Raw genomic sequence first — 55,535 nt, 5'->3', positions numbered from 1 at the left:
GGCACGCTCCGCCGGCCGAGCTCACCGTGGACGGGCGGTCCGTCGACTGGTACGACGTCGACGCGCTCGACGGCCTCACCGGCATCGACCTGCTCGTGGTGGAGGGCGCGGACGCGGTGGCGCCGGCCCTGCACGTGCTGGGGCGACGGCTTGCCGACGGCGGCGCTGTGGTGGTGGAGGCGCCGACCCACGTCGCGCCGCGGCAGGGCGGTTTCGGGCTGACCGAGCAGCGCCGGGTCAGCGGCCGCTGGACGGTCCTGGCCCATCCGCAGTCACCCGCGGCGGCCGCCGGCAAACCCGCCGAGGCCGTCAAATAACAGCGAACCCGCCCCATCCGCGGTCGCCGGCCAGGGCCACCACATAAAAGCGACCCCGCCGCGGGGGACGGCGGGGTCGCGAGGCCGCGGGAGGCAGGGGTTTCTCCCGCGACCAGCCGGCGGGGACCGGCCGTTCTGCTGTCTGACGTCCGCAAAGATCGGTCGCCGGGGCGGCGGGTTTACGCCCGCGCCGGGTGCGCCTGGGTTGCCAGCCGGGCGGCGCGCTCGGCGTACAGCTCGTGGCCGTGGTGGCGGCGGACGAACTCGGGGCCGCGCGCCGCCTGGGCCCGCAGCGACGGCTTGTCCTCGTGCAGCATCCGCACGGTCTCCGGCACCTCGGCCGCCTCGCAGTAGACGGCGGCGTCCCCGAACGTGGCCGCGTACCGGTAGGGGAGCAGCACCACGCAGCCGGCCGCGAGCGCCGCCAGCAGGTCGGGCTCCGGGTCGGCGGGCGCCTCCGGCCGGGGCAGGTGCAGGTAGAAGTCGACCTGGTTGAGGAACGAGCGCAGGCTCACCTCGGCCGGGCCGTAGACGAGCCAGTCGCGGGGCGTGCCGGCCCGGCCGAACGAGCGCCCGGCGGTGCCGTCGGCGTCGAGCAGGCGTACGTCCACCCGCCCGCCGTCCGGCAGCTGGTCGCGCAGGCGCAGCCACTCGGCCCGGCCGCCCCGGCAGCGCCGGCCCACCACCGGACGGTCGGCCCGCGGCCCGCGCCGGTCGAGCCGCCACTGCCGCGGGTCGACCGTGCCCGGCAGGTCGAGCGCGGTGAGCTGGTCGGCCGGGGCGCTGTCGGCCAGCGGGTCCTCGGCGAGCGCGACGGTGAGCAGCCGGCGGCCGTCCGGCCCGGCCGGCGCCCACAGCGGCCGCCGGCCGAAGAGGCGGCGGCCGGCCGCCGCGGCCGAGCGCGAGACGGTCGCCGACTCGATCACCACGCGCTGGGCGCGGATGCCGCTCGGCAGGTCGGGCGCGTGTTGCAGCACCCGGGCCGTGCGGGCCACCACGAGCCGGGCCCGTACGTCGTCGGTGAGCTCGATCTGAGCGATCTCCCCGGAGTTGATCAGATCCTGGACGGCCGGGTCGAGGTTCATCGGGCCGCCGCGCAGGTTGGCCAGCACGTCCAGGTGCAGCAGGGCGGCCCGCAGACCCCGGTCGCGCAGGGCCCGCAGCTGACCGATGCCGGCCGTCCCCGCGCCGCCGGTCGTCGTCCAGTCGCCGGCGAGCACGACGTCGTACGCGCGGGGTCCGGTCTCGCCGCGGATCCGGCGCGGGGCCGCGAAGGCACGCGGGCTCCGGGCATCGGCGACGCCGGCCTTGACCTGGGTGTGCCAGGCCTGGAACGCGGAGAGGTACGAGCGCCGGGCCGGGTGCATCCAGCCGGGCCGGTAGTCGGCGCTGGAGAGCGAGTCGTCGCTCAGCCGGATCAGGGCCAGCGGCGCGCCGCCGAGGTGCTTGGTGGCGGCCCGGCCGAAGACCGCGCGGGCCCGCTCGACGTACTCGGCGTCGGCGCCCTTGCGGACCGGATCGAGGTGGCCGACCCGGTTGAGCGCGGCGGCCCGGCGGATCATCAGCGAGGAGAGGTTGTACGACCGGGTCAGCTCGAAGCCGGGCCGGGTGAGCACGAGGTCCGGCGTGACCCGCATGCCGGTCGAGGTGGTCGAGAAGATCGCGTCGTCGGCCAGCAGCGGCGCCACCTGCCGCTCCAGCCGCAGCGGGTGCGACCAGTCGTCGGCGTCCTGGAACGTGACGAAGTCGCCGGTCGCGGCGTCCAGCCCGGCGTTGCGGGCCACGTAGGTGCCGCCGTTCGCGACCATCCGGATCAGCCGCACCCGCGGGTCCAGCCCGGTGGCGGCCCGCAGGATCGGGTCGGACTCGACCGGCGAGCCGTCGTCGACCAGCAGGATCTCGTGGTTGGTCCAGGTCTGCGCGACCAGCGAGCGCACCGCGGTGAGCAGTTCCTGGCCGGGACGCCAGGTGGTGACGATCGTGGTGATCCGGGTGGGGTGGCCGATGCGCTGGGCGGCGCCGGTGACCAGCCGGTCGAGCGCGGGGCCGGTGCCCTCGGCGACCCGGCAGCCGGGGTGCGGCAGCAGCGCCGAGAAGTCCCATCGGCCCTGACCGCCGGCGTGCGGGTTGGCCAGGTCGAGTGTCACGGCCGTCCGGATCGGGTCGGCGATCCCGTCGTACTCGGCCAGGAGCATGGCGGCCAGGGTGCGGTCGCCGGCCGCGTACGCGAGCTGGCAGTGCAGCCCCTGGTGCTCGGGCGCGATCGTGCCGGCCCGCCGCAGCCGGGCCAGGATCCCCAGGGCCTCCGCCTGGTCGTCCGGGCGCAGGTCCTGCAGGGCGATGACCCGGGCGAGCTCGCCGGTCGCCCACGGATCCTCGCCGATCGCCCGCGGGCCTACGCCGGTCGTCCGCGGGCTTACGCCGGTCGTCCGCGGGTCTTCGGCGGCCGCTCCCGGGACGAAGGACGCCGCCGCGCGGGCGAGCGGCGCGCGGGCGGCGACCGATCGGGCCTGCAGGGCGGCCACGGCGAGCGGGTGCGGTTCCGGCATCGGGTCCTCCTTGGTCTCGCCGTTCTCAACGAAGGAGACTCGTCTCAACGACCGAGAGACTCGGGTGAATTGTCCGTATCGCCCCCTTGGTTCCTGTCGTTTGTCCTCGCGTGTCCCCGTACGACGTCGCCATCCTGTCCGACCTGCGATACCCGGGCGGCAATTCGGCGAGCATCGTCGCCGAGGTGCGCGCCCAGGCCGCGGCCGGACTGTCCACCGTGCTCGCCCACCTGCCGTCGCCGCACCTCAAGCACGCCCGGCCGTTCCAGAGCCGGATCGTCGCCTGCCTGCGGGACGGCCTCGCCGATCTCGCCCACGACGACGACTCGGAGATCACCGCCCGGGTGCTGCTGATCCGCCAGCCGCGGATCTTCACCGAGGAGCCGGCCGCCGTGCCCCGGATCCGGGCCGGGCACACGATCGTCGTGCTCAACCAGCCGCCCGGCGACGAGCGGCACGCCCAGTGCTACTACGTCTTCGACGAGGTGCGCGACCGGGTCGGCCGGCTCTTCGGCCGCGACGCGGTCTGGGCCCCGATCAGCACCCAGGTGCGCGACAACGTCCTGCAGGTCGCGCCCTCGGTCGCGCTGCCGGACACCGACTGGCACGAGATCATCGACGTCGCCGACTGGCACGTCGAGCACCGCCGGCCGCCGGGCGCCGTCCCGGTGCTCGGCCGGCACGGGCGTCCCGACCCGGTGAAATGGCCGCGCGATCCGGGTGAGCTGCTGCAGGCCTACCCGGACTCGCCCGACTTCAAGGTGCGGATCCTCGGCGGCGGGGAGATCGGCGTGCACCGCCTCGGCCGGCTGCCCCGCTCGTGGGAGGTCGTCGAGTTCGGCGCCGAGTCGCCGCGCGACTTCCTGGCCGGGCTCGACTTCTTCGTCTACTTCCACGACCCGGACTGGAAGGAGGCGTTCGGCCGTACCATCCTCGAGGCCATGGCCAGCGGGGTGCCGGTCATCGTCGGTCCGCATTTCCGGGCGATCTTCGGCGACGCGGCGGTCTACTGCGACCCGTCCGGCGTGCGCGAGGTGGTGCGGCGGCTGCATCGGGACCGGGAGGCGTACGACGCGCAGGTCGAGCGCGCCCGCCGGTTCGTCACCGACCAGTTCGGCAGCGCCTCGCACATCGCCCGGCTCGCCTCGCTCGGGGTGATGCCGCACGGCGCCCGGATCCCCTCCGTCGATCGTCGACCTGTCCGAATTATCAGGAAAAAAGAGCGCGTATTGCTCGTGGGCGACGACGTGGCCCGCTTCAAGGCCATCGCCCGGCGGCTGCCGAGCGGCCTGGAGGCGGTCGTGGTCGGCACCGCCAGCCTCGCCGAGGCGCACGCGGCCGGCCTGCTCACCGAGTACCTGCCCGGCGCCGGCGACCTCGGAGTGCCGCCCGCCCGCTGGCCCGGCTTCGTCCGTGACCGGCTGCGCCACCTGGTCGAGCTCTACCGCCCGCGGGCCGTGCTGGTCGGCGGCCTGCCGCACGACGGGATCCTCGGCGCGATCGAGGACAGCCCGGCGACCCGCTGGCTCTGGCTGCGCCCGGCCATGTGGCGGCGCGGCACCGGCGGCGAGTGGGCGCCCCGCGCGCTGTCCTTCGCCGGCATCCTCGAACCCGGCGAGTTCGCCGCGGCCGGCGACGAGGGCTGGACCACGACCGCCCGGCACGGCGTCTCCACCGTGGACCCGATCACCGACCTGCCGGCCCGGATCGCCCGGCGGGACGGCGACCACACCCTGCTCTGCCGCGGCGTCGAGGCCACGCTGCCCGGCTTCCGCCCGGTCGAGGCGTCCGCCGAGGAGCTGGGCGAGGTCACCGTGGCCGTCTCCCGGGCCGACTACACCGCCTTCCACGAGCTGATCGGCGCCCGGGTGCCGACCGTCTTCGTGCCCGATCCGGCGGCCGGGGACGACGAGCTGGCCCGGGCCCGGTTCGCGGCCGCGGCCGGGGTGGCCCGCTACGCCACCGACGACGAGGCGGCCGCCGTCGAACTGCAGCGGCTCACCGACCCGGCCGCCCGGGAGGCGCTCACCCGGCGCTGCGCCGAGCTCTCGTTCGGCAACGGCGCCGGCGACGCGGCCGCCTGGCTCGCCGGATTCTGCCGGGAGGTGAATCGTGCCGGAAGCCGATGACCTCGCGCTCGCCCGCTGGGAGGTGGCCACGCTCACCGGCCGGCTGCGCTCCCTCGAGGCCGAGCGGGACGCCGCCGTCGAGGAGCGGGACCGCCACCTGCGGCAGGTGACGGCCCTGCGCGGGAGCCGCGCGTACCGGATCGGGCGTGCCCTGGTCGAGCTCGCGCGCGATCCGTTCGGACTTGCCGGCCGGGCCGCCCGCCGGGTGCGCCACGGCCGGGTCCGGCCGCCGCGCCGACGCCCGCCGACCGGGCCGGTGCCGGCTCGCGTCTACGTCGCGGTCGGCCTCGAGCGGGACGCCGCGCAGGCGCTCGTGCGGGCACTGCGCCAGCGGATCGTCGTCGACGGCGATCATCTGCCGGTGGTGGTCACCGACGAGCCCGCGCTGCGCGGCCTGCAGGTGCCCGGCGTGGTGCTGGAGTACCTGCCCGGCCCCGAGACCTGGCGGCGGCACGACCCCGGCAGCGACTGGGAGGCGCTGTTGGCGGGCCGCGTCGCCCAGCTCTGCCGGGACCACCGTGCGGCCGGCGCGGTCGTGATCGACCCGCGGGACCCACCCACGCTCTCGCGCCTGCTGAGTAACTGACCGCCCGGGTTCTCGTTGGCCGCGTCATGACCGCTGTCGTGCCCAGGCCCCGCATCGCGATGCGCTTCGTCGTCGAGGGGCCGCCGATCGGGGCGCTGTGGCGGCGGGCGCTGCTGCGGGCCGCGCTCGTGCCGCTGGTGGTGCTGGCCCCGATCGTGGCGCTCGCGCCGACCGCCGACCACAAGTACAACGTCTACTGGCACGGCGGCCTGTTCCGGGACGACCCGTTGCGGATCGTCCCGCACACCCTCGACGCGCTGCCGGGCTACCTGCGCAACGGCAACTTCCGGCCGCTCGGGCGGATGCTGGAGAAGCTCGTCGACCTCGCGGCGTACACGCTGGGCGACATCGGGCTGCCCGCGAACGTCGGGCTGCGGGTGGTGTCGATCGCGGCGGCGATGCTGCTCGGGGTGACCGCGCTCGTGCTGGTCGAGGGTGTGGTGGGGCGCGGGCGCCTGTTCCGCTCGCCGCCGTCCACTGTGGCCGCTTCGGTGCCGTTCGCGATGGGTGCGGTGCTGGTGGCGGCCGGTCGTTCCAGCCCGGTCGTGCTGTTCGGCGGGCTCTACTTCACGACCGCCGCGCTCGTGCTGCTGGTGGCGACGGCGGTCGCGCGGACGGCGCGGGTCCGGCTCTGGCTGCTGCCGCCGTTGCTGGTGGCGGGCGCCGCGCTGGCCGCCTTCAACGAGCTCACCTATCTCGCGTTGCCGCTGGCCACGGTCGCGGCGGTGGCGCGCGGCCGGTGGGTGCTCGCCCGGACCTGGCGCGAGGTGCTGACCGGCGCGCCCATGCGGGCGCTGGCCGCGCTGTGGATCGGCTTTCTGCCGGTCTTCGTCGTGGTGCGGGTGGTGATCCAGCGCTACTGCGGCGCGGGCCCGTGCTACCACGGGTCCGAGGTCGCCGTCGGCTCCGCGGTGGCAAAGACGTTTCCCGTACGCCTGGTGGCGTGGTTCCCGCCGCTGGAGTGGCAGTCCGCCGTACGCGGTGGGGGCGCCCTGTCCGGCCTGGTCCTGGTGCTGGCGCTGGCCGCCCTCGCGATGCTCGCCTGGACCGCGGTCCGCGATCTGCGCCGCCTCGCCGCGGTCGACCGGCCGGCCGCCGGAGCCCTGGTCGTGGTGGCGTTCGCCCTGATCGCGCTCGGCGCCGGGCTGGCCTCGCTCAGCTCCGACGTGCAGCAGCTGGTGGCCGCGCACCGCTGGGGGCAGGGCTGGCGGGACACGGCGGTCGTCGCCCCCGGCGGCGCATTGCTGCTGGTCGCCGCCGCGCACCTGACCCGCCCGCGCCGGCTGCTGCTCGGCCTGCTGATCGCCGTGCTGGTGGCCGGGTCGGCGGTCTCGGCCACGGCCAACAAGCGCTTCCGGGACACGGTGATGGAGTCGCCGATCGCGCGGCTCGACGACCGGCTCGCCCAGGAGGTCGTCGATTTCGACCCGACACCGGCCGGCGCGGTCCGCCGCTGCGCCCTGCGCGACGAGTTCTTCGCGCTCAACCCCGGCGGGAAGAGTCTGGCCCGGCGCTTCGACACGTCCCTCGACACGGCCGCCCGGCAGCGGGCCGGGCAGCCGTTCTGTCCCGTAACCCGCTGAGGGCAAAGCCGTTGACTCGGTGTGATGATGAGCCGGTTGCGGAAACTCAACCGCCGTCAGGCGGCCCTGCTGGCCGCCGCGGCTGTCCTCTGCGGCGCCGTCGCCGGCGGCGCGCTGACCGGGCACCTCGGCTTCGCGCTCACGGTGCTCGGGGTCTTCCAGGCCGGCGTGGTCGCGGGCCTGCTGCTGCTCGCCCGCCGGCTGACCACGCTGCTCGCCGTTCAGCGCGCGGCCCAGCGGGACGTGCGGCACGTGCTCGACCAGACCCAGCGACGGCTGCTCGGCGCGGTCGAGGAGATGCTGCTCGCGGCCGGTGACCGGCACCGGGAGCTCACCGACACGCTGGCCGCCCAGCAGAAGGCCGCCGCCAACGGCACCGACCGGCTGCTGCGCGCGCAGACCGGCGAGGTGGAGGCGCTGGTGCAACTGTTCCAGGGCTTCACGCCGCGGGCGCCGATGCCGCCGTCGGGTGGGTTCGCGCTCAACCCCACCGACCTGCTCGACCTGCTCCAGCTGATCCGCACCCGGAAGCCGAAGCTGGTGCTGGAGCTGGGCAGCGGCACGTCCACGGTGTGGATCGCGTACGCGCTGGAGAAGGTCGGCGGCCGGCTGGTGTCGCTCGACCACGACCCGGCGTACGCCGAGAAGACGCGGGCCGCGCTGGCCGCGCACGGGCTCGTCGAGGTGGCCGAGGTGCGCGACGCCCCGCTGCGCCCGGTGCTGCTCGACGGCCGCAGCTTCCCCTGGTACGACATGGACGCGCTGGCCGACCTGCGCGAGGTGGACCTGCTGCTGATCGACGGGCCGCCGGAGAAGACCGGGCCGGACGCGCGCTACCCGGCCATGCGGGTGCTCGAGGACCGGCTGGCCGACGCCGCCACCGTGGTCTTCGACGACGCGCACCGGCAGGACGAGCGGGTCGCGCTGCGCAAGTGGGTGGAGACGATCGAGGGCCTCACCGAGGAAGGTGAGGCCCCGGGACGGCACGCGGTGCTGTCCTACCGGCGCATGGTCCGCCAGCTGACTCCCCAAGGTCAGTAGCCGAACTCCTGGGTGTAGTAGAGGTTCCCGCTCGCCGAGTAGACCGCGCCGACGCCGACCGTCGTCGCCTTGCAGTTGAGCAGGTTGGCGCGGTGCGGCGGGCTGGCCATCCACGCCTTCACGACGTCGACGCCGGTGCGGAAGCCGTACGCGATGTTCTCGCCGGCCGGGCGGGGGTAGTGAGCGGCCTTGACCCGGGCCGTGAAGGTCGAGCCACCGCTGCCGACGTGGCTGAACGAGCCGCTGCGGGCCATGTAGGTGCTCTGCACCCGAGCGGCGGCGGTGAGCCGCGCGTCGACGTGGACCGCCTTGCAGCCGTTGAGCTGGCGCTGCTTGTTGGTCAGGTAGGCGATGTCGCCCTGCAGCTTGGCCTCGCTCACCACCGCGGCGTTCGCCGGCGCGGCGACCATGACCAATCCGAGCAGGGTGGCGGGGATCGTCGCGATCAGGGCCAGACGCTTGGAGATCTTGGTACGCATCGAGTCGGACTGCCTTTCGGTGGTCGGCGCCCGGCTGCTACCGCCGGGTTCACCGACTCAGTTCGGCCCCGCTCGAGCCCGCTTGACCCGGCCACGGTTGCCTTGCCGGGGCCTCTGGGTTGCCGGACGGTTGGCTACCGCGGGTCGGGTGCGGGGCGGTTGCCGTCACGGTGCGTGCCGGTTTCTCGTTGACGTTGCGGGACCTGGCTGCGCCGAAAAAGGGAGATCCACTAGTGCCCGCGACCACCTACGACGTGGCGATCCTTTCGGACTTCCGGTATCCCGGCGGCACCTCGGCGAGCATCGCGGCGGAGGTGCATGCGCAGGCCGAGGCGGCCCTGTCCACGGTTCTCGTGCATGTGCCGTCGCCGCATCAGCCCAAGACGCTGCCGTTCAGCCCACGGATCAGCGACCTCCTGCGGGACGGGGTCGCCACGCTCGCCCGGGACGAGGAGCCCGTGCGGTGCCGGCTTCTCCTCGTACGGCAGCCTCGGATTTTCACCGAAGATCTGGCCGTGATCCCGCGCATCCAGGCCGAGCGCACGGTCATGGTGATCAACCAACCGCCCGGAGACGCCGGGAACCCGTTCCGCTACTACGACTTCGCGGCCGTCCGCGACCGGGTCCACCGCTACTTCGGCCCGCGCGTCGAGTGGGCGCCGATCAGCTCCCAGGTGCGCGACCAGGTGCGCCAGGTCGAGCCGGAGGCCCGCCTCGCCGACGCCGACTGGCACGAGATCATCGACGTCGCGCACTGGTGGCGCGACCGGGACGGCTTCGTCGGCGACGTCCCGGTGATCGGCCGGCACGGGCGCGCGGATCCGGTGAAGTGGCCGCTCGACCCTTCGGAGATCCAACGCGCGTATCCCGTCGAGGGCGACTTCCGGGTACGGGTGCTCGGCGGCGGTGAGATCGCCGTGCGCCGGCTCGGGCATCGGCCGGACAACTGGGACGTCGTCCCGTTCGGCGCCGAGTCGCCCGAGGAGTTCCTGCGCACCATCGACTTCTTCGTCTACTTCCACGACCCCGACCTGGTCGAGGCGTTCGGCCGGACCATCCTCGAGGCGATGGCCAGCGGCGTACCGGTGATCATCGGTGAGCACTTCCGGCCCACCTTCGCCGACGCCGCGCTCTACGCCACGCCGTCCGGTGTGGCCGGGCTGGTCCGCGAGCTGTACGCCGATCCGGCCCGGTACCGCGCGGTGGCCGGGCGGGCCCGCGAGTTCGCCGAGCAGCGCTACGGCCACCAGTCGCACCTGGCCCGCCTCGCCGGCTTCGGCATCCGCCCGCGGATCTCGCCCGCCCCGGGTTCGGCGGGAGTGGGCTCCGGCGGCGCCGCGGCCACCCGCCGGGTGCTGATGGTCAGCGACAACGGCGCCGGGATGGGCCACCTCTCCCGGCTCATGGCGATCGCCCGCCGCCTGCCCGCCGACCACACCGCGGTCATCGCCACCCAGTCGTACGCGGCCTCGGTCGCCCACGGCGAGGGCTTCCTCACCGAGTACATCCCGTCCCGGAAGGTCCTGCAGGCCGCGCAGCCGCGCTGGACCGCGCTGCTGCGCGACCGCCTGGCGCATCTCATCGACCTGCACGAGCCGGCCGTCGTCGCCGTCGACTGCCTGCCGCACGCCGGGATCGTCGAGGCCGTCCGCGACCACCCCGGGCTCATCTGGGTCTGGGTGCGGCGGGCCATGTGGCAGCGCGGCGTCGGCGCCGACTGGATCACCGAGGGCAAGGTCTTCGACCACGTGCTCGAGCCCGGCGAGTTCGCGGCCGTCGTCGACGAGGGCCCGACGGTCGCCGACCGGGCGTCCGCCGTGCAGGTCGAGCCGATCACGTTCCTCGACGCGAGCGAGCTGCTCGCCCGGGACGCCGCCCGGGCCGGGCTCGGCCTCGACGACCGGCCGGCCGCGCTGATCCAGCTCGGCGCCGGGAACATCAACGACATCTCCTCGCCGGTCGCCCGGATCTGTCGGCACCTCGGCGAGCGCGGCTTCCAGCTGGTGCTGGCGGAGTCGACGATCGCCACCGCGCCGCTGCCCCGGATCGCCGGCGTCCGGGTGGTCAAGCTCTACCCGGTGAGCCGCTACCTGCGCGCCTTCGACCTCACGGTCAGCGCGGCCGGGTACAACTCGTTCCATGAGCAGCTCGGCTTCGCGATCCCCACGGTGTTCCTGCCCAACGCCGCGACCCGCCTCGACGACCAGGTCGGCCGGGCCCGGTTCGCGGCGGCCACCGGGGTGGCGCTGACCGTCGAGGACCCGTCGACCAGGGAGCTCGAGGAGGTGCTCGACCAGGCGGCGCGCCCCGAGGTGCGGGCCGGGCTCGCGCACCGCTGCCGGGAGCTGGCATTCGAGAACGGCGGCGGCGCCGCCGCCGCGTGGCTGAGCGGGCTGCGTTCCCGCCGACACGGAGGCTGACGTGAGCGACCTCAAGGTGCCCGCCCGCCGGGTGGTGCTGGACGCGCCCGAGCGGGCCCGCTGGGAGCTGGCCGCGATGGCCGGCCGGATGCGCTCGCTCGAGGCGCGGCTGGCCGAGGAGCAGGAGAACGCCGAGGCGGCGCGCAAGGAGCGCGACCGCGAGCGCAAGCGTCTGGAACGGCTTCGGGACAGCGAGTCCTACCGGCTCGGGTACGGGCTGGTGTCGCTGGTCAAGGACCCGGTGCACACGGTGCCGCGGCTGACCCGGGCCGTGCTGCGGCGGATACGCCGGCGCCGGCCGGCCGGGCGTCCCGCGGGCGTGCGCCGGGCGCCGGCCGCCGCGCAGCGTCCACCCGCCCGTCTGTACGTGGCGATCGGGCTGGACATCGTGGCGGTCCGCGATTTCGTGCTGACCCTGCGGCAGCGGCTGCTGGTCAACCCGGACCACCGCCCGGTGGTGGTGACCGACTGCCCGTCGTTCGCGCTGCTGCGCGACCTAGGGGTCCTGATCGAGTACCTGCCGGACCGCGCCACCTGGGAACGGCACCGGCCGGACCGCCCCTGGGACGACGTCCTGTCGCAGCGGCTGACCCGCCTCTACCGCGACCACGACACGGCCCGCACGATCATCGTCGACCGCGACCAGCCACCCACCCTGGCCGATCTTCTGCGCTGATTTTTGTCGTACGCATGTTCGATACTTGAGGCATGCTCGACGCGGTGCGGCACTGGGGTGAGGAAGCGGCCAAGGCCGCCGACTCTCCACTGTGGCCGCTGCCCGACGCCGAGGTGCTCGATCTCCTGCGTGCGGTTCACCGGTTGCAGCAGGCGAGCGCCGCCCTGCAGCTCTGTGTCATCCGCGAGGCCGCGGCTCGAGGCTTCCCGGCCAAGCACGGCCACCGCACCGTCCCCGGCTGGCTGCGTGACCATCTGCGGCTCGACCCGCAGCCGGCCCGCGACCTGGCCCTCGCCGCGACCGCCCTGCACTCCCGCCCGGCCGTCGAGCAGGCGCTGCGCGACGGCCTGCTCGACCTGCGCCAGGCCACCGTGATAGCCAAGGCGGTCAACGCGGTCCCCGCCATCCTCAACGACCTGCAAGCCGAGGCGCGGTCCGACTCGGCCGAGACCGCGGAGGCGGGTGCCGCGGCCTGGCTGGCGGCGCGCGGCAGCGGCGGCGATCAGGCGCACCTGGAGCCTGTTGCCCTCGCCGAGCGGGCGGAGTCCACGCTGATTGGCATGGCGGCGCAGTTCCCGGCCTACCAGTTGCGCAAGCTAGGCGACCGGATCCTGGCCCACGTAGCCCCGGAGATAGCCGACCTGGCCGACGAAGCAGCCCTGCGACGCTTCGAGGCCCGCGCCCGCCGCCACCGTTTCTTCACCCTCTCCATGCCGGTCGACGGCGTGGTCCGAGTCTCCGGCGCGCTCGGCGTCGAGGACGCCGCCATCGTGACCGCCGCTTTGCAGCCGCTGTCCGGCCCGGTCCCTGACGACAACCGTTCGTTCCCGCAGCGCCGCGCCGACGCCCTGATCGACGTGTGCCGCCTGGCGCTGCGCACCGGTGAGCTTCCCCACGACGGCGGTGAACCACCTCAGCTGGCAGTCACGGTCCGCTTCGACCCACTCGCCGCTCGGCTGGGCGCCAGCCCGGGCGTTCTGCCCGACGGCGAGCGGATCTCGGCCGCGACTGCCCGACGGCTGGCGTGTGATGCTCGCATCCTGCCGCTGGTTCTGGGCGGCGCCTCCCAAGTGCTCGACGCCGGGCGCAGCCGACGCCTCGTCCATGGCCCACTCCGGCGGGCGCTGACCGTGCGCGACGGCGGCTGTGCCTTCCCCGGCTGTGACCGGCCGGCCCGCTGGTGCGACGCCCATCATCTGCGCTCCTGGTCCGACGGCGGTCGCACCGATCTCGACAATCTGGTGCTGCTCTGCCGCCACCATCACCGGCTGCTGCACGCCCCGGCCGGCGGCTGGCGGGCCAAGCTCGGCCCCGACCGGCTCCCGACCTTCGTGCCCCCGCCTTGGATCGACGCGCAGCAGCGCCCCCGCCGCAACCTCTTCCACCCGCGGACGTAGGCCACCACTTCGCTTCCCGCGGGGCTTGGTGAACACCTTCACGCCACCTCGGCTTTGCCGCCTGCCAACGACTGGTCAGTGGTCTCCTAGTCGCGCCCCGAGCAGAGGTGCCAGCGCCAGCGCGTACGTCGTGGTCATGTGGTTGGAATCTCGGTAGACGAGGAGGTTGCCGATCACGGCGGGGCAGGCGTCGGTGCAGAACCAGGCGGTCGGGTCGATGACGCCCGCGTGTGCGAGGACGACCGCTCGTTGCTCCGGGCCACGAACCGTGGATCGGAGGCTGCGGGTGCAGTGGGCGGCGTGGCCGGCGTTCGCGGGCTCGGCGAGGCACTCGGGCACCGAGCCGCCCATGTACGGCGTGTCGGCGATCGCCGTCACGCGCGCGCCGCCGGCGCTCAGCTGGGCGAAGGTTCGGTCCCAGGCGGCCCGCCACTGTGCGCTCAGGTCGGCCTCGGGGTGCGCGGGGCGGTAGTTGAAGCTCGAGCCGACCACCACGAGGCTCGGGTGCAGGCGGCCGATCCGGGCGAGCGCCGAGCGGTGGAACGCGGTGCACTCGGTGTATTCGCGCTTGAGCGTGTCGTGCCAGAGCGGCAGGTCGGCCGCGGAGCAGGAGCTCTTGGTCAGTTCGACCAGCCGCCAGTGCCGGTCGGTGGCGAGCCGTTCCATCGCCGGGAACCACTGCGCGGCGTGCGAGTCGCCGTAGAGGACGACCGTCCGTGTGCCGGCCGGATCGCCGTAGAAGCAGCCCTCGGGCGCCGTCGTGACCGGCACGTCGGCGTGGCAGCCGCCGGTCCACACCTTCGGTCGGTCGCGGGCGGCCTTCGTGAGCGCCGGGGTCAGGTTCGCCGGCAGCGGGCCCATCCGGCGGGCGGCGTCGATCGCCCTGGTGAGGTCCTGCTCGGCGTGGCTGGACGTGGCGAGCGTCCGGCGGAGGTCGGCACGGCGGGCGCCCGCGGGCACGGCATGTGGCAGCAGCGCCAGGAGCACGGCGACGGCGGCCACGGTTGCGGAGAGAGCGGCGCCGAGGCTCAGGCCGCGCCACGCCTTGGCCCGCAGCGCGCGCCGGTGCCGCAGCGGGTTCTCCACCCAGCGGTAGGTGGCCCCGGCCAGGACGAGCGCGAGCAGCGCCTTCGCCACGCCGTTGCCGATCGGGACGATCAGCAGGACCGGCCAATGCCAGAGGTACCAGCTGTACGAGAGGCGGCCGACGGTCTGCATCGGACGAAGCTCCAGGAGGCGGTTGCCGCCCGCCGCGATCACCGCCACCGCGCCGGCGACCGGGAGGGCGGCATGCCAGCCGGGGTAGGCGGTGGCGTCGTCGTACGTGATCGCGGCAGTCAAGATCGCGGCGAGCCCGATCCAGCCGAGCCCGATCCAGCCGAGCGTTCGGGGGATTTTGGTGAGTCGTGCCGCGCCCAACGCGACCAGCGCGCCCGCGCCCAGCTCCCACGCCCGGGTGTGCGGCCCGAAATAGGCCCATGACGCCGAGCGGGCGGTCTCGGTGACGCTCAGCGCGAACGACGCGACCACCAGGACGGCCAGCACCGCCGCGAGCGGCCGGCGTCGCCGCCACAGGTGCGCGGCGGCCAGGATCAGCAGCGGCCAGACCAGGTAGAACTGCTCCTCGACGGCGAGCGACCAGAAATGCTGGAACGGCGAGGGCTGCTGGTCGGCGCTCAGGTAGTCGGTGCCGATCGCCGCGAAGCGCAGGTTCGCGACGTAACCGGTGGCCGAAAGCGCGTCCTTGCAGTACTCGCCGAGCCGCACCGTGGGCAGCAGGAAGCGGGCGGCGACCAGCGTGCTCACCAGCACTACCGCGGCCGCCGGGAGAAGGCGTACGGCCCGACGGCAGTAGAACCGGGCCACCGAGATGCGCCCGGTGCGCTCCGCCTCCCGCAGCAGGAGGGACGTGATCAGGAACCCGGAAATGACGAAGAAGACGTCCACCCCGACATAGCCGCCGGCCAGTAGGGGCACCCCGGCGTGCGCGGCCACGACCAGCAGCACGGCTACCGCGCGCAGCCCCTCGATGTCCGGCCGGAAGCCGCCCTCGCCGGGCCGGACCGCGACCGGCAGCGGATCACGCTGACTGGGCAGCAGGCGGGCGGGGGAATCCAGGGCCGCTACGTTGCGCACCCTGAACCCAACGCCCGTTTCGCAACTTTCGACTCGGTGCGGTCGTTGCTTTTTCGTGACCGCCGAGATCGTCGCCGCACCGCCGGGCCCCGGGCCGCACCAGGCTCGCCCGGCGGCCGTGCCCGCGCCGGTACGGCCGGGGCCGCGCCGGCCGTGGCGAGCGCTTCTGTGGCGCTGTCTGCTCGCGCCGGTCGTGGTGCTCGCGCCGCTGGTCACGCTCACCCTGTCGGCCGATCACCGGTTCAACATCTACAACAACGGCGGCCTGTACGCCGAACGACCGTGGCGGCTGCTCGAGGCGGCCGTCACCTCGGTCCCCGAGTACCTCGATCGCGGCAACTTCCGTCCGCTCGGCCGGGTGCTCGAGTGGTCGCTGGACGTGGGCGCGTTCGCGCTCACCGCGCTGTTCGGCTTGCCGGTCACGATCGGGCTGCGGGTCATCTCGTTCCTGGCCGCGATCCTGCTCACCGTCGCGGCCGTGGTGCTCGTCGAGGCGGTGATCGCGCGGCGGCAGCGGCTGTTCGCGGGCCCGCCCTCGGTGACCGCCGCCCTGCTGCCGTTCGCGATCGCGACCGGGCTGGTGGCGGCCGGCCGGCTCAGTACGACCGTGCTGTTCGGCGGGCTCTACCTGACCACCAGCGCGCTCGTGCTCGGCGTCGCCGCGTGGGCCTGCCGGGCCCGGCGCGCGGGTCTGCTCGCGGTGCTGGCCGGGGCGGCGCTGGCGGCGTTCAACGAGCTAGCGTACGTGGCCGTCCCGCTAGCCGCCGTGGCGGTGCTGCTGCGCGGCCGGGTCGTGCTCGGCCTCGACTGGAAGCGGGTGCTGCGCGGGACCTCGGCGCGCTTCGCCGGTCTGCTCTGGGTCGGCTTCCTGCCGGTGTTCGTGCCGGTGCGGCTGATCATCCGGCAGAGGTGCGCCGGCGGCGGGTGCTACGTGGGTTCGGACATCGCGTACGGCGGAGTGGCCGGCGCCCTGCCCGACCGGATGGTCTCCTGGCTGCCGCCGCTGATGTGGTCGCAAGCCACCGGCGGTGGGCGCCCGCATCTGGCCGCCGCGGTCCCGGCGCTCGCCCTGCTCGCGCTCGCGGCGCTGGCCTGGCGCGCGTTGCGCGGGCTGCGCGAGCTGCCCACCCTCGACCGGCGGCAGGCGGTCGCGCTGGCCGGGGTCGCGGTCGCCCTGCTCGTGCTGGCCGGCACGGTCGCCGCGCTCAACGCCGATGTGCAGGCGCTGGCCGGCCGGGGCGTCTGGGGGCAGGGCTGGCGGGACAGCGGGCTCACCACGGTCGCCGGGAGCGTCCTGGTGCTCGCCCTGTGGCGGCGGTTCGTCGTGGTCGCGCTGGTCCTGTTCGTGCTCGCCGGCACGGTCTCGACGGCGGCCAACAAGGACTTCCGGGACTCCGCCGGCGGTGGCCGGTTCCCGTACCTCTATGACCGGATCGCGCAGGAGGTGGCCGGCTTCGACCGGACACCGGCCGGCGACGCCCGCCGCTGCGTCCTGCGCGACGACTTCATCCAGACCTCGACCGCCAACCACCACGGCGTGGACCGGCGGGAAGTGGAGCGCTTCGACATGAGCCTCGACCGGGCCGGCCGGCTGCTGGCCGGCAGCCGCTTCTGCAGTCGGGCGCCGAAGTGAGTGCGCTCGTGTCGGTGGTGGCGCCGATCTACAACGAGGGGCCGGGCGTCGACCGCTTCGTGCGCCGGCTCGGCCAGGTGCTCGGCGAGGCCGGTCTGCGGTACGAGCTCGTGCTGGTCGACGACGGCTCGGGCGACGACTCGTGGGACCGCATCGTCCAGCACGCGCTCGCCGACGACCGGGTATGCGGCATCCAGCTGTCCCGCAACTTCGGCAAGGAACCGGCCGTCCTCGCCGGGCTCGAGCACGCGGCCGGCGACGCGGTCGTGGTCATCGACTCCGACCTGCAGCACCCGCCGTCGGCCATCCCGGCCATGGTGCAGCGCTGGCGGGACGGCGCGCACGTGGTCGAGGCGGTCAAGCGCAACCGCACCGGGCAGGGCGTGATCGGCCGGCTCGGCGGCAAGCTGTTCAACCGGGCGTTCACCGGGCTCACCAAGGTCGACCTGGTCAACGCCACCGACTTCCGGCTGCTCAGCCGCCCGGCGCTGGACGCGCTGCTGCGGCTGCCGGAGCACTCCTCGTTCTTCCGGGGCACGTCGAGCTGGATCGGCTTCCGGCGCGCGAGCATCGAGGTCGACATCGACCACCGCGAGGGCGGCGCGTCCCGCTGGACGTTCCGCTCGCTGTTCCGGCTCGCGGTCAATGGGCTCACCTCGTTCACCTCGGCCCCGCTGCATCTGGTGACGCTGGGCGGGCTGGCCTTCGCGGCGTTCGCGGTGGTGCTCGGCGCGCAGACGCTGATCCGCTGGCTGCGCGGCGGGTCGGTGGCCGGCTTTCCAACGGTCATCCTGCTGCTGTTGGTGATGGGCACCTTCCTGCTGCTCGGACTGGGCGTGATCGGGGAGTACCTGGCCCGCATCCACGAGGAGGTCCGGGCCCGGCCGCGCTACCTGGTGCAGGAGAAGTCGGCACGCGCGGTCGCCGAGGTGCCCGAGCAGCTGGTGCCGGAGCGGAAATGACCGAGGTCCTCGACCAGCCGGTCGCGTCGCGGGTGAGCGGCCGGGCCTGGCGGCGGGTCTTCCTGCGCTGCCTGGGCGTGCCGCTGGTGGTGACCGCGCCGCTGCTCTACCTCGTCCCCGACGCCGACCACCGGTACAACGTCTATTGGCACGGCTCGCTCGTGCAGGACCGTCCCTGGCGTCTGATCACCGAGAACCTGCGGACCGTGCCGATGTACATCGGCTTCGGCAACTTCCGTCCGCTGGGCCGGATGGCGGAATGGTCGGCCGACACTCTCGCGTACGTCATCGCCGAGGTCACCCATCTCCCGGTGCAGGTCGGCCTGCGGCTGGTGTCGGCACTCGCCGCCGCCGTGCTGGCCGCGGCCGCGGTGGTCTTCGCCGAGGCCGTCACCGGTCGCGGCCGGATGTTCGCCGGTCCGCCGGCGCGCACGATCGCCCTGCTGCCGTTCGCGTTCGGCGGCTGCCTGGTCGCCGCCGGCCGGCTGAGCAACACCGTGCTCTTCGGCGGGCTCTACTTCCTCTCCGCGGCGCTCGTGCTCCTCGTCGCCGCCTGGGTCTGCCGAGGCCCGCGCCTCGGCGTGCTCGTGGTGGCGGCGGGCGCCGTGCTTGCCGTCTTCAACGAGGTGGCCGCGATCGGGCCGCCGCTGGCCACGGCGGCGGTGCTGGCCCGGGGTGGCCCGAGCCGGCTGCGGCCCGCACTGCTGGTCTGGCTCGGCTTTCTGCCGGTCTTCGTGCCGGTCCGCGTCCTGCTGTTCCTGGCCTGCCGGGAGGGCGGCTGTTACGGCAACTCCGACGTCGTGTTCGGCTCGGGCGTCGGCGGCGCGCTGGCCAACCGGCTCACCGCGTGGCTGCCCCCGCTGCAGTGGGGCGAGGCGCTGCGGGAGGCCGGGCCGGTCGGCGGGGTCGGGGTCGGCGCCGCGGCGGTGGCGCTGGCGGTTCTGGCGGCCCGGCTCTTCGCCGAGCTGCCGCGGCTGCCCGGGATCGACCGGTCGCAGGCCGTCCGGCTGGCCGTCGCCGGCGGCTCGGCACTGCTGTTCGGGGCGCTGCTCGGCTCGATCAACGCGCAGACCCAGGCGCTCGCGGCCCACGGCCGGTGGGGGCTGGGCTGGCGGGACAGCGGAATCACCGCGGCCGGCGGCTGCCTGCTGCTGGCCGGCCTGCTCGCCCTCGCCGCGACGGCGCGCACGTCAGGGGACGCGGCCAGGGTTCGGCGGATGCCGTTGGCGGCGGGGCTGTCGGCAGTGGGGCTGTCGGCGCCAGGCCTGCCGGATGCGGGGCTGTCGGCGGCGGGCCTGCCGGAGGTGTCGCGCGCCGCCGTGGCGCGGGCTGCGCTCGTCGCGTTCGTGCTGGCCGGGGCCGGGACGGCGACGGTCAACCAGGCGTACGCGGTCGGCAGCAATCGGCTGCCGTACGCCGTCCTCACCGGCGCGATCGCCGCCGAGGTGGCCCAGTTCGACGCGACGCCGGCCGGGAACAGCCGCCGGTGCGAGCTGCTCCGGCAGTTCGGCGACAGTCTGCGGGCGATGCCGTACTCACGTTTCGCCGAGGGCGAGCTGCCCGGCACGCACAGCCCGGCCGAGCGGATGTCGGTCACGGCGTCGATGGCGACCGAGCAGATGTACGGGCGGCCGTTCTGCTCATGATCGCCCGGCTTCTGCGTTACGCCGTCAGCGGCGGTGCCAGCGCGCTGACCCACTTCGGCATCGGCCTGGCGTTGGCCGAGGGCATGCACGTACGCCCGGTCGCGGCGTCGGCGACCGGGTTCGCGGCGAGCGTCGTCGTCTCGTACGTGATGCAACATGCCTGGGTCTTTCGTTCGACCACCGGTCACGCGGTGGCCGGGAGCAAGTTCCTGACCGTGACCGCCGCCGCGTTCGCGCTGAACACCTTGGTGCTTTGGCTCGGCACGGAGGTGCTGACCGCGCCCTATCCGCTGGTGCAGGCGGTGGCGCTGGTCGCGATCCCGGTGCTGAACTACACGCTGAACTCCCGCTGGACCTTCCGCGACCGCTTGACCTGAGGGCCGTCGCGGCGTTATGACGTGGCGATGGCGGAGCTGACGGTGCGGGACACCAACGGGATCCTCCGCCAGCCGTGGGTCGCTCCCGAGCGCACCAGTCGCGGCCTCGGCTGGGAGCGGCTGTACGTCTCGACCCAGCACGAGCTGCCGTACCGCGCCTCCTTCGACGGCGCCCGCAGCCACCTGGTCATCCTGCATCTCAACGGCCCGGTCACCGTGCGCCGCGGCCACCTCGGGCTGACCCGGTCGCGCACGATCCCGCCCGGCGGCCTCTTCGTGCATCCGGCCGGGAAGGACCTGACCGTCGAGCTCGGCGGCAGGCTCGACACCGTGCACGCGTACCTCACCGACGACGCCCTGCAGGACGGCCAGGAGCGGCCGGTCGAGCTGGCCGAGGAACTGGGCAGCCTCGACCCGCTGCTGGAACAGCTGCTGCTCGCGCTGGACGGGGTGCTGCGCGGCTGGGAGCCGTCGGCGCGCACCTACGTCGACCACCTCGGCCACCTGCTCGCCGCCCAGCTCGCCCGCCGGCACAGCGTCCGCGCGCTGCCCGTGGCGCCCGTTCCGGTCCGCGCCGGGCTCAGCGACCGGCAGTGGGCCGCGGTGCGCGACCTGGTCGAGTCGCGGCTGGCCGAGCCGTTGCCGCTGCGCACGCTGGCCGCCGCCACCGGGCTTAGCGTCAGCCAGTTCGCCCGGCAGTTCAAGGCGCGCGCCGGGCTGTCGCCGCACCAGTTCCTGCTGGAGCGCCGGGTCGACGAGGCCTGCCGGCTGCTGCGCGGGAGCCCGCTGCCTATCGTCGAGGTCGCCCAGCGCTGTGGCTTCTCCCACCAGGAGCACCTCACCCGGGTGCTGCGGGCCCGGCTGGGCGCGACGCCGGCGGCACTGCGCGCGTTTCGTGCAGCGTGAACGTGCAGGATCGCCTCCGGCGTGACGGCCGAGACTGGCGGGCATGGTGGCTGATGTCGAGACCGAGGTGCTCATCGTCGGAAGCGGGCCGGCCGGCGGCGCCGCCGCGCTGCTGCTGAGCACGTACGGCGTACGCAATCTGGTGGTGACCAAATATGGGCGGTTGTCGGACACCCCGCGCGCCCACATCACCAACCAGCGCACCATGGAGGTGTTGCGCGACGCCGGCATCGAGGACCAGGTCATCGCGCAGGCCACGCCGCAGCACCTGATGGGCGACACCGTCTTCTGCTCGAGCCTGGCCGGCGAGGAGCTCGGCCGGCTGCACACCTGGTACACGCATCCGTCCCGGCGGGCCGACCACGACCTCGCCTCGCCGTCGAGCATCTGCGACATGCCGCAGCACCTGATGGAGCCGGTGCTGGTGGAGAACGCGATCGCCCGCGGCACGTCGTTCCGCTACGAGACCGAGTACCTCTCGCTGGAGCAGGACGCGGACGGGGTCACGGCGACCGTGCGCGACCGGCTGCGCGGCGACGAGTACCGGATCCGGGCGAAGTACCTGATCGGAGCGGACGGCGGGCGCAGCAAGGTGGCCGAGGACATCGGGCTGCCGATGGTCGGCAAGATGGGCGTCGCCGGCAGCATCAACATCGTCTTCGAGGCGGACCTCACGGAGTACACGGCGTACCGGCCGAGCACGCTGTACTGGGTCCTGCAGACCGGATCGGACGTCGGCGGCATCGGGATGGGCCTGGTCCGCTGCGTGCGGCCGTGGCACGAGTGGCTGATCGTGTGGGGTTACGACATCGACGGCGAACCGCCGGACCTCACCGAGGCGTACGCCCGGCGGATCGCGCACCACCTCATCGGCGACGAGTCCGTGCCGGTCACTATCAAGTCGTCCTCGGCGTGGACGGTCAACCACATGTACGCCGAGACATACCAGAAGGGTCGCGTCTTCTGCGCCGGCGACGCCGTTCACCGGCATCCGCCGTCCAACGGGCTCGGCTCGAACACGTCGATCCAGGACGCGTACAACCTGGCCTGGAAGCTGGCGATGGTGCTGCGCGGCGAGGCCGGGCCGGGGCTGCTGGAGACGTACTCGGCCGAGCGCGCCCCGGTCGGCCGGCAGATCGTCGACCGGGCCAACCGCAGCATCGGCGAGACCACCCGCATCTTCGAGGCGCTCGGCCTGCTCTCCACCGGCGACCCCGACCAGCTGCGGGCCAACATGGCGGCGCGCAAGCTGCCCACGCCCGAGGCCGAGAAGCAGCGCCAGGCGTTGCGCGAGGCGATCGCGTTCAAGGACTACGAGTTCAACACCCACGGCGTCGAGCTCAATCAGCGGTACGCGTCGAGCGCCGTGCTCGCCGACGGCACGCCGATGCCGGCCAACCCGCGCGACGACGAGCTCTACCATCACGCCACCACCTGGCCGGGCGCGAAGCTGCCGCACGCCTGGGTCGGCCGGGACCGGACCCGGCTGTCCACGCTGGACCTCGGCGGTCAGGGACGCTTCACGCTCGTCACCGGGATCGGCGGCGAGTCCTGGCGGGCCGCCGCGGAAGGACTTCCGGTCACGGTCGTCAGCATCGGCCCGGGAGCCGATTACGAGGATCTGTACGGCGACTGGGCGCGGCTCCGCGAGATCGGCGACGCGGGCTGCCTTCTGGTCCGCCCCGACAACCACGTGTGCTTCCGCAGCGAGGGCGTCCCGGCCGACCCGGGGGCCGTGCTGCGGGACGCCCTGCGCCGCGTGCTGAGCCGTTAGAGGCGGTGCGCCTCGCGCGCCGTGGTCACGCCACGCGTGTCGAAGAAGCGCTTCGCGACCTGGGCCAGGTGGTCGGCGTCGTACTCCCGGTGATGCTGCACCAGGATCACGAGGTCGGCCGCCGCCGCCGCGCCCTCGAGGTCGTCAGTCCGGGTCACCTCGACGTCGCCCACGGTCCAGGCCGGCACGTGCGGGTCGTGGTAGAGCACGGTCGCCCCGAGCTGGGCCAGGTGGCGGGCGAGCGGGGTGGCCGGCGACTCCCGCTGGTCGGCGATGTTCGCCTTGTAGGTGACGCCGAGCAGCAGGATCGTGGCGCCGTGCACGGCCTGGCCGTCGGCGTTCAGCAGGTTCTGCGCGCGGCGGGCCACGTACCCCGGCATGGTCGCGTTGATCTCCTGGGCCAGCTCGACGAACCGGAACGGGTAGCCGAGCTTGCTGCGCACGTTGTGGCTCAGGTAGTTCGGGTCGATCGGGATGCAGTGCCCGCCCACGCCCGGCCCGGGGTAGAAGGCCTGGAACCCGAACGGCTTGGTCGAGGCGGCGTGGATGACGTCCCAGAGGTCGATGTCGAGCTCGTGGCAGAACCGGGCCATCTCGTTGACCAGCGCGATGTTGACGTGCCGGTACGTGTTCTCGAGCAGCTTCGCGGTCTCCGCCTCGCGGGTCCCCTTCGTGCGCACCACGGTGTCGACGAACCGGCCGTAGAAGGCGGCCACCCGGTCGGCACAGTCGCGGGTGTAGCCGCCGACCACCTTCGGGGTGTTGCGCGCGCCGAAGCGCTCGTTGCCCGGGTCGATCCGCTCGGGGGAGAAGGCCAGGTGGAAGTCGATGCCGGCGGTGAGGCCGGAGAGCTTCTCGAGAAGCGGGCGGACGACCTCGTCCGTGGTGCCCGGGTAGGTCGTGGACTCGAGCACGACCAGCATGCCGGGGCGCAGGTTGCGGCCGATCGCCTCGGTGGCGCCGACGACCGCGCGCAGGTCGGGGCCGTCGCCCTCGGCGAGCGGGGTGGGCACGCAGATGACGGCGGTGCCGGCCGTGGCGATCAGCGACTCGTCGGTCGTGGTGCGGAAGCCGGCGGCCAGCATCGCGGCCACGTCGTCGTCGCTGAGGTCGTCGACGTGCGAGCGCCCGGCTGCGAGCGAGTTGACGACGCCCGTGTTGACATCGAACCCGAGCACGTTCATGCCGACCCGGGTGGCCTGCTGCGCGAGCGGCAGCCCGACGTACCCCAGTCCCAGCACTACAACATCAAAAGTCATGAAAAATCCCCTCGGCTTTGCCCGACGCGAGGCCGGGCGGCGGGTTGGCCCGCGGCGGGTCAGGCGTGCGTGGTGTCGGACGCCGATGGCTGCGACGGCAGCGGGATGTCGGGATGCACCTGGCCGGCCGGCGGTTCGGTGACGGCCGATCCGGCCGAGCGGGCGCTCTGCCGCGCGACCACCGGCGTTCTCGGCGCCTCGATCGCCGCGGGGTGCGGCCGCGGCCCGGTCAGCTCGTAGGGCGACGGGAACGGCAGGTACGACGGCAGGAAGTCGGCGAGCAGCGCCGCCTGCTCCTGGGCGGCCGCCGGCGACGAGTCCGTGTCGTTCAGGCAGAACGCGTCCAGGTGCCGGTCGTGCAGCACCCGGGCCAGGCGCATCGGCGTCGCCGGGTCGGCCAGGTCGGTGTACATGTACTGGATGTCGCCCGGCGCGGCCCGCCCGGTCAGGTAGGCGTAGTACTGCTGCAGCGACGACAGCATCGAGATGTCGTCGGGATGCCGGAACTGATGGCCGGCGGTGGCGCTCACGTGCTCGGCGAACCGCAGCTCGATCTCGGCGAGCACGCTGCGCCGGGACGGGTGCGGCGTGTGCTTCATCTTGCGGGTCAGCACCCGGCCGAACGCCTGCTGGATGAGCCGCCGGTTGTTCTTGCCGGCCGAGTTGGCGGGCGGGTCGGTGGGCAGCCGCGGCGCCGAGTCGACCAGCGCCGGCGACGGGAAGAACCGGGTCAGGCCGCCCGGCGTGAAGAACATCTCGGGCGGCACCGGCCGGCCCAGGAAGACGTCGTCGTTGAGGTAGAGGAAATGCTCGGCCAGCCCCGGGATCCGGTGCAGCCGCGACTCGATCGCCTGCGAGTTGAAGGTCGGCAGCCGCCCGGTGTCGCCGAAGATCTCCCGGTGGCTGACCACGGTCAGGTCGGGCCGGGTGGTGTCCAGCCAGTCCGGCACCTGGTCGGCGGTGACCAGGAAGATGTGCCGCACCCAGGGGGCGAACGCGTGCAGCGCGCGCAGCGAGTAGCGCAGCTCGTCGCGGGAGGCGTACCGCGAGTCGTTGGCGGCCTGCTCGCTGACCTCGGACACCCAGCCGTTCTCGCGCAGCGCGGCGGCCTTGCGCTCGTGCCACACCGGATCGCCGCCGTCCACCCAGGTGTAGACCACGTCGATCGGGAAGCCGACCCGGTCGGAGCTGACCATCGTGAAGATCTCGCGGGTGCGGTAGGCGGCGGGGTCGGACGGCGAGCTGAACGAACCGAAGACCGGCTCGGGCGCGTCCACGATCGGCTCGCCGGCCGGCACCACGTCAGCGACCGGGTTGGGGCGCGGGCCGGTGAGGTTGCCGTCCACGGTCCGCCAGAACTCGATCTCGCAGCCGTACTCCGGTCCGAACACGAGGGTGGCGCCGGGGTCGCTCACCGGACGGCTCAGTCGCAGCACCTCGGCCCGGCGCCGGCCGCGTCGCCCGGTGCGGCCCTTCGGCCGGATCACTTCGAGCAGGCCGGCGTCGCTCGCGCTCAGCGTTTCGAGCAGGCCGATCACCCGGTTGCGATCCTCTTCCCGTACGGCGATGGCCGAGCCCGTCAGGGAGTGGACCGGAACGCGGAACCACTCGATCGCCGCCGTCTCCAGCGCTGTGACGACCCGATCGAGGTTCTCCCGACGTACGCCCGCTGGTGTTGCTCGGTCGGTGACGCGAACCGCGACCCGCGCCAGCCGAGCTCGCCCACCATGGTCGGCCGCGTCGAGCGGCACCACCCACCGGGCCACCGTCAGGCGCCGCTCGGCCGGCAGGTGCCGTAACACCTTGTGCTGAACGCCGGCCAGCACATAGCGCCGGACCGGCCAGGGCGTGTGTCGCAGGATCCGCCGTAGAGGCACGCCTTCGTCCTTCCGCCGGGGTCCGTCGAGTCGACCGCCGCCGGCGTACGGCCATAGCGGTCTGTGACCCTCAACGGCGGTCCGGAACTCGAAGTTGCGGTCGATATCGGATACGGGTGTGACGCCTGATATCGCCGGTATACGCCATTTGCCGAGTGAGGTGGGGGAAAACGGGCGGGTCCGACCCCTACGGGTGGGGCTCAGGGATACGGCCTATGGCAGGGGTTGCCCCGCTGAGGCATGGTGGAGGTCGAGGTTTCAAACCCAGGGGGAGGACCCGATGGGCAAGGCTGTGGCGTTTCTGGTGGCTCTGATCGCCGGTGTGATCGTGGTCGGCTGGGTGGTCAGCGCGCTGATCGGGCCCGTGCTGTTCTACCTGATCGTGGGGGCGCTGGCGATCGCCGGTGGCGCCTACGTCTACAGCAAGGTCAAGAAGGGGATCGCCCCCGGCACCCGCACCCAGCGGCGGATCGAGGCTGCGCAGAAGACGTACCGCATGCGCAACCGGTAAGGCTTCGCGCGGGCGGCTAGGCTTGGCGGCATCGCTTGTCTTCTGACCAACGGGAAGTCATACCGTGTTTGACACTTTGAGTGACCGCCTCTCCGGGATCTTCACCAAGCTCCGCGGCAAGGGCCGGCTCACCGATGCCGACATCGACGCCACGGCTCGCGAGATCCGCCTCGCGCTGCTCGAGGCCGATGTCGCGCTGCCTGTGGTCAAGGCCTTCGTCTTCAACGTCAAGGAGCGGGCCCGCGGCGCCGAGGTCTCCCAGGCGCTCAACCCCGCCCAGCAGATCATCAAGATCGTCCACGAAGAGCTGATCAACGTTCTGGGCGGCGAGGGCCGGCGGCTGCAGTTCGCCAAGACCCCGCCCACCGTGATCATGCTGGCCGGTCTGCAGGGTTCCGGTAAGACGACGCTGGCGGGCAAGCTGTCCCGCTGGCTCGCGGGCCAGGGCCACCAGCCGCTGCTCGTCGCGGCCGACCTCCAGCGCCCCAACGCGGTCAACCAGCTGCAGGTGCTCGGCGGCCGGGCCGGCGTCGAGGTCTACGCACCGCAGCCCGGCAACGGCGTCGGCGACCCCGTCCAGGTGGCGAAAGACTCGATCGAGTACGCGAGGCGCCACGCCAAGGACATCGTCATCGTCGACACCGCCGGCCGCCTCGGCATCGACGCCGAGATGATGCAGCAGGCCCGCGACATCCGCACCGCCGTCGACCCCGACGAGATCATCTTCGTGGTCGACGCCATGGTCGGCCAGGACGCCGTGCAGACCGCCGAGGCGTTCCGCGACGGCGTCGGCATCACCGGCGTGGTCCTCTCCAAGCTCGACGGCGACGCCCGCGGCGGCGCCGCGCTGTCGGTCCGGCACGTGACCGGCGAGCCCATCCTCTTCGCGTCCACCGGCGAAAAACTGGAAGATTTCGACCTCTTCCACCCCGACCGGATGGCCAGCCGCATCCTCGGCATGGGCGACGTGCTCACCCTCATCGAGCAGGCCGAGCAGGCCTTCGACGACGAGCAGAAGGAGAAGATGACCTCCAAACTGCTCGGTGGCGAGCAGTTCACCCTGGAGGACTTCCTCGACCAGCTGGTCGCCGTGCGCCGGATGGGCCCGATCGCCAACATCCTCGGCATGATGCCCGGCATGGGCCAGATGAAAGCCCAGCTCGACGACCTCGACGACTCCCACTTCGACCGGGTCACCGCGATCATCCGCTCGATGACCCCGCAGGAGCGCACCAACCCGAAAATCCTCAACGGCTCCCGCCGCGCCCGCATAGCCAACGGCTCCGGCGTCACGGTCATGGACGTCAACCAGCTGCTCAACCGCTTCGCCGACGCGCAAAAGATGATGAAGCAGATGAGCGGCATGATGGGCCTTCCCGGCGCGCGGCGAAAGGCCACCAAGAGCCCGAAGAACAAGCGCAAGGGCACCAAGGGCGGCTCCTCCCGCCCCCGTCCCGGCGCCGGCGGCGCTCTGCCCCCGGGCTTCCCGGCCGGCGGCATGCCCCAGCTCCCGCCGGGCTTCGACCCGAACGCCCTGGGTGGGGGCGGCGCGGGCGGTTTCAAGCTCCCCAACCTGGACTTCAACAAGCTCACGAAGCCCAAGAAGGATGACGACGACAAGCATTGAGCGGGTTGGCAGACTAGTCGTGAGTAAGGTAGTCTCGTGACATCTCCCGAGGAGGTCCCGATGACTGCGGCCCTGCAGCTGCCTAGCCTGCTGGACGAAAAGCACGATTGGACCGTCGACGACCTGGCGAGCCTTCCGAAGGATCTTCGTTATGAGTTGATCGACGGGAGGCTGATCTTGCCGTCCCCCACCCACTTTCACCAAGAAGTCTGCGCTGAGCTTCGCTCCATGCTCCGCCCCAACTGCCCGCCAGGCTATCGCCCCGTCATCGACGTGTCCCTTGCGGTCGATCAACGGAACGAGCCGCGCCCGGATGTGGTGGTCGGCCGGATGTCCGACGGCTTGCACAGCCCGGCCCCGATCGAGGGTGCGCTGCTCCTTGTCGAGGTCGTCTCACCCACATCGCATTTTCGAGACATGCACGCCAAGGTGAGGGCCTTCGCCGCCGCCGGGGTCGGAAGCTACTGGGTCGTCGATCCGACCTTCGCCGGCGGCGTCGTGCTGACAGAGTTCCGGCTCGGCGACAACGGGCAATACGACCTCGTCACCAGCACGAACAAGGTCTTTACGACCGACGTGCCCTACCCCGTGACCATCGACGTGCCGGCGTTGACGGAGCTGCTCGAGGAGTATCGCCGTGCCGAGCGGGATCGATGACCGACGTGACTCGACCGCTGACCATCCATACAGGTAGGGCCGCGATCGGGTAGGACTTACGCATGGCGTTGCATGTGCGTGGGGCGGTGTTGCCTGAGGGCGAGGTCCGGGATCTCTGGCTGGTGGGGGATCGGGTCACGTTTGAGCCGGTGGCGGGGGCCGAGACCATCAGCGACTCCGGGTTTGTGGTGCCGGGGCTGGTGGATGCGCACTGTCACCTGGGGATCGCGTACGGGGCCAAGCCGATCGAGAGCGTCGACCAGGCGCGGGAGCTGGCCGTCGTCGACCGGGACGCGGGGGTGTTGGCGCTTCGGGATGCGGGGTCGCCGTATCCGTATCCGGAGCTGGACGACGAGGCGGGGATTCCGCGGCTGGCTCGGGCGGGGCGGCACGTGGCTCCGCCGAGGCGGTACCTGCGGGACATCGGGATCGAGGTAGCGGCCGAGGATGTGGCCGCGACCGTGACCGCGCAGGCCAAGGCGGGCACCGGGTGGGTCAAGATCGTGGGGGACTGGATCGATCGGGGGGTCGGAGACCTCGCGCCCTCGTGGGATGCGGGGACCATGACGGCCGCGGTCGAGGCGGCGCACGCGGCGGGGGCACGGGCCGCGGTGCACACGTTCTCGGAAGAGGGCGTGGAGATCATGGTGCGGGCGGGGGTGGACTCCGTCGAGCACGGGACCGGGTTGTCGCTCGATCTGATCGACGAGATGGCTCGGCGGGGGACGGCGCTCGTTCCCACGATGATCAATATTCGGACGTTCGGGACCATCGCCGATCAGGCGCGGGAGAAGTTCGCGGGGTATGCGGACCACATGGTCGCGCTGCGGGATCGGTTTCCGTCGGTGGTGCGGGCGGCTCACGAGGCGGGGGTGCCGATCTACATCGGGACCGATGCGGGCGGGGGAATCCGGCACGGGCAGCAGGCCGAGGAGATGCTGATCATGCAGGAGGCCGGGATCCCGGCCGCGGACATCGTCGCCAGTGCCTCGTGGAAGGCGCGGGAGTGGCTGGGGTTCCCGGGGCTGGTCGAGGGCGGGCTGGCCGACCTCGTGGTCTACGAGGTCGACCCCCGTATCGATCTGCGGGTGGTGCGGGCACCCCGGCGGATCGTGCTGCGCGGACAGGTGATCCGCTAGGCGACCGTCAGCTCGTAGTGGGCGGTCACCCGGAAGCCGTCGCCGGTGCCGCCCTCGAAGTGGACCTGGTGCGGGCCGGGGGCCAGCGGCGGCACCGTCGCCCAGATGCCCCACACGCGCATGGGAATCGACGAGCGGGTGCCGGTGACGTCGTTGCGCCAGGCGCCGCGCACCTCGAACGGGGCCGGGCCGCTGTCGGCGGTCACCACGGGATGCGAGATGTGGTCGACAAACGCCCGGCCGTACGCGTCGGGCATCGGCGCGATCGGGGCGCCGCCGACGTGCCAGATGTTGAACGCCGGGAAGAACAGCGGCCGGCCCGCCGGGACCGTGCAACTCCGGACGGCGTCCTCGCCGTACGTGCCGGCCAGGAAGAAGACGTCGCCGGGCTGGTTGCGGTGCGCGTGGCGGCCGTCGGGGTCGCTGATCGGGTTCCGGCGGGGGCTCGCCGCGGCCGCCCATTGCACCCACCGGACGGCCAGCGCCGGCGTTGTCTCGACAGAGATCGACATAGGCGGGGATCGTAGCCAAGATCGAACGGTCCGGCTGACCCCCGCGGCGGAGGACCGGAGCGACGGCCGGATTAGGATGCTGCCTCATGGCTCGAGTGCTCACTCCCCGTGCGGAAGACTTTCCCCGCTGGTACCAGGACCTGATCGCCAAGGCGCAGCTGGCCGACAACGGCCCGGTGCGCGGCACGATGGTGATCCGGCCGGTGGGTTATGCCATCTGGGAGCGCATGCAGGCCGACATGGACGCCCGCATCAAGGAAGCCGGCGTGCAGAACGCGTACTTCCCGCTGTTCATCCCGGAGAGCTACCTGCGCCGCGAGGCTGACCACGTGGAGGGCTTCTCGCCCGAGCTCGCCGTGGTCACCCACGCGGGTGGAAAGGAGCTGGCCGAGCCGCTGGTCGTGCGCCCCACCAGCGAGACGGTGATCGGCGAGTTCATGGCCAAGTGGGTCGACTCGTACCGGGACCTGCCGCTGCTGCTCAACCAGTGGGCCAACGTGGTGCGGTGGGAGCTGCGGCCGCGGACGTTCCTGCGCACCACCGAGTTCCTCTGGCAGGAGGGCCACACCGCGCACGCCACCGAGGCCGACGCCCGTGAGCACGCCCGCGACGTCCACAAGAACGTGTACCAGGCGTTCATGGAGGAGATGCTGGCCGTGCCGGTCGTGCCGGGCCGCAAGACCAAGGGCGAGCGCTTCGCCGGCGCCACCAACACCATGACCGTCGAGGCCATGATGGGCGACACCAAGGCACTGCAGATGGGCACCTCGCACGAGCTCGGGCAGAACTTCGCGAAGGCGTTCGACATCACGTACTCGTCGGCGGCCGGCTCGGTCGAACACTGCTGGACGACCTCGTGGGGCACCTCCACCCGCATGATGGGCGGGCTGATCATGGTGCACGGCGACGACAACGGGCTGCGGCTTCCGCCGCGCCTCGCACCCATTCAGGTGCAGGTCATGGTGGTCAAGGCCGGCGAGGGCGTCACCGAAGCGGCGGCCAAGCTCCGCGACGAGCTCAAAGCAGCGGGCGTACGCGTGAAGCTCGACGACCGGGCGGACGTGCCGTTCGGCCGTCGCGCGGTCGACGCCGAGCTCCAGGGCATCCCGATCCGCATCGAGGTCGGCCCCCGCGACCTGGCGTCCGGCAACGTGACGGTGGCCCGCCGGGTGGACGGATCGAAGTCGCCGATCCCGATCGGGGACATCGTCGGCGCCGTCACCTCCGCGCTCAAGGCCGACCACCAGCGGCTCTACGACGACGCGCTGGCCTTCCGCGAGGAGAACACGGTCGACGTCAAGACGCTCGGCGACGCGATCGAGGCGGCGCAGACCGGCTGGGCCCGGGTGCCGTGGTCGGCGGTGGGCGAGGCCGGCGAGAAGGAGGCGAACGGCAAGGCGGTCACGGTCCGCTGCCTCACCCGCGAGGACGGCACGATGCCGGATTCCGATGAAGAACCGAACCTGATCGCGTACCTGGCCCGCTCCTACTGAGGCTCGACGTGAGTTTCGCCCCGGGCCGCACGGTCCTGTACCGGAACGTCGACGGCCCGCGGATCGCCTGTGTGCGCCCCTGCCGGGTGGTCTCCGACGACGAGCGCGGCCTGCTTCTGTGGCTGGCCCACGGCAGCGACGTGATCGTCGAGCAGACCACCGACGGCCGGGACATCCGCGACATGCCGTTCGCCGAGTGGGTCCGCCACGACCACAAGAACGTGGTGGAGACCTGGCGCGGCCCCGGCCTGCTCAAGTTCATCCCGCCGGCCGGCGATCACTCGGTCTGGTTCTTCCGCGACGACCGGGGAAACTTCAAGAACTGGTACGTCAACCTCGAGTACGGCGCCCTCCGCTGGGACGACGACACGGTCGCCGGCATCGACGTGATCGACCAGGACCTCGACATCGTCGTACGTCCCGACCGCACCTGGCACTGGAAGGACGAGGACGAGTTCACCGAGCGCCTCAGCTTCCCCGACCACTACTGGGTACGCGACGAGGCGACGGTCCGGGCCGAGGGCCACAGGCTCGTCAAGATCATCGAAGCCGGCGAGTTTCCGTTCGACGGCACGTGGACGGACTACCAGCCCGACGAGAGCTGGCTGGTGCCGTTGACGATCCCGGGGGGCTGGGACCGCCCCCCGGTCAAGAGGGCGAATTTTGGGGTTTTGGGTTTTCCCACTCACGCAGAATGAAGGCCTCGGGCCAGCGAAGCTGGGCCCCAGGCCGGCCTCGGCGGGAGCGACGGTCTGCACCATGCAACCAGATACGACATGAATTTGATGTTGATGTTGGGTTTTGGCCGGATCTACGACCCAGTTGGCGGCTGGAACGAACCCTCTGGCAGAATGGATCCGCTTGGCACGCGTGAGGCGCCCTCTAACTCTGAGCGCGTGGCCAGACCCGAGGCTTCGGGCCCGCAACCCCACGTGGGCCTTTAACCTCAAAACTCACGCAGTCACCAGGAGACTAAACCCGTGGCCGTTAAGATCCGGCTTCTGCGGATGGGCAAGATCCGCAACCCGCAGTACCGCATCGTCGTCGCCGACTCGCGCACCAAGCGCGACGGTCGTGCCATTGAGTACGTCGGCATCTACCAGCCGAAGGAAAACCCCTCGCTGATCCAGGTCAAGTCCGAGCGCGTGCAGTACTGGCTCTCGGTCGGCGCGCAGCCGAGCGAGGCCGTCCAGCGCATCCTGGAGAAGACCGGCGACTGGCAGCAGTTCAAGGGCCTGCCGGCCCCGCCGCCGCTGCTCGTGGCGGAGCCCAAGAAGAGCCGCACCGAGGTGTACGAGGCCGAGGCCAAGTCGGCCGCCGGTGTCGCCGACACCCCCGCCAAGCCGGCGAAGAAGGCTGCGAAGGCCACCGCCGAGCCCAAGGCCGCTGCTGAGCCCAAGGCCGAGGCGAAGGCCGCTGCCGAGCCCAAGGCCGACTCGAAGCCCGCCGAGGCCGCCGAGCCGACCCGCGAGGCTGTCGCCGAGACCGCAGAGGCCGCGTCCGCAGAGGATGGCGCCGGTGCCGGCGCCGACGCGAGCTGACGGGGCGCTCCGGCCGGCGCTGGAGCACCTCGTCAAGGGCATCGTCGACAACCCGGACGACGTCCGGGTCCGGCTGGTCGACTCGCGCCGTGGCAAGCGGCTCGAGGTTCGCGTGCACCCGGAGGACCTGGGAACGGTCATCGGGCGCGGCGGCCGGACGGCCAAGGCCCTGCGTCAGGTCATCGGGTCGATCGGCGGCCGCGGCATCCGCGTGGACATCGTCGACGCGTACTGATGCTGCTCGTCGTCGGTCAGATCGGTAAGCCGCACGGGGTCCGGGGCGAGGTCTCGGTGTCCGTGCGCACGGACGAGCCCGAAGAGCGTTTTGTCGCCGGTTCGGTGTTCACCACGGAGGTCCCCCGGGATCGCCGGGTGAGCGCCGGGCCGGCGGCTGCCGTTCCGGGCGTGCCTTACCAGGTGCCCTCCTCGCTGGTCGTGGAGTCGGTGCGGTGGCATCAGGGGCGCGGGATCGTGCAGTTCGAGGGCGTTCACGACCGGAGCGTCGCGGAGGCCCTGCGGGGCGTGCTGCTTCAGGTCGAGAGCTCGTCGCTGAAGCCACCGGACGATCCCGACGAGTTCCACGATCACCAGCTGGTCGGGCTGTCCGTCGTCGGGCTGGACGGTGGCGCGCTCGGGACCGTTGCCCGGATCGACCATGCGCCCGCGTCGGACCTGATTGTTCTCGACAGATCGGGCGGGGGGACGGCCCTGATCCCGTTCGTGAGCCAGTTCGTGCCGACCGTGGACGTCGCCGGTGGGCGGATCGTCGTCGATCTGCCCGAGGGTCTGCTGGACCTCTGAGCATGCGCGTCGACGTAATCACGATATTTCCGGACTTCTTCGCTCCGCTGGAGCTGTCGCTGATCGGGAAGGCCCGTGCGACGGGTGTTCTCGACCTGAGCGTGCACGACCTGCGCACCTGGACGTCGGACGTGCACCGCACGGTGGACGACACGCCGTACGGCGGTGGGCCGGGCATGGTGATGCGTCCCGAGCCGTGGGGGCAGGCCCTCGACGCGGTCGGCGACGGCACCCTGGTCGTCCCGTCCCCGGTCGGCAAGCCGTTCACCCAGGCCGACGCGCACGAGCTCGCCACGCTGGACCATCTGATCTTCGCCTGCGGGCGGTACGAGGGGATCGACCAGCGGGTCATCGACGACGCGGCGTCCCGGATGCCGGTCCGCGAGATCTCGCTCGGCGACTACGTGCTGTTCGGGGGCGAGGTCGCGGTCATCGTGATCATGGAAGCCGTGACCCGGCTGCTGCCCGGGGTGCTGGGGAACGCCTCCTCGCTCGACGAGGAGTCGCACGCCGCGGGGCTGCTCGAGGCCCCGATGTACACCAAGCCGGCCTCCTGGCGCGACCACGACGTCCCGGACATCCTGCGGTCGGGTGATCACGGGCGGATCGCCCGCTGGCGGCGGGATCAGTCGCTGCTGCGGACCGCCGCCCGGCGCCCCGACATGATGGCCGCCTATCCGCCCGCGTCTTTGGACAAAGCGGACAGGAAGACGCTGGCCGAGGGCGGATTTCGGATCACGCCCCCCGCTGTGGCAGAGTAGGGAGGTTGCCGTTTTCGCTTCGCGCCGCGGAGCGGAGACGAGGATCCCCCACCGCACCACACCGGGGGATCAGAATTACCCGCCGCGCATCGAACTCCCGATGCGCTTTGAGCACGAGGATGCAGCGATGAACACGCTGGACGCTCTCGACGCCCAGTCGCAGCGCACCGACCTTCCCGACTTCCGGGCCGGCGACACCGTCAAGGTGCACGCCCGGGTCGTCGAGGGAAACCGCTCCCGCGTCCAGGTCTTCCAGGGCGTGGTGATCGCCCGCCAGGGGGCCGGCCTCCGGGAGACCTTCAAGGTTCGGAAGATCAGCTTCGGCGTCGGTGTCGAGCGGACCTACCCGATCAACAGCCCGGCGATCGACCGGATCGAGATCGTCTCCCGCGGTGACGTGCGGCGCGCCAAGCTCTACTACCTGCGCGAGCTCCGCGGCAAGAAGGCCAAGATCAAGGAGCTTCGGGAGAAGCAGACCGTCTGATTCCCATCGATCCGGCACGCGGGCGGATTACGCTTGCGCCTGTGCCGGATGGGATCAATGTGAACCCTTCCAGCGCTACCGCCCGTAAGACCTCGCGAGGGACTCGGGCGGTAGCGCTGTATTCAGCCGGTTCAGTGCTGTATCCGGGGCGGTTCGGCCGGTCGTCGGCGGCGGGAGATGCGAAGCGTGGAACCGATGCAGGGCTATCGGCCGTCCGAGCGGCGGCGGCGCTCGATGCTACGGCGCAAGGAGATGCCGCTCTGGCAGGAACTGCCGCTGCTGCTCGTGGTGGCGTTCTGCCTGGCCGTGCTGATCCGCACGTTCCTGGTGCAGGCGTTCTACATCCCCAGCGGCTCGATGGAGAAGACGCTGCTGGTCAAGGACCGCGTCCTGGTCAACAAGGTCGTCTACGACCTGCGTGACCCGGTCCGCGGCGAGATCGTGGTCTTCCGCGGCACCGACAACTGGGCGCCCGAGGTCACCGAGCCGGTCAGCAACAGCTTCGCGGCCAAGCTGGGCCGCACGATCGGCGACCTGGTCGGGGTCAGCCGCCCGGGGGAACGCGACTTCATCAAACGAGTGATCGGCCTGCCGGGCGACAAGGTCGCCTGCTGCGACGACAAGGGCCGGATCACGGTCAACGGGGTCGGGATCGACGAGCCGTACATCGCGGACGGCTACAACTCCGACCTCAACCAGCCGCCGAACCCGACCCAGTGCACGAGCCGGCGGTTCGCCGAGATCACCATCCCCGAGGGTGAGATGTTCGTCATGGGCGACCACCGCCAGGTCTCCCAGGACGCCCGATGTCAGGGCCCCGTGCCGATCAAGAACATCATCGGCCGGGCCTTCGTGATCGTCTGGCCGAGCAGCCGGTTCACCAGCCTCTCCGTGCCCGATGTCTGGAAGACGTACGCGGCCGACCATCCGACTGCCCTGGGCGCGGAAAACCAGGTCCCGGTTCGGCGGGACAACCCCGGGGCCGACGCTTTCGTCCTACCGTTTCTGTTATCTGCGGGCCTATCCGCGCGTTCCGGACTGCTGTTCGTGACGCGGCGTCGTAGGCTCCCCTCGTGATTGACGAGCAGACCGCTAAGCGCAAGGGATCCTTCTGGCGCGAGCTTCCCATTCTGCTGGGGGTGGCGATCCTCGTCGCCGTCCTCGTGCGCGCCTTCGTCCTGCAGACCTTCTACATCCCGTCCCCGTCGATGGAGCACACGCTCAACGTGCTGGACCGGGTGCTGGTCAACAAGCTCGTCTACGACTTCCGCGACCCGCGGCGCGGCGAGATCATCGTCTTCAAGGCGCCCGACGACTGGCAGTCCGGCGCCGAGGGGGAAGACTTCATCAAGCGGATCATCGGTACGCCCGGCGACAACGTGGTCTGCTGCGACGCGCAGGATCGCCTGATGATCAACGGCGTCTCCCTCGACGAGCCGTACATCTACCGCGACGCCGACGGCAACCAGGACCCGGCCGCCGACCAGGCGTTCAACATCGTCGTGCCCAAGGACCGCCTCTGGGTGATGGGCGACCACCGCTCGGCCTCCGGCGACTCGCTCGAGCACTACGAGGAGAGCAACAAGGACGTGCAGGAGGCGACGATCCCGGAGGACTCCGTGGTCGGGCGTGCCTTCACGGTCTTCTGGCCGGTGAGCCGGGCCAAGTGGCTCTCGGTGCCGGACGGCTTCGACAAGATTCCGGACGCCTCGGCGGCAAAGTAACACCCGCTCGATAGATCCACCTCGGGCGCAATAGGCTTGCCGCGTGACCGCAATCGACCGCCGTGCCGCCCGCGTGCTGCTCGTCGACGGCGCCGGCCGCGCCCTGCTGCTGCACGGGGGAGATCCGGCCCGTCCCGGGGAGCGTTGGTGGTTCACCCCCGGCGGCGGGCTCGACGGCGACGAGACGCTGGCCGAGGGCGCCGCCCGGGAACTGTTCGAGGAGACCGGCCTGCGGGTCGACCCGGCCGAGCTGGGCCCGCCCGTGTGGCACGAGGTGACCGAGTTCAGCTACCGCGAGCGCGACTACCGCCAGGAGCAGGATTTCTTCCTGCTCCGGGTGACCGAGTGGCAGATCGACACGGCCGGCATGGACGACGACGAGCAGCAGACCATCACCGAGCACCGCTGGTGGTCGGCCGCCGAGATCGAGGCGAGCGACGAGCAGGTCTTCCCGCGCGAGCTGGCCGACCTGCTGCGGCGGTTCACGGCGATGGCGGGTGAGCGCTGATGCTGGCACCTCCCCGCACCGTCGTCCGCCGCGAGGGCGGCCTCTACGCCCTCGAGAGGGCGCTGCAGCGCCGCGGGTTCCGCAACGTGGCGGGCGCCGACGAGGCGGGCCGTGGCGCGTGTGCGGGCCCGCTGGTGGCGGCGGCCGCGATCCTGCCCGAGGGCAAGCGCGGCGAGATCGACGAGCTGGCCGACTCGAAACTGCTGACCCCGGCCGCCCGGGAGCGCGTCTACGAGCAGGTGGTCGAGCGGGCGCTCGCCTGGTCCGTGATGATCATCCCGGCCACCGAGGTCGACGCGCGCGGCCTGCACGTGTGCAACCTCGCGGCGATGCGCCGCGCGCTGGCCTCGCTCGCCACCGCGCCCGAGTACGTGCTGACCGACGGCTTCCCGGTCGACGGCCTGGGCGTGCCCGGCCTCGCGGTGTGGAAGGGCGACCGGGTCGCGGCGTGCGTGGCGGCGGCGAGCGTCCTGGCGAAAGTCACCCGGGACCGCATCATGGTCGAGCTGGACGGCCAGTTCCCCGACTACGGGTTCGCGGTGCATAAGGGATATGTGACCGACGAGCACAGCGCCGCGCTGCTGCGGCACGGCCCCTGCGCCGAGCACCGCTTCTCGTACGTGAACGTGGCGGCGGCCTCGGGCCGGGGCAACCGGCCGCCCCGGGCGCGGCGACCGGCGGTGGTGGAGGCGGCGTCGCTGTTCGACGCGGATCTCCTTGATGCATCCGTAGCCGAGCCGCCGGTGCTTCCGGACGCTGGTGAGGGTACCGTCGGCGTGGCGTCGGGCGACCAGCCTCAGCCGTCGCCGTCGGTGGGGGAAGATGAGGCCATGGAGGGCGAGAAGCGATGAGCGCAGAGGATCTCGAGAAGTACGAGACCGAGATGGAGCTGCAGCTCTACCGGGAGTACCGCGACATCGTCCGCCAGTTCTCCTACGTAGTGGAGACGGAGCGCCGGTTCTACCTGGCCAACCAGGTCGACCTGCACGTGCGCAACTCGGACGGCGAGGTGTATTTCGAGGTCGAGATGCACGACGCCTGGGTGTGGGACATGTATCGACCGGCCCGGTTTGTCAAAAATGTCCGGGTAATGACGTTCAAGGACGTCAACGTCGAGGAGCTGGAGAAACCCGACATCTCCCTGCCCGACGACGCCGGCTTCGGCAGCTGAGCGGGTTTTCCACAGGCCGGGGTTGTCCACAGGGGCGTTCGCGGCGGCGCTGAGAATTCGGGAGGGTGGCGGCCATGCCACCCGTCCTCGCTCTGCTCCTCGTGTTGCTGCCCGCGCCATTCATCCATCCGGTCGCCGCTTCTCACGGTTGGCCGGCGCTGCTCGCTCAGTCGCCGGTCGGTTCCTTCGGCTGGCCGGTGTCGCCGCCGCGGGTCGTCCGCCGGTTCGATCCGCCGCCGCGCCCCTGGTTGGCCGGCCACCGCGGGGTCGACCTGGCCTCGACCGCGGGAATTGAGGTGCGCGCCGCCGGGGCCGGGACGGTCGTCTTCGTGGGCGAGGTCGCGGGTCGCGGGGTGGTGAGCGTCGCCCATCGCGGCGGGCTGCGCACGACCTATGAGCCGGTGTCGGCAACCGTCAACGTTGGCGATCAGGTCAACCCGGGCGATCCGCTCGGGCGGCTCGACGCTGGTCATCCCGGGTGCCCGGCCGCGGCCTGCCTGCATTGGGGGCTTCTGCGGGACGGGCTCTACCTGGACCCGCTGGCGCTGCTCGGGCTCGGCCGCGTCCGCTTGCTCCCGCTGGACCAGCGCGCTCCGGCCCCGCTTCGCTACAGGCGCTAGCGCTGCAGGCCGGCCAGCAGCGGGGGGAGGCGCTCGGCCAGGCGGTCGTACTCCTCGGGACGGTTGTAGATCTGGGCGCTCAGCCGCAGCAGCCCGCGCCCACCCCAGGCGTTCACGGCGGTCTCGGTCGCCAGCTTGTCGGAGATCAGCGTGCGCAGGGCGATCGCCTCCGGCCCGGTGGTGGCCAGGCCGGCCGGCAGCGGAAGCACCCGCATCGCCGTCTCGGGCGTCGCCGGCTGCGGCAGGTCAGCCGGGGTCAGCCCGAGCGCGGCGCCCACCACCCGCTGGCCGTAGGCGACCAGTGCCGCGTTGTGCCGCCGCACTTCCTCCCAGCCGAGCGTGCGCAGCGTGAACAGTCCGGTCGGGGCGGCCAGCCAGGGGGTGTAGTCGAGCGTCCCCTGGTACTCCACGGAGAGCGGGAAGCCCTGCTCCTGCTCCCACGAGACGACCAGCGGCTCCATCCGGCGGCGCCAGGCGGGAGCGACCGCCAGCAGGGCCGTGCCGCGGGGGGCGAACGCCCACTTGTGCAGGTTGCCCACCCAGAAATCGGCGCCGATCGCCGAGACGTCGACCGGGAGCATGCCGGGGACGTGGGCGGCGTCGACCAGGATCGGGATCTCGTGTTCGCGGGCGGCCGCGGCTATCTCCCGTACGGGAAAAATGGCCGCCGTGGAGGAAGCGATCTGATCGATGATCAACAACTTGGTTTTGCCCGGCCGCAAGGCCGATCTGACCCTCGAGATCACCTCGGTGTCGGACGCGCCCAGCGGGAGCGCCACGGTCCGCGCGGTCGCGCCCACCCGGCGGCACTGGCGGCGGGTGGCCAGGCCGACCGAGCCGTAACCGTGATCGGTGAGCAGCACCTCGTCGGTCGGCCCGAGGCGCACCGACTGGAGCACGAGCGAGATCGCCGAGGTCGTGTTGGGCACGAGGGCGCTGCCGTCCGGGTCGGCGCCCAGGAACGCGGCGATGTGCCGTCGGGTGTGGATGACCCGGTCGAGCATGCCCTGGGTGTGGAACTTGTGCGGGTTCGCCTCGATCTCGTCGCGCAGGCGCTGCTGGACGCGCTGCACCCCGATCGGGACCGCGCCGAAGGAGCCGTGGTTGAGATAGGACACGGCCGGGTCCAGCGAGAACAGGAGGCGGGCACCCGGGAGGGGTGCGGGCGGGTCTCCGGCGCTCACGCCTCGATCGTACGGGGTCACGCGCGGGGGTGTGCCTGTTTGAAGGCGGCCCGGAGGCGCTCGGTCGAGACATGCGTGTAGATCTGCGTGCTCGACAATGACGAATGCCCGAGCAGATCTTGTACGGCCCGCAGGTCGGCGCCGCCGTCGAGCAGGTGGGTGGCGGCCGAGTGACGCAGGTCGTGCGGGCTGGTGTGTGGGAGGCCGGCGGCCCGGGCGGCGGCGTCGACGATCCGGCGCACGACGGTCGGCTGGAGCCTCCCACCCTTGACGCCTAGGAAGAGCGCGTCACCGCCGGCCGTGTCCCGGGACGCCGGCGCCAGCGCCGGGCGGCCGTGGCGCAGCCAGTCGTCGAGGGCGCGCTGGGCGGGGAGGCCATAGGGGACGGCGCGTTCCTTGGCGCCCTTGCCGAAGACCCGGACGAGCCGGCGGCCCTCGTCGAGATCGGAGAGGTCGAGGCCGCAGAGCTCGCTCACCCGGATGCCGGTGGCGTAGAGCAGTTCCAGGACGGCGCGGTCGCGGTCGCGTTCGCTTTCGGGGCCCTTTCTTGCGGGGCCTTGCATCAGGGTCGCGGCCTGGTCGGCGCGGAGCACGGTGGGGAGATCGCGGTGGGCGCGCGGGCTGGCCAGATGTGCCCCCGGGTCGGCCGGGGCGAGACCGGAGCGGTGTGCCCAGGCGGTGAAGTTCCGGGCGGCGGCGGCTCGGCGTGCCTGCGAGGTGCGGGCGGCGCCGTCCCGCATGCGGACGGCCAGCCAGCCGCGGAGGGTCGCCAGATCCAGGTCGGCCGGGGTGCGGTGGCCGGTCCGGGCGGCGTGGTGCAACAAAGAGATCACATCACCGACGTACGCCCGGACCGTGTGCTCGGAGCGGTTGTCGACGCGCGCGAGGTGCCGGCCGAACTCGTCGACCGCGTCGCGCATGGCGACCGGGAGTTCCTCGTGCATCTGGCGCGTATCCATCGGGGTTGACCGTCATCGCTGGGGGGCGTGGAGTCAAGCGTCCACGCTGTTGCGGGCCGTTCTTAGACTTCGCCTCACCATGGCACCGATCCGAGTTCTTCGTGCGCCGGCGCTGGGGCTGGCGCTCGGGCTGGCGTTTGTCGCGCTGGGCGCCTGCTCCTCGCCGGACTCTTCCTCGTCGCGCCCGCCTTCGCCCCTGCCGGCGGCGAGTGCGGGCTTCGGCGGTCCGGCCGACAGTGCTGCCACCTTGACCTTCTCGGACGTCGACGAGGTGTTCTTCCAGACCCCGTCGAAGAACATCTTCTGCTCGCTGACCGCCTCGGCCGTCCGCTGCGACATCATCCGCAAGACGTGGACGCCGCCCTCGAAACCGGCCGACTGCGAGCTGGACTGGGGCAACGGCATGTACATCGACGACGGCAAGGCCGGCTTCACCTGCACCGGCGACACGCTGATCGGCTCGGCCACGGCGACGCTGGAGTACGGGAAGGGGTACCGCTCGGGCTCGGTGCAGTGTGCGAGCGAGAGCACGGGCCTGACGTGCAAGGACGAGAAGTCGGGGCGGGGATTCACGCTGGCGGTGGCCCGCTACGGCATCTTCTGACGCGGCCCGTTTCTGTCGTACCCCCGCCCTAGGGTCGAAGCATGACCCGCTCCGCCTGCCTCCGCTCCCTTTCGCCGGGGTCTCGCCTGGCTCGCGGGGTGACGGATGCCGGGGTTGCCTCGCCGTCAGGGGCGGGTGAGCTGCACCCGGTCGGCGGGGTGGACGGTCTCGGTGCCGTCGGCGGCGGTCACGACCAGGACGGGGACGCCTTCGCCGAGGCGGTACTTCCGGCGCTCGGCGTCGGTGGGCATGCGGGCGCTCGCGCGTTCGCCGCGGCCCAGCGTCACGAGCTCGGTCGGCTCGGGGACCCGGACGAACGTCCCTCGTGGCCGGTCGACGGTGACCAGGCCCTCGGTGCGGAGCTGGCCGATCGCCTGGCGCACGGTGGTGCGGCTGATGTTGTATTCCTGCGCGAGGCGCAGCTCGCTGGGCAGCGGCTCACCCGGGCCCAGCTCTCCCGACTCGATCTGATTGCGGAGCAGGTCGGCCAGCTGGCGGAACACCGCTCGGTCCGCGGAAGGATCGATCATGCCAGTCAGTTTACGTGGCCACGATGCTCCATCATATTGTACGTACGACCCCATGTAGGTAGGATACAACTGCCGCACCGAGAAGGCTGGGACTTGATCGGGCGGCAGGGCGGGCGGCGGTTGTCGATCGCTCGTAGGGTCGCGAAAGCGCCTGGTGCGCGGTCCGGCCGTCGCCCGTTCCACCGCAGTCGGGAGACCTGCGGTGGCTACCTCGCGGCGACCTCGGCCGGCCGGGCGCAACGACCTTCCGGTCCCGAGATTCCCCTCGCCATCAGCAAAAGGTCCACAATGCGCACTGCCGAACCGGCCCTGCGCCATGTGCTGGGCGAGCCGGTTGGGTGCGTCCGCACGTTGCTTGCTGGGCGCGGCCAATGCGCGCCCGTGCGGTGTGCCTCGTGGCGAGTCCGAGCCGGTGCGTGTCACTCGCCTTGAGTTGTCGTGTCGCTGGCCCAGGAGATGAAGCGTTCGTAGAGGTCGTTCGGGGCGAGGTCGCCGTGATGGCGCAGGTCGAGGACGGCGTCGTACATATGGCCGGACAGGTAGATGGTCAGCACCGACGGAAACCCGCGGAACTCCGTCAGCAGGTTGTCCTTGGCCTTGGCGCACGGCCATGGCTGTTTGCACACACGGCAGTCCCACGCGGGGCGGTCGTGCAGGTGCTCGATGGCTTCCATGATTGCGGTCATCGGTGTCCCCAATCGCCCGCCGGCCTCGGGCTGAGCCGGCGGACTGGTGTTGTGCTTGTGCTTGCGCTGGTGGGAGAGGGTGGCGGCCCCGATCGAGTGCCGAAGGGCGATCGCGCCGACCCCCGTCCGGACCGGCACGCCAACCTGGCGTACCGGCCCGACCGGCGCGGTCACCGGCTCGGTCGCCCCCGGCCCGGCAGTCGCCGAGACCCGTGTTCGTGGCGCGGCGCCTCCACGCGCGCGACGCAAGAGCGGAGAGTTCCGTGCTCCCGGGCGATCGGGCTCGGGCGCGTCGTGTTGGCCGCGGTGGGCCGGGTGCGTGGGCGCTGCCGTTGGGGTCGGCTGCTCGGGCTTGTCGTGTTGGCGGCGGTGGGTCGGGGTCGGGAGCGGGGCGTGCTGGGGACGGGGGCGGCCCCGGTCCGGGGCACGGGGCACGGGCTCGGACCGGGGCCGCCCAAGGCGCCTTGTCCGCCGGGATGGACGGCGGGTCCGCCGGGATGAGCGGTGGATCCGCCGGGGTGAGCGGCGGGGGCGCTGGGGAGTGGTGGCTGGGGTGTGGGACGTGGCGGGGGAGTTGGAGTTGGGGGAGGTGGTGGCTCGGTCGGGAACGGGAGCGGGACGGCGAAGCCGCAGTGCACCGGGAACGGGACCGAAGCCAGGTACTCGATCAGTGGGTGAATGGGGGTTGTGGCAGTGCTGGGTGGGAACGGCCGGGGCTTGGCCGGCACCCGCCGATCGACACATGGGCTGGTCAGCCCGCAGGTGCAGCGCCGCCAGAGGGTGCGCCAATCTCGCCTGTGAGTGGGGGTCAGTGGGACCGGCTGGGATGTCTGGCGACGCCTAGTCATGGGCACAGTATAGATGTCATACGACTAGCTGTCTCCTATCAACTTTGTGATTGACTAATAGTCTCACGCCTACGGTCGATCACGTGGCAGTGAAACCGATCCGGCTCATGGGCGCGCACGAGATCCGTATCCGACTGGGTGGCGTCAGCCGACAGCGTGCGTACCAGATCACCAGTCGGGCCGACTTCCCCAAGCCGCTCGCCGACCTGGCGCAGGGCAAGGTGTGGTTGACCGACGACGTCGAGGCGTGGATGAAGGTCCACCGGCGCGACCTGGACGACTCCGAGGACTGAACGGGCGCGGGGTGGCGCACGCGAGTCGTGGGGGCTCACGGCGCTGCCCTCGGCCGCCGGGCGAGGGCGACCTCGCCATCTCGGCGTACCACCAGACCGGCGACTTCCAGCAGGGACAGCCGGCGTAGCACCGTGCGCAGCGACAGGCCGGCCCGGGCGGCCAGCTCCTCCTGCGTGACCGAGCCGCGCGGCGGCACCGCCTCGAGCACGAGCGCCGACTCCTCGTCGAGGGTGTCCCGCCGGTGCTCGGGCCCGCGCGGCGCCGGCTTGCCGTACTCGCCGATCCGGCCGACCGCCTCGAGCACGTCGTCCACCCCGGTCACCAGCGTCGCGTCCGGCCGCGAGCGCAGCAGCTCGTGGCAGCCCACCGACATGGCCGAGGTGACCGGGCCCGGCACGACCATCGCGGCCCGGCCCAGGGCCAGCACCCGGCTCATGGTCTGGGCGGCTCCGCTGCGGGCGGCCGCCTCGACGACCACGGTCCCGGCCGTGGCCGCCGCGATCACCCGGTTGCGGATGAGGAACCGGTGCCGCAGCGGCTCCGACCCCGGCGGCCACTCGCTGATCAGCAGTCCCGCGTCCGCGATCCGCTCGAACAGCGCGGCGTTCCCGGCCGGGTAGGGCCGATCGACCCCGCAGGCCAGCACCGCGACCGTGATCCCGCCCGCGAGGACGGCCGCCCGATGAGCCGCCGCGTCGATGCCGAACGCGCCCCCGGACACCACGGTCCAGTCGTTCTCGGCCAGCCCCGCGGCGATCTCCGCCGTCACCTGGTTCCCGTACCCGGTGGAGGCTCGGGCCCCCACCACCGCGACCGACCGTTCGAGCGTCGGGCCCAGCGGCCACGAGCCACGAACCCAGATACAAAGCGGCGGCCGTACGTCCCGATTGACCCGCCCTGGAGCCTCCAGCTCCAACGTCGCGAGCGCCTCGACCCGCCCCGGCCACTCGTCGTCCGACGGCACCACGATCCGCGCGCCCAACCGCGCGGCCCGCAACAGCGTCGCCTCGGCGAACCGCCGTGGGTCAAGCCCCGACCGCCGCGCCGCGACCGACGTCTTCAACGCCTCCTCGGGAACGTCCCCCCGCATGAGCCGCTCGAGCGTCGCCGGAGCCCCCTCCGCCCGCACGAGAGACCAAACCGCCCGATGCCCCGGCTCAACCAGCGACGTAAGAGCCACCCGTGCCGCCCGGTCCTGGTCGGAGCCGGGGGCGTCACTCGGCGTACTCATGGGACTCACCCATCCGCAGCTGAATCGCCTCATCCACCTCGGGACGGCCGGGGCGGGTCTTGCCGTCCAGGTCGGCGAGGGTCCAGGCCAGGCGCAGGACGCGGTCGAAGCCGCGGGCCGAGACCAGGCCGCGGTCGAGGGCCAGCCGCAGGTCGGCCGTGTCGCCGGGGGGAAGTGCCCAGGGGCGGTCGCGCAGCTGGGGTCCCGGCACCTCGCCGTTGACCCGCCAGCCGTCGGCGGCCCAGCGCTGCGCGGCGGCCCGGCGTGCCCGGCCCACCCGCTCGGCCACGACGGCCGACGTCGGGGCCGGGGTTTCCGGGTTCACCAACTGGGCGGCGCGCACCGGCGGCAGCGTGATGCGGATGTCGATCCGGTCGAGCAGCGGGCCGGACAGCTTGGCCCGATAGCGCCGCCGCACGGCCGGCGCGCACGTGCAGTGCTGATCGCCTGCCGGGGAGGCACAGGGGCACGGGTTGGCCGCGACCACCAGCTGCACGCGGGCCGGGAATTCGGTGGTGCCACGCGACCGCCCGAGGATCACCCGGCCGGTCTCCAGCGGCTGTCGCAGGGCCTGCAGGGTCGGCCCGGACATCTCGGCCACCTCGTCGAGGAACAGGACGCCGCGGTGGGCCAGCGACAGGGCGCCCGGCCGGGCCAGGCCACTGCCGCCCCCGATGAGGGCGGCCATGCTGGCGCTGTGGTGCGGGGCCTGGAACGGCGGGCGGCGGATGAGCCGGCCGCCGGTCGGCAGTACGCCGGCGATCGACTGCAGCGCGCTCACCTCGAGCGCCGAGACGTCGTCGAGTTCCGGGAGGATCGAGGGGAGACGCTCGGCCAGCATGGTCTTTCCCGCGCCCGGCGGCCCGAACAGCGCCAGGTGGTGCCCGCCGGCCGCGGCCACCTCGAGACCCCACCGGCCCATCTCCTGGCCGGCGATGTCGGACAGGTCGAGTCCGGCGGCCGGCTCCACGCCGTTCACCGGCGGCGGCTCGAGCAGTGGACCGGCGCCGCGGACGAAGGAGACCAGGCGGCGGAGGGAGTCGACGGCGTGCACGGTCACGCCGGGCACCACGGTGGCCTCGTGTGCGTTGTCCAGGGGCACGATCACCCTGGTCACGCCGGCCTGGACCGCGGCGGCCACCATCGGCAGCACCCCGCGCACCGGCCGGACCGCGCCGTCGAGGCCGAGCTCGCCGAGAACGACGACGCCGTCGAGAGGGCCGGCCGGGAGGTCGCCCGCGCCGGCCAGCATCGCGGCGGCGATCGCGAGATCGAAGCCGCTGCCCTGCTTGGGCAGGGCCGCGGGCAGCAGATTGACCGTGGTCCGCCGGTTGGGCCAGGTCTCGCCGGAGTTCACCACCGCGGCCCGTACCCGGTCGCGGGCCTCGTTGAGCGCCGTGTCGGGCAGGCCGGTGAGCACGACGGCGGGCAGGCCCATGGAGAGGTCGGCCTCGACCTCGACGACATGGCCGGCGACGCCGACGAGCCCGACACAGAGGATGCGCGCGTAGCTCATCAGAACGCCGAGCGGATGTGCGTGAGCCGTGCGGGGCCCTGGCGCTGAAGGCAGACCTCGACGACGTCGAAGCGGACGATCCTGGCATGGAGGCCGCTCTCGGCGAGCCAGCGGTTGGCCAGCTGCCGGAGCTTGCGGACCTTCCGCGAGTCGATGGCCTCGGCCGGGGATCCGAAATTGGCGCCACGCCGGGTCTTCACCTCGCAGAAGACAAGGTCGTCACCGTGGCGGAGGACCAGGTCGATCTCGCCGTCCGGGCAGCGCCAGTTCTGATGAAGGACTACTAAGCCCTGCTCCCGGAGGTATTCGGCCGCGAGTCGTTCGCCGTAGGCGCCGACTGCCTGTCGTTCCGTCGTCATGGCGGACAACCGTGTACCGGTTCCGGGGGTCGCGCGAGCGGGGTTGTGGACAGAGCGCGACTGTGGAAAACCGCACGGTAGTCGTTCGGGTGTGTTATGGCCCCAGCGGTGGCATCGGCGTCCTTGGTCACCTACGGTGCGACATCGTGGAAGGACACCGCTACGCCGACGACGAGCCGAGCTGGTACTCCGGCCAGGGTCAGTACGGCCATACGACCGATCCGGAGATCTCCGGCATCCACGAGCGCCCGAGTGGCGCGTTCCGCCTGCCCGAGCAGCGCCCGGCGGGGGCGCCGGCGACCAATCCGTACGCCCTGAACGACCCGCTCGCCACGACGGGCGGCCACTCGTTCGCGGCCGAGGTCGACGCCGGTCCCGCGTACGACTCGATGCGGGTCCCGGTGCGCGGGCCGGAGTATCCGACCATCCGGCCGACGGGGGCGGAGCCGATGGCGCCGGTCGCACCTCTGGGGCCGGGAGGCCAGCCGCAGATGCCGATGGCGGAGCCGACGAGCCTCGTGCCGCCGATCGCCGCGTCCAAGGTTCCGGAGGCGGTCTACCACGCCCGGCGTCCGGTTTCGTCGTTCCTGGTGGCGATCGTGATGATTGTCCTGATGATCCCGGTTGTGCGCCTGCTGATCGACCAGACCTTCAGCGGCGACCCGAACGCCCGCGGCATCGTCCCGGCCGTGCTGCTGACGCTGGGGTTCACGCTGACCGGCATCGGGCTGTTCGCGATCGCCCGGGGCGGCACGATCACCCGCGAATCCTGGCTGCGCCCGCCCGTGGCGTACCTCCCGGCTGGTTTGATCTTGCTCTTGGCGGCCGGACTAGCGGTCGCTTAGGACCCTCGAAAGCCCTGGCGTATGCTTGGTGCTCGGCGACCGCCACGTGCGGTCGACCTCGCGTGCCCTCTGTCAGGTTCCCTAACCGGGGCCGGCAGCGACGGCCCTCCCTGGTCTCGATCTACTTCGGGTCCGACTGCGGCCGGCGACCGGGCGCCAGGACGCCCACCGCCGGTGGGCGTGACAACCAGGGAAAACAGGGAGCAACCCACCATGGCCGTCGTGACCATGCGCCAGCTGCTGGAGAGCGGTGTCCACTTCGGGCACCAGACCCGGCGCTGGAACCCGAAGATGAAGCGCTTCATCTTCACCGAGCGTAACGGCATCTACATCATCGACCTGCGCCAGACGCTCGACTACATCGAGAAGGCGTACAGCTACGTGCGGGACACCGTCGCCGAGGGTGGCCACATCCTCTTCGTCGGCACCAAGAAGCAGGCGCAGGAGGCCATCGCCGAGCAGGCGACCCGGGTCGGCCAGCCGTACGTCAACCACCGCTGGCTGGGCGGCATGCTCACCAACTTCCAGACGGTGTACAAGCGCCTGCAGCGCATGAAGGAGCTCGAGGCCCTCGGCGACCTGAGCGGCACCGCCGCCGGGTACACCAAGAAGGAGACCCTGCAGCTCTCGCGCGAGAAGGACAAGCTCACCAAGACCCTCGGCGGTCTGCGTGACATGACCAAGGTGCCGTCGGCGATCTGGGTCGTCGACACCAAGAAGGAGCACATCGCCGTCGACGAGGCCCGCAAGCTGGGCATCCCGGTGATCGCCGTGCTCGACACCAACTGCGACCCGGACGAGGTCGACTTCCCGATCCCGGGCAACGACGACGCGATCCGCTCCGCCGAACTGCTGACCAGGGTCGTCGCCAGCGCCGTGGCCGAGGGCCTGATCGCCCGCTCCGGCCGCAACCGCGGCGGCGAGGACACCAAGCCCGAGGCGGGCACCGTCGCCGCCGGCGAGCCGCTGCCGGAGTGGGAGCGCGACCTCTACGAGGGCGCCGAGAAGAAGGCCGACGAGGCCGCTCCGGTCGAGGCTGCCGCTCCGGTCGAGGCTGCGGCCCCGGTCGAGGCCGCCGCTCCGGTCGAGGCTGCCGCTCCGGTCGAGGCAGCCGCTCCCGTCGAGGCAGCCCCCGCCGAGACTGTCCCCGCCGAGTAAAAAGAGAGAGTCATGGCTAACTACACCGCCGCGGACGTCAAGAAGCTCCGCGATCTGACCGGTGCCGGCATGATGGACTGTAAGAAGGCGCTCGAGGAGGCCGACGGCGACTTCGACAAGGCCGTCGAGTTCCTGCGCATCAAGGGCGCCAAGGACGTCGGCAAGCGGGCCGGCCGCACGGCCGCCAACGGCATCGTGAGCCACTACGGCACGGCGCTGCTCGAGCTCAACTGCGAGACCGACTTCGTCGCCAAGACCCCCGACTTCGTCGCGCTGGGTCAGCAGCTGGTCGAGTTCGCCGCGAAGAACAACATCGCCGACGCGGCCGCGCTCTCGGTGGCGGTCCTGCCCGACGGCAAGTCGGTGGCGGACACCATCCAGGAGTACAGCGCCAAGATCGGCGAGAAGATCGTCCTGAACCGCTTCGTCGACCTCGACGGCGCGAACGGGACCGTCGCGGTCTACCTGCACCGCAAGGCGCAGGACCTGCCGCCGCAGGTGGGCGTCCTGGTGCAGTACACCGGCAAGACCGACGAGGCCGGCGACGCCGACGCCCGCGGCATCGGCATGCAGATCGCCGCCATGCGCCCGCGCTTCCTCACCCGTGACGAGGTGCCGGCCGAGGTCGTCGACTCGGAGCGCCGCATCGCCGAGGAGACCGCCAAGGAGGAGGGCAAGCCGGAGAAGGCTCTGCCCAAGATCGTTGAGGGCCGGGTGAACTCCTTCTTCAAGGACTTCGTCCTGCTCGAGCAGTCCTCGGTCGTCGACAACAAGAAGACCGTGAAGCAGATCGCCGACGAGGCCGGGCTGACCATCACCCGCTTCGTGCGCTTCGAGGTCGGCCAGGAGTAACGCCAAGCGCAAGTGTCTGGGGAGGTCGGGAACGCGATTCTGCGTCCGGCCTCCCCGTCACATAAGGTCTCTGCTGGGCAACGAAGGGAAGGCGGGTCTCATGACGATGGTGACCGAGCAGGCAGTTGCGGTTGACGATCCGACTTCGCCGGCCGCGCGGCCCCGCCGAGTCGTTCTCAAGCTCTCCGGCGAGGTGTTCGGCGGTGGTGCGGTCGGTGTCGACCCCGACGTCGTGCAGGGCATCGCCCGACAGATCGCCACCGTGATCCGCCGCGGCATCCAGGTCGCCATCGTGGTCGGCGGCGGCAACTTCTTCCGCGGCGCCGAGCTGCAGAAACGCGGCATGGACCGGAACCGGGCCGACTACATGGGCATGCTCGGCACCGTGATGAACGCGCTCGCCCTGCAGGACTTCCTGGAGAAGGAGGGCATCGAGACGCGGGTGCAGACCGCGATCACGATGGCCCAGGTCGCCGAGCCGTACATCCCGCTGCGCGCGATCCGGCACCTCGAGAAGGGGCGCGCGGTCATCTTCGGCGCCGGCGCCGGCATGCCGTACTTCTCCACCGACACCGTCACCGCCCAGCGCGCCCTCGAGATCCACGCGGACGTCGTGCTGATGAGCAAGAACGGTGTCGACGGCGTCTACACCGCCGACCCGCGCGTGCACCCGGACGCGCAGAAGCTCGAGACCGCCACCTTCCAGGAGCTGCTCCAGCGCGGGCTGCGCGTCGCCGACCAGGCCGCCTTCAGCCTCTGCGAGGAGAACAACCTGCCGATGCTGGTCTTCGGCGCGGAGGGGGACGACACGATCGTCCGCGCCGTGAGCGGCGAGAAGATAGGCACCCTGATCACCGCCTGAGCCTTTCAACCGTCCCCGCATCATTTGAGAAAGCAAGGAGGCGAGAAGAGCAGGTGATCGACGAGACCCTCTTCGAGGCCGAAGAAAAGATGGAGAGCGCGGTCGAGCACGCCAAGGAGGAGTTCGCCGCGATCCGTACCGGGCGGGCCACTCCGGCGATGTTCTCCAAGATCCTGGTGGACTACTACGGCGCGCCCACGCCGGTGACGCAGATGGCCTCGGTCGGCGTCCCGGAGCCGCGCATGGTGATCGTCAAGCCCTACGACGCGACCCAGCTCGGGCCGATCGAGCGCGCTATCCGCGACTCGGACCTGGGCGTCAACCCCAACAACGAGGGCACCCAGCTGCGGATCCACCTTCCGCAGATGACCGAGGAGCGCCGCCGCGAGATGATCAAGGTGGCCCGCTCCAAGGCGGAGGAGGGCCGGGTGGCCATCCGCAACGTCCGCCGCAAGGCCAAGGAGCAGATCGACAAGCTCGTCAAGGACGGCGAGACCGGTGAGGACGATGGTCGCCGCGCCGAGAAGGAGCTCGACGACGTGACGCACCGGTACGTCTCGGTCGTCGACGAGCTCGTCAAGCACAAGGAAGCCGAGTTGCTCGAGGTCTGATGTCATACCTCGATCCGCGTGCCGGGCAGACCTCCGGTGACGACACGAGCGTGCCGGCGTACGGCTATGCGGAATCGCGCCCGCAACACCTCGGCGATGTGACCCCCGAGCCCGCAAAACGTGGGCCCGGGCGTCGCCGCGCCGGAAAGCAGAGCAAGGGCACCGGCCGGGCCGGGCGCAACGTTCCGGTCTCCATCGCCGTTGGCGCGGCCCTCATCCTGCTCGTCCTGGCCTCCCTGCTCGTCTGGCCCCCGGCCTTCCCCGGCCTGATCGCGGTGGCTGCCGGGGCCGGCGTCTGGGAGATGACCCGGGCGCTCAAGGTGACCGGCGCCGAACCACCGCTGATCCCGCTGCTCGGCGGCGCCCTGCTGATGGTCGGCCTCGCCTGGCACGACGGAGCCGACTCGCTGCTGGTCGGCCTCGGCGTCACGGTGGTCGCGTCGCTGCTCTGGCGGCTGGCCGACGGCCCCCGGGCAGTCCGCCGCGACTTCATGCCGACCCTGCTGATCGCGGTCTACGTGCCGTTCCTGCTCAGCTTCGCGGTACTGCTCCAGCTGCCGGACGCCGACACCGACGGACGCTGGCGGATCCTCTGCACGCTGTTCGCGGTCGTGCTCTCCGACACCGGGGGCTTTGTCGCGGGCGTGTTCCTCGGCCGGCACAAGATGGCCCCGTCGATCAGCCCCGGCAAGACCTGGGAGGGCTTCGCCGGCTCGATCTGCGCCGCCGCGATCGGCAGCGCCCTCTTCCTGTACTTCCTGCTCGACATCCCGTCGTACTGGGGCCTGCTGTTCGGGGTGGTGCTCTCGGTGGTGGCGGTGATCGGCGACCTCGCCGAGTCGATGCTCAAGCGCGACCTGGGCCTCAAGGACATGAGCCATCTGCTGCCGGGCCACGGCGGGATCATGGACCGGCTCGACTCGATCCTGTTCGCGGTCCCGACCGCGTACCTCCTCTTCGCTGTGATCGCCCACCAGCTATGACGGACCAACTCGCGCGGCGTGGGAGACTGGATACGCCATGACGATTCTTCCGCTCATCCCGACCAGCCCCGATCAGCCCGACGCGGTCACCACCCGGCGTCGCCCGTCGATGCCTCCTCGTCACCTCGCCGACCTCGATCTCGAGGCCCGCAAGGCGGCCGTCACCACGCTCGGCGAGCCGGCGTTCCGCGCCAAGCAGCTCTCCACGCACTACTTCGGGCGCCTGGTCCGCGACGTCGACGCGATGACCGACCTGCCGGCCTCGGCGCGCGAGCGGCTGACCGGCGACCTGCTGCCCACGCTGCTGACCCCGGTGCGCGAGCTGGCCTGCGACGACGGCGCGACCCGCAAGACGCTGTGGCGGCTGCACGACGGCGCGCTGGTCGAGAGCGTGCTGATGGGCTACCCCGACCGGGTGACCGCCTGCGTCTCCAGCCAGGCCGGCTGCGGGATGGCCTGCCCGTTCTGCGCGACCGGCCAGCAGGGCCTCACCCGCAACCTCTCGATCGCGGAGATCGTCGATCAGGTCGTCTATCTGGCCGGCGTCGCGGCGAGCGGCGCGGTCACCGGCTCACCGCCGCGGCTGTCCCGCGTCGTGTTCATGGGCATGGGCGAGCCGCTGGCCAACTACCCCCGGGTGATCGAGGCTGTGCGGCGGCTCACGACGCCCGCTCCCGAGGGTCTCGGACTTTCGCAACGGCACATAACCGTCTCCACCGTGGGTCTCGTGCCCGCAATGCGACGGTTGATCGCGGAAGAGCTGTCTGTGACCCTTGCGCTGTCCCTGCATGCCCCCGATGATGATCTGCGCGATGAGCTAGTACCCGTCAACCAGCGTTGGAAGGTGGCCGAGGTGCTCGATGCCGCGTTCGACTACGCGGCGCGGACAGGTCGTCGGGTCTCGATCGAGTACGCCCTGATCAGGGACGTGAACGACCAGCCCTGGCGTGCCGACCTGCTCGGCAAGCTCTTGCACGGCAAGCTGGCGCATGTGAATCTCATCCCGCTCAACCCCACCCCGGGCAGCAAGTGGGATGCGAGTCCGAAACCGGTCGAGCGCGAGTTCGTGCGCCGTCTGCGAGAAGCGGGCGTGGCGACGACGGTCCGCGACACCCGGGGCCGGGAGATCGACGGAGCGTGCGGCCAGCTGGCCGCGGGCGAGCTCACGGAGGCGCGCGCAGGGGGCGCCGCCGACGCGGAGGTGGCACAGTGACTGGGCGTAGGTCCCAGCGAGCGGAGTGGGAGACGTTGTGACGAGTCAGGGGCAGCGTTTCCGGCGGCGTGCGCTGCGGCGCGGCTACAAGGTCGACGAGGTCGACGGCTTCCTCGACCGCGTCGAGGCCACCCTGGCCGGCGAGTCGGCCGGCCCGCCGGTCGGCGCTCAGGAGGTGCACGACGTCGTCTTCCGCGTGCGTTTCGGCGGGTACGACGAGTGGCAGGTCGACCTCCACCTCGACCGCGTGGAGCGGCAGCTGGCCGAGCTGGAGGACCGCGGTGGCCGGCCCCCGGCGGCCGACCCGATGCGTGACTCGATGCGCGGCGGCCTGACCACGGGTGGCATCGCCGCTCGCGGCGCGGGCATGACCGGCGCGGGCATGACCGGGCCCGGCTCGGGCATGGGCGGCGGCCCCAGCAGCGGCGGCGGCATGAGCGGCGGCCCGGGCATGGGCCGGATGGCCCCGCCGACCGAGCGCCTCCCGGCCCCGATCCGCGAGGACCGGATGCAGCCGCAGCAGATGCAGCAGCGCCAGCAGCAGATGCCGCCGAACGACCCGTACGGCCGCTACGAGGAGCCGTACGGCCAGCCGCAGCTTCCGCAGCGCCCCGGTCCGCCGCCCGGTTACGACCCGGCCCCCGGCGGATACGACACGGGCGGCTTCGACGGCTTCGAGGCCGGCCGCCACGGCAAGACCGACATGACCGCCGAGATCCGCATGCCGCAGCGCGACTCCGACCCGCGGGGTGGCTACGGCGAGCCCGACCCGCGCGGCTCGTACGGCGCGGCCCCGATGAGCGGCCCGCCGATGGGTGGCGGTGGCTACGGTGGACCGCAGCTGCCCCCGCCGATGGGCGAGCCGGGCGGCGAGCTGTACCGCGTCGACCAGCTGCGCCGCACGTTCCAGGTGCGCCGCTTCGGCAGCGGGTACGACCCGATGCAGGTGGACCGGCTGTTCGAGAGCATCCTGCAGGCGATGACCGGCCGCGGTCCGATGCCGGTGCCGGAGAACGAGCTCGACATGCTCCAGTTCGGCCTGGTTCCCGGCGGCTACTTCGAGGCTGAGGTGGACGCCGCGCTGCGCGAGGTGAAGGACATCCTGCTGCGCCGCCGTTGACAAAACGGAAAAAGGCCCGCGAAAGCGGGCCTTTTTCGTACGTACGAATGAAGGCTACTGGTCGTTCGGCTTGAGACCGTTCCGCCGGAGCACGACATCGGCGATCACGGCGCCGACCAGGCCCAGCGCGAAGACGACCAGGAAGATGTTTTCCGTGTTGCCCTCGTGGTTGCCCCAGAAGAACATCAGCATGACCACCGCGGTCCCGAGCGCGCCGATCCGCGCGAGCTTCCGGTTGCCCGGCTTGAGCTGGTCGGGAGCGTAGACCGGGTCTTGTTCCGCAGACACGGCGAAAGTCCTTCCTCGCAGGCGATCCCAGTACGGTCAAGTCTCGCACGACGCCTCCGGACGCAGGGCACCAACCCGGACCGGGTACCTTCGATG

54 protein-coding genes and 1 pseudogene (1 of these 55 only partly in view) are annotated in these 55,535 nt (G+C 71.9%); 41 read left to right on the top strand and 14 right to left on the bottom strand.

Annotation, left to right across the window (positions count from 1 at the left end):
* A protein-coding gene (locus tag A3CQ_RS0147285; RefSeq protein WP_020517990.1) for a coiled-coil domain-containing protein crosses the window boundary here: on the top strand, positions 1–317 show its final stretch. The gene continues 688 nt to the left of window position 1, outside the view; only the last 317 of its 1,005 coding nucleotides appear in the window; its start codon lies off the left edge, out of view; the stop codon is at positions 315–317.
* 179 nt (positions 318–496) lie between these two features.
* Here A3CQ_RS0147285 and A3CQ_RS56520 read toward each other — a convergent pair whose 3' ends face one another.
* Positions 497–2,866, bottom strand: coding sequence for a glycosyltransferase family 2 protein (locus A3CQ_RS56520; RefSeq protein ID WP_020517989.1), 2,370 nt, complete (start codon positions 2,864–2,866; stop codon positions 497–499).
* A gap of 110 nt (positions 2,867–2,976) precedes the next feature.
* Here A3CQ_RS56520 and A3CQ_RS56515 point away from each other — a divergent pair, with 110 nt between their 5' ends.
* From A3CQ_RS56515 to A3CQ_RS0147260, 4 genes are read left to right on the top strand one after another with little or no spacing between them, the layout of a single operon-like run.
* A complete protein-coding gene (locus tag A3CQ_RS56515) occupies positions 2,977–4,995 on the top strand; it encodes a glycosyltransferase (protein ID WP_020517988.1) in 2,019 nt (672 codons plus the stop codon).
* Positions 4,979–5,581: a hypothetical protein gene (locus tag A3CQ_RS0147270; RefSeq protein ID WP_020517987.1), complete on the top strand. Its 603-nt coding sequence runs from the start codon at positions 4,979–4,981 to the stop codon at positions 5,579–5,581. The genes A3CQ_RS56515 and A3CQ_RS0147270 overlap by 17 nt, the downstream gene beginning before the upstream one ends.
* Before the next feature lie 26 nt (positions 5,582–5,607).
* Positions 5,608–7,164, top strand: coding sequence for a hypothetical protein (locus A3CQ_RS0147265; RefSeq protein WP_157297172.1), 1,557 nt, complete (start codon positions 5,608–5,610; stop codon positions 7,162–7,164).
* Positions 7,165–7,188: 24 nt separating this feature from the next.
* Positions 7,189–8,205, top strand: coding sequence for an O-methyltransferase (locus A3CQ_RS0147260; protein WP_040434205.1), 1,017 nt, complete (start codon positions 7,189–7,191; stop codon positions 8,203–8,205).
* Here the strand turns inward: A3CQ_RS0147260 and A3CQ_RS0147255 are convergent.
* Positions 8,199–8,684 (bottom strand): CAP domain-containing protein, encoded by a 486-nt coding sequence (locus A3CQ_RS0147255; protein WP_020517984.1) that lies wholly within the window; start codon positions 8,682–8,684, stop codon positions 8,199–8,201. The two genes, A3CQ_RS0147260 and A3CQ_RS0147255, sit on opposite strands and share 7 nt — an antisense overlap.
* Positions 8,685–8,917: 233 nt before the next feature.
* Here A3CQ_RS0147255 and A3CQ_RS0147250 point away from each other — a divergent pair, with 233 nt between their 5' ends.
* From A3CQ_RS0147250 to A3CQ_RS58335, 3 genes are read left to right on the top strand one after another with little or no spacing between them, the layout of a single operon-like run.
* Entirely contained in the window at positions 8,918–11,104 is a 2,187-nt protein-coding gene (locus A3CQ_RS0147250) for a hypothetical protein (RefSeq protein WP_020517983.1), read from the top strand.
* A gap of 1 nt (position 11,105) precedes the next feature.
* Positions 11,106–11,780: a hypothetical protein gene (locus A3CQ_RS0147245; RefSeq protein WP_020517982.1), complete on the top strand. Its 675-nt coding sequence runs from the start codon at positions 11,106–11,108 to the stop codon at positions 11,778–11,780.
* Between the two features lie 32 nt (positions 11,781–11,812).
* Positions 11,813–13,177 (top strand): HNH endonuclease signature motif containing protein, encoded by a 1,365-nt coding sequence (locus A3CQ_RS58335; protein WP_020517981.1) that lies wholly within the window; start codon positions 11,813–11,815, stop codon positions 13,175–13,177.
* A gap of 75 nt (positions 13,178–13,252) precedes the next feature.
* Here the strand turns inward: A3CQ_RS58335 and A3CQ_RS0147235 are convergent, their stop codons facing one another.
* Positions 13,253–15,313, bottom strand: coding sequence for an acyltransferase family protein (locus A3CQ_RS0147235; protein ID WP_020517980.1), 2,061 nt, complete (start codon positions 15,311–15,313; stop codon positions 13,253–13,255).
* 55 nt (positions 15,314–15,368) lie between these two features.
* Between A3CQ_RS0147235 and A3CQ_RS0147230 the strand changes: the two genes are divergently transcribed.
* From A3CQ_RS0147230 to A3CQ_RS0147205, 6 genes are read left to right on the top strand one after another with little or no spacing between them, the layout of a single operon-like run.
* The gene (locus A3CQ_RS0147230; RefSeq protein ID WP_020517979.1) at positions 15,369–16,946 is read left to right on the top strand and encodes a hypothetical protein; all 1,578 of its coding nucleotides are present in this window, start codon (positions 15,369–15,371) and stop codon (positions 16,944–16,946) included.
* On the top strand, positions 16,943–17,908 hold the full coding sequence (locus A3CQ_RS0147225; RefSeq protein ID WP_020517978.1) for a glycosyltransferase family 2 protein: 966 nt from the start codon (positions 16,943–16,945) through the stop codon (positions 17,906–17,908). The genes A3CQ_RS0147230 and A3CQ_RS0147225 overlap by 4 nt, the downstream gene beginning before the upstream one ends.
* Positions 17,905–19,554 carry a hypothetical protein gene (locus tag A3CQ_RS0147220; RefSeq protein WP_020517977.1) on the top strand — a complete coding sequence of 550 codons (1,650 nt, stop codon included), beginning with the start codon at positions 17,905–17,907 and terminating at the stop codon, positions 19,552–19,554. Before A3CQ_RS0147225 ends, A3CQ_RS0147220 begins: the two co-directional genes overlap by 4 nt.
* The gene (locus A3CQ_RS0147215; RefSeq protein ID WP_020517976.1) at positions 19,551–19,931 is read left to right on the top strand and encodes a GtrA family protein; all 381 of its coding nucleotides are present in this window, start codon (positions 19,551–19,553) and stop codon (positions 19,929–19,931) included. The genes A3CQ_RS0147220 and A3CQ_RS0147215 overlap by 4 nt, the downstream gene beginning before the upstream one ends.
* A gap of 27 nt (positions 19,932–19,958) precedes the next feature.
* Positions 19,959–20,837 carry a helix-turn-helix domain-containing protein gene (locus A3CQ_RS0147210; protein ID WP_020517975.1) on the top strand — a complete coding sequence of 293 codons (879 nt, stop codon included), beginning with the start codon at positions 19,959–19,961 and terminating at the stop codon, positions 20,835–20,837.
* Between the two features lie 43 nt (positions 20,838–20,880).
* The gene (locus A3CQ_RS0147205; protein ID WP_020517974.1) at positions 20,881–22,611 is read left to right on the top strand and encodes an FAD-dependent oxidoreductase; all 1,731 of its coding nucleotides are present in this window, start codon (positions 20,881–20,883) and stop codon (positions 22,609–22,611) included.
* On the opposite strand, the gene A3CQ_RS0147200 is transcribed toward A3CQ_RS0147205, so the two are convergent.
* Together A3CQ_RS0147200 and A3CQ_RS56505 are read right to left on the bottom strand one after the other, a co-directional pair.
* A complete protein-coding gene (locus A3CQ_RS0147200; protein WP_026206997.1) occupies positions 22,608–23,870 on the bottom strand; it encodes a nucleotide sugar dehydrogenase in 1,263 nt (420 codons plus the stop codon). The genes A3CQ_RS0147205 and A3CQ_RS0147200 overlap by 4 nt on opposite strands.
* Before the next feature lie 59 nt (positions 23,871–23,929).
* On the bottom strand, positions 23,930–25,747 hold the full coding sequence (locus tag A3CQ_RS56505) for a stealth family protein (RefSeq protein ID WP_020517972.1): 1,818 nt from the start codon (positions 25,745–25,747) through the stop codon (positions 23,930–23,932).
* Between the two features lie 280 nt (positions 25,748–26,027).
* Between A3CQ_RS56505 and A3CQ_RS0147190 the strand changes: the two genes are divergently transcribed.
* From A3CQ_RS0147190 to A3CQ_RS0147175, 4 genes are all read left to right on the top strand, one after another.
* Positions 26,028–26,258: a hypothetical protein gene (locus A3CQ_RS0147190; protein ID WP_020517971.1), complete on the top strand. Its 231-nt coding sequence runs from the start codon at positions 26,028–26,030 to the stop codon at positions 26,256–26,258.
* Positions 26,259–26,322: 64 nt separating this feature from the next.
* Positions 26,323–27,885 carry a signal recognition particle protein gene (gene ffh, locus A3CQ_RS0147185; RefSeq protein WP_026206996.1) on the top strand — a complete coding sequence of 521 codons (1,563 nt, stop codon included), beginning with the start codon at positions 26,323–26,325 and terminating at the stop codon, positions 27,883–27,885.
* A 60-nt stretch (positions 27,886–27,945) separates the two neighbouring features.
* The gene (locus tag A3CQ_RS0147180; RefSeq protein WP_020517969.1) at positions 27,946–28,542 is read left to right on the top strand and encodes a Uma2 family endonuclease; all 597 of its coding nucleotides are present in this window, start codon (positions 27,946–27,948) and stop codon (positions 28,540–28,542) included.
* Between the two features lie 62 nt (positions 28,543–28,604).
* On the top strand, positions 28,605–29,681 hold the full coding sequence (locus A3CQ_RS0147175) for an amidohydrolase family protein (protein WP_020517968.1): 1,077 nt from the start codon (positions 28,605–28,607) through the stop codon (positions 29,679–29,681).
* On the opposite strand, the gene A3CQ_RS56500 is transcribed toward A3CQ_RS0147175, so the two are convergent.
* Positions 29,678–30,193 carry a hypothetical protein gene (locus A3CQ_RS56500; protein WP_020517967.1) on the bottom strand — a complete coding sequence of 172 codons (516 nt, stop codon included), beginning with the start codon at positions 30,191–30,193 and terminating at the stop codon, positions 29,678–29,680. The genes A3CQ_RS0147175 and A3CQ_RS56500 overlap by 4 nt on opposite strands.
* Positions 30,194–30,279: 86 nt before the next feature.
* Here A3CQ_RS56500 and proS point away from each other — a divergent pair, with 86 nt between their 5' ends.
* The 13 genes and pseudogenes from proS (at position 30,280) to A3CQ_RS0147105 (ending at position 39,296) form a co-directional block, all read left to right on the top strand.
* Positions 30,280–31,686 (top strand): proline--tRNA ligase, encoded by a 1,407-nt coding sequence (gene proS / locus A3CQ_RS0147165; RefSeq protein ID WP_026206995.1) that lies wholly within the window; start codon positions 30,280–30,282, stop codon positions 31,684–31,686.
* A gap of 8 nt (positions 31,687–31,694) precedes the next feature.
* Complete coding sequence (locus A3CQ_RS0147160; RefSeq protein WP_020517965.1) at positions 31,695–32,384, top strand: ribonuclease FAU-1 family protein; 690 nt, start codon at positions 31,695–31,697, stop codon at positions 32,382–32,384.
* Positions 32,385–32,666: 282 nt separating this feature from the next.
* A pseudogene (rpsP, locus tag A3CQ_RS0147155) lies at positions 32,667–33,110 on the top strand (30S ribosomal protein S16); the annotation flags it as partial.
* 94 nt (positions 33,111–33,204) lie between these two features.
* A complete protein-coding gene (locus tag A3CQ_RS0147150) occupies positions 33,205–33,462 on the top strand; it encodes an RNA-binding protein (RefSeq protein WP_014447131.1) in 258 nt (85 codons plus the stop codon).
* 2 nt (positions 33,463–33,464) lie between these two features.
* Entirely contained in the window at positions 33,465–34,028 is a 564-nt protein-coding gene (gene rimM / locus A3CQ_RS0147145; RefSeq protein ID WP_026206993.1) for a ribosome maturation factor RimM, read from the top strand.
* Between the two features lie 2 nt (positions 34,029–34,030).
* The gene (gene trmD / locus A3CQ_RS0147140; RefSeq protein ID WP_020517961.1) at positions 34,031–34,789 is read left to right on the top strand and encodes a tRNA (guanosine(37)-N1)-methyltransferase TrmD; all 759 of its coding nucleotides are present in this window, start codon (positions 34,031–34,033) and stop codon (positions 34,787–34,789) included.
* Positions 34,790–34,916: 127 nt separating this feature from the next.
* Positions 34,917–35,273: a 50S ribosomal protein L19 gene (gene rplS / locus A3CQ_RS0147135; RefSeq protein ID WP_020517960.1), complete on the top strand. Its 357-nt coding sequence runs from the start codon at positions 34,917–34,919 to the stop codon at positions 35,271–35,273.
* A gap of 177 nt (positions 35,274–35,450) precedes the next feature.
* A complete protein-coding gene (lepB, locus tag A3CQ_RS0147130) occupies positions 35,451–36,350 on the top strand; it encodes a signal peptidase I (protein ID WP_084699521.1) in 900 nt (299 codons plus the stop codon).
* Positions 36,347–36,997 (top strand): signal peptidase I, encoded by a 651-nt coding sequence (gene lepB / locus A3CQ_RS0147125; RefSeq protein ID WP_020517958.1) that lies wholly within the window; start codon positions 36,347–36,349, stop codon positions 36,995–36,997. The genes lepB (A3CQ_RS0147130) and lepB (A3CQ_RS0147125) overlap by 4 nt, the downstream gene beginning before the upstream one ends.
* A 43-nt stretch (positions 36,998–37,040) precedes the next feature.
* A complete protein-coding gene (locus A3CQ_RS0147120) occupies positions 37,041–37,505 on the top strand; it encodes an NUDIX hydrolase (RefSeq protein ID WP_020517957.1) in 465 nt (154 codons plus the stop codon).
* Positions 37,505–38,356, top strand: coding sequence for a ribonuclease HII (locus A3CQ_RS0147115; protein ID WP_020517956.1), 852 nt, complete (start codon positions 37,505–37,507; stop codon positions 38,354–38,356). Before A3CQ_RS0147120 ends, A3CQ_RS0147115 begins: the two co-directional genes overlap by 1 nt.
* Entirely contained in the window at positions 38,353–38,676 is a 324-nt protein-coding gene (locus A3CQ_RS0147110; protein WP_020517955.1) for a DUF2469 domain-containing protein, read from the top strand. Before A3CQ_RS0147115 ends, A3CQ_RS0147110 begins: the two co-directional genes overlap by 4 nt.
* 74 nt (positions 38,677–38,750) lie before the next feature.
* The gene (locus A3CQ_RS0147105) at positions 38,751–39,296 is read left to right on the top strand and encodes a murein hydrolase activator EnvC family protein (protein ID WP_051115564.1); all 546 of its coding nucleotides are present in this window, start codon (positions 38,751–38,753) and stop codon (positions 39,294–39,296) included.
* On the opposite strand, the gene A3CQ_RS0147100 is transcribed toward A3CQ_RS0147105, so the two are convergent.
* Positions 39,293–40,480, bottom strand: a complete 1,188-nt coding sequence (locus A3CQ_RS0147100; protein WP_020517953.1) for an aminotransferase class V-fold PLP-dependent enzyme — start codon at positions 40,478–40,480, stop codon at positions 39,293–39,295. The two genes, A3CQ_RS0147105 and A3CQ_RS0147100, sit on opposite strands and share 4 nt — an antisense overlap.
* A gap of 17 nt (positions 40,481–40,497) precedes the next feature.
* Positions 40,498–41,439, bottom strand: a complete 942-nt coding sequence (locus A3CQ_RS0147095; protein ID WP_026206991.1) for a tyrosine recombinase XerC — start codon at positions 41,437–41,439, stop codon at positions 40,498–40,500.
* Positions 41,440–41,518: 79 nt separating this feature from the next.
* Between A3CQ_RS0147095 and A3CQ_RS56495 the strand changes: the two genes are divergently transcribed.
* Entirely contained in the window at positions 41,519–42,043 is a 525-nt protein-coding gene (locus tag A3CQ_RS56495) for a DUF6636 domain-containing protein (RefSeq protein WP_157297170.1), read from the top strand.
* A gap of 125 nt (positions 42,044–42,168) precedes the next feature.
* Here A3CQ_RS56495 and A3CQ_RS0147085 read toward each other — a convergent pair whose 3' ends face one another.
* Both A3CQ_RS0147085 and A3CQ_RS63475 read right to left on the bottom strand, forming a co-directional pair.
* Positions 42,169–42,573 carry a winged helix-turn-helix domain-containing protein gene (locus A3CQ_RS0147085; RefSeq protein ID WP_020517950.1) on the bottom strand — a complete coding sequence of 135 codons (405 nt, stop codon included), beginning with the start codon at positions 42,571–42,573 and terminating at the stop codon, positions 42,169–42,171.
* 419 nt (positions 42,574–42,992) lie between these two features.
* Positions 42,993–43,433 (bottom strand): hypothetical protein, encoded by a 441-nt coding sequence (locus tag A3CQ_RS63475; RefSeq protein WP_020517949.1) that lies wholly within the window; start codon positions 43,431–43,433, stop codon positions 42,993–42,995.
* Positions 43,434–44,214: 781 nt separating this feature from the next.
* On the opposite strand from A3CQ_RS63475, the gene A3CQ_RS0147075 reads away from it, so the two are divergent.
* Positions 44,215–44,400, top strand: a complete 186-nt coding sequence (locus A3CQ_RS0147075; protein ID WP_051115563.1) for a hypothetical protein — start codon at positions 44,215–44,217, stop codon at positions 44,398–44,400.
* Between the two features lie 35 nt (positions 44,401–44,435).
* On the opposite strand, the gene dprA is transcribed toward A3CQ_RS0147075, so the two are convergent.
* The 3 genes from dprA to A3CQ_RS0147060 are packed head-to-tail and all read right to left on the bottom strand — an operon-like array spanning position 44,436 to position 47,507.
* Positions 44,436–45,632 (bottom strand): DNA-processing protein DprA, encoded by a 1,197-nt coding sequence (gene dprA, locus A3CQ_RS56490; RefSeq protein ID WP_040434203.1) that lies wholly within the window; start codon positions 45,630–45,632, stop codon positions 44,436–44,438.
* Entirely contained in the window at positions 45,616–47,148 is a 1,533-nt protein-coding gene (locus A3CQ_RS0147065; protein ID WP_020517946.1) for a YifB family Mg chelatase-like AAA ATPase, read from the bottom strand. Before A3CQ_RS0147065 ends, dprA begins: the two co-directional genes overlap by 17 nt.
* On the bottom strand, positions 47,148–47,507 hold the full coding sequence (locus A3CQ_RS0147060; protein ID WP_020517945.1) for a YraN family protein: 360 nt from the start codon (positions 47,505–47,507) through the stop codon (positions 47,148–47,150). Before A3CQ_RS0147060 ends, A3CQ_RS0147065 begins: the two co-directional genes overlap by 1 nt.
* Positions 47,508–47,653: 146 nt before the next feature.
* Here A3CQ_RS0147060 and A3CQ_RS0147055 point away from each other — a divergent pair, with 146 nt between their 5' ends.
* The 8 genes from A3CQ_RS0147055 to A3CQ_RS0147020 all read left to right on the top strand — a co-directional run bounded on the left by A3CQ_RS0147055 (position 47,654) and on the right by A3CQ_RS0147020 (position 55,151).
* The gene (locus A3CQ_RS0147055; protein ID WP_020517944.1) at positions 47,654–48,352 is read left to right on the top strand and encodes a hypothetical protein; all 699 of its coding nucleotides are present in this window, start codon (positions 47,654–47,656) and stop codon (positions 48,350–48,352) included.
* 213 nt (positions 48,353–48,565) lie between these two features.
* A complete protein-coding gene (gene rpsB / locus A3CQ_RS0147050; RefSeq protein ID WP_020517943.1) occupies positions 48,566–49,510 on the top strand; it encodes a 30S ribosomal protein S2 in 945 nt (314 codons plus the stop codon).
* A 12-nt stretch (positions 49,511–49,522) separates the two neighbouring features.
* Positions 49,523–50,362, top strand: a complete 840-nt coding sequence (tsf, locus tag A3CQ_RS0147045) for a translation elongation factor Ts (RefSeq protein WP_020517942.1) — start codon at positions 49,523–49,525, stop codon at positions 50,360–50,362.
* Positions 50,363–50,462: 100 nt separating this feature from the next.
* On the top strand, positions 50,463–51,224 hold the full coding sequence (pyrH, locus tag A3CQ_RS0147040; protein ID WP_020517941.1) for a UMP kinase: 762 nt from the start codon (positions 50,463–50,465) through the stop codon (positions 51,222–51,224).
* Between the two features lie 53 nt (positions 51,225–51,277).
* On the top strand, positions 51,278–51,835 hold the full coding sequence (gene frr / locus A3CQ_RS0147035; protein WP_020517940.1) for a ribosome recycling factor: 558 nt from the start codon (positions 51,278–51,280) through the stop codon (positions 51,833–51,835).
* A complete protein-coding gene (locus A3CQ_RS0147030) occupies positions 51,835–52,818 on the top strand; it encodes a phosphatidate cytidylyltransferase (RefSeq protein WP_020517939.1) in 984 nt (327 codons plus the stop codon). Before frr ends, A3CQ_RS0147030 begins: the two co-directional genes overlap by 1 nt.
* Positions 52,819–52,855: 37 nt before the next feature.
* Positions 52,856–54,031, top strand: coding sequence for a dual-specificity RNA methyltransferase RlmN (gene rlmN, locus A3CQ_RS0147025; RefSeq protein ID WP_020517938.1), 1,176 nt, complete (start codon positions 52,856–52,858; stop codon positions 54,029–54,031).
* Positions 54,032–54,068: 37 nt separating this feature from the next.
* On the top strand, positions 54,069–55,151 hold the full coding sequence (locus A3CQ_RS0147020) for a DivIVA domain-containing protein (RefSeq protein WP_020517937.1): 1,083 nt from the start codon (positions 54,069–54,071) through the stop codon (positions 55,149–55,151).
* A 54-nt stretch (positions 55,152–55,205) separates the two neighbouring features.
* Here the strand turns inward: A3CQ_RS0147020 and A3CQ_RS0147015 are convergent, their stop codons facing one another.
* Complete coding sequence (locus A3CQ_RS0147015; protein WP_020517936.1) at positions 55,206–55,439, bottom strand: DUF2631 domain-containing protein; 234 nt, start codon at positions 55,437–55,439, stop codon at positions 55,206–55,208.
* Positions 55,440–55,535: the final 96 nt, after the last annotated feature.

Origin of the sequence: Paractinoplanes globisporus DSM 43857, assembly GCF_000379645.1 — a bacterium.
GTDB lineage: Bacteria > Actinomycetota > Actinomycetes > Mycobacteriales > Micromonosporaceae > Actinoplanes > Actinoplanes globisporus.
The sequence above is the reverse complement of the archived record's forward strand: the minus strand, read 5'-3'. Positions and strand labels throughout refer to the sequence as shown.

What these genes read in the sequence shown, in the direction of transcription:
- A3CQ_RS56520 (WP_020517989.1), bottom strand. Translation starts at nt 2,866, where the DNA reads ATGCCGGAACCGCACCCGCTCGCCGTGGCCGCCCTGCAGGCCCGATCG.
- A3CQ_RS0147265 (WP_157297172.1), top strand. Translation starts at nt 5,608, where the DNA reads ATGACCGCTGTCGTGCCCAGGCCCCGCATCGCGATGCGCTTCGTCGTC.
- A3CQ_RS0147260 (WP_040434205.1), top strand. Translation starts at nt 7,189, where the DNA reads ATGATGAGCCGGTTGCGGAAACTCAACCGCCGTCAGGCGGCCCTGCTG.
- A3CQ_RS0147255 (WP_020517984.1), bottom strand. Translation starts at nt 8,684, where the DNA reads ATGCGTACCAAGATCTCCAAGCGTCTGGCCCTGATCGCGACGATCCCC.
- A3CQ_RS58335 (WP_020517981.1), top strand. Translation starts at nt 11,813, where the DNA reads ATGCTCGACGCGGTGCGGCACTGGGGTGAGGAAGCGGCCAAGGCCGCC.
- A3CQ_RS0147220 (WP_020517977.1), top strand. Translation starts at nt 17,905, where the DNA reads ATGACCGAGGTCCTCGACCAGCCGGTCGCGTCGCGGGTGAGCGGCCGG.
- A3CQ_RS0147215 (WP_020517976.1), top strand. Translation starts at nt 19,551, where the DNA reads ATGATCGCCCGGCTTCTGCGTTACGCCGTCAGCGGCGGTGCCAGCGCG.
- A3CQ_RS0147210 (WP_020517975.1), top strand. Translation starts at nt 19,959, where the DNA reads ATGGCGGAGCTGACGGTGCGGGACACCAACGGGATCCTCCGCCAGCCG.
- A3CQ_RS0147205 (WP_020517974.1), top strand. Translation starts at nt 20,881, where the DNA reads ATGGTGGCTGATGTCGAGACCGAGGTGCTCATCGTCGGAAGCGGGCCG.
- A3CQ_RS0147200 (WP_026206997.1), bottom strand. Translation starts at nt 23,870, where the DNA reads ATGACTTTTGATGTTGTAGTGCTGGGACTGGGGTACGTCGGGCTGCCG.
- A3CQ_RS0147190 (WP_020517971.1), top strand. Translation starts at nt 26,028, where the DNA reads ATGGGCAAGGCTGTGGCGTTTCTGGTGGCTCTGATCGCCGGTGTGATC.
- A3CQ_RS0147180 (WP_020517969.1), top strand. Translation starts at nt 27,946, where the DNA reads ATGACTGCGGCCCTGCAGCTGCCTAGCCTGCTGGACGAAAAGCACGAT.
- A3CQ_RS0147175 (WP_020517968.1), top strand. Translation starts at nt 28,605, where the DNA reads ATGGCGTTGCATGTGCGTGGGGCGGTGTTGCCTGAGGGCGAGGTCCGG.
- A3CQ_RS56500 (WP_020517967.1), bottom strand. Translation starts at nt 30,193, where the DNA reads ATGTCGATCTCTGTCGAGACAACGCCGGCGCTGGCCGTCCGGTGGGTG.
- proS (WP_026206995.1), top strand. Translation starts at nt 30,280, where the DNA reads ATGGCTCGAGTGCTCACTCCCCGTGCGGAAGACTTTCCCCGCTGGTAC.
- trmD (WP_020517961.1), top strand. Translation starts at nt 34,031, where the DNA reads ATGCGCGTCGACGTAATCACGATATTTCCGGACTTCTTCGCTCCGCTG.
- rplS (WP_020517960.1), top strand. Translation starts at nt 34,917, where the DNA reads ATGAACACGCTGGACGCTCTCGACGCCCAGTCGCAGCGCACCGACCTT.
- lepB (WP_084699521.1), top strand. Translation starts at nt 35,451, where the DNA reads ATGCGAAGCGTGGAACCGATGCAGGGCTATCGGCCGTCCGAGCGGCGG.
- A3CQ_RS0147115 (WP_020517956.1), top strand. Translation starts at nt 37,505, where the DNA reads ATGCTGGCACCTCCCCGCACCGTCGTCCGCCGCGAGGGCGGCCTCTAC.
- A3CQ_RS0147110 (WP_020517955.1), top strand. Translation starts at nt 38,353, where the DNA reads ATGAGCGCAGAGGATCTCGAGAAGTACGAGACCGAGATGGAGCTGCAG.
- A3CQ_RS0147105 (WP_051115564.1), top strand. Translation starts at nt 38,751, where the DNA reads ATGCCACCCGTCCTCGCTCTGCTCCTCGTGTTGCTGCCCGCGCCATTC.
- A3CQ_RS0147095 (WP_026206991.1), bottom strand. Translation starts at nt 41,439, where the DNA reads ATGGATACGCGCCAGATGCACGAGGAACTCCCGGTCGCCATGCGCGAC.
- A3CQ_RS56495 (WP_157297170.1), top strand. Translation starts at nt 41,519, where the DNA reads ATGGCACCGATCCGAGTTCTTCGTGCGCCGGCGCTGGGGCTGGCGCTC.
- A3CQ_RS0147085 (WP_020517950.1), bottom strand. Translation starts at nt 42,573, where the DNA reads ATGATCGATCCTTCCGCGGACCGAGCGGTGTTCCGCCAGCTGGCCGAC.
- A3CQ_RS0147075 (WP_051115563.1), top strand. Translation starts at nt 44,215, where the DNA reads ATGGGCGCGCACGAGATCCGTATCCGACTGGGTGGCGTCAGCCGACAG.
- dprA (WP_040434203.1), bottom strand. Translation starts at nt 45,632, where the DNA reads ATGAGTACGCCGAGTGACGCCCCCGGCTCCGACCAGGACCGGGCGGCA.
- A3CQ_RS0147065 (WP_020517946.1), bottom strand. Translation starts at nt 47,148, where the DNA reads ATGAGCTACGCGCGCATCCTCTGTGTCGGGCTCGTCGGCGTCGCCGGC.
- A3CQ_RS0147060 (WP_020517945.1), bottom strand. Translation starts at nt 47,507, where the DNA reads ATGACGACGGAACGACAGGCAGTCGGCGCCTACGGCGAACGACTCGCG.
- rpsB (WP_020517943.1), top strand. Translation starts at nt 48,566, where the DNA reads ATGGCCGTCGTGACCATGCGCCAGCTGCTGGAGAGCGGTGTCCACTTC.
- tsf (WP_020517942.1), top strand. Translation starts at nt 49,523, where the DNA reads ATGGCTAACTACACCGCCGCGGACGTCAAGAAGCTCCGCGATCTGACC.
- pyrH (WP_020517941.1), top strand. Translation starts at nt 50,463, where the DNA reads ATGACGATGGTGACCGAGCAGGCAGTTGCGGTTGACGATCCGACTTCG.
- A3CQ_RS0147030 (WP_020517939.1), top strand. Translation starts at nt 51,835, where the DNA reads ATGTCATACCTCGATCCGCGTGCCGGGCAGACCTCCGGTGACGACACG.
- rlmN (WP_020517938.1), top strand. Translation starts at nt 52,856, where the DNA reads ATGACGATTCTTCCGCTCATCCCGACCAGCCCCGATCAGCCCGACGCG.